This window comes from Nocardia sp. MH4 (genome assembly GCF_019266065.1).
Lineage (GTDB): Bacteria > Actinomycetota > Actinomycetes > Mycobacteriales > Mycobacteriaceae > Nocardia > Nocardia canadensis.
On the sequence record NZ_LPNR01000097.1, the window covers coordinates 1 to 56,622 of the forward strand.

53 protein-coding genes are annotated in these 56,622 nt (G+C 71.0%); 21 read left to right on the forward strand and 32 right to left on the reverse strand.

Translation table 11 applies throughout. The annotated features are described in order from the left end of the window. The 4 genes from ATM97_RS13865 to rimP form a co-directional block, all read right to left on the reverse strand. Positions 1 to 281, reverse strand: a 281-nt coding sequence (locus tag ATM97_RS13865; RefSeq protein ID WP_218718421.1) for a translation initiation factor IF-2 N-terminal domain-containing protein, incomplete at its 3' end; no start/stop codon positions are given. A 109-nt stretch (positions 282 to 390) separates the two neighbouring features. Next, positions 391 to 720: a YlxR family protein gene (locus ATM97_RS13870; protein WP_218718422.1), complete on the reverse strand. Its 330-nt coding sequence runs from the start codon at positions 718 to 720 to the stop codon at positions 391 to 393. A gap of 68 nt (positions 721 to 788) precedes the next feature. Continuing rightward, complete coding sequence (gene nusA, locus ATM97_RS13875) at positions 789 to 1,817, reverse strand: transcription termination factor NusA (RefSeq protein ID WP_218718423.1); 1,029 nt, start codon at positions 1,815 to 1,817, stop codon at positions 789 to 791. Continuing rightward, positions 1,814 to 2,443 carry a ribosome maturation factor RimP gene (gene rimP, locus ATM97_RS13880; protein WP_218718424.1) on the reverse strand — a complete coding sequence of 210 codons (630 nt, stop codon included), beginning with the start codon at positions 2,441 to 2,443 and terminating at the stop codon, positions 1,814 to 1,816. Before rimP ends, nusA begins: the two co-directional genes overlap by 4 nt. Positions 2,444 to 2,623: 180 nt before the next feature. On the opposite strand from rimP, the gene ATM97_RS34375 reads away from it, so the two are divergent. After that, positions 2,624 to 3,460: a hypothetical protein gene (locus ATM97_RS34375; RefSeq protein ID WP_255587721.1), complete on the forward strand. Its 837-nt coding sequence runs from the start codon at positions 2,624 to 2,626 to the stop codon at positions 3,458 to 3,460. After that, a complete protein-coding gene (locus ATM97_RS13890) occupies positions 3,457 to 3,894 on the forward strand; it encodes a DUF4439 domain-containing protein (protein WP_218718425.1) in 438 nt (145 codons plus the stop codon). Before ATM97_RS34375 ends, ATM97_RS13890 begins: the two co-directional genes overlap by 4 nt. 122 nt (positions 3,895 to 4,016) lie before the next feature. Here the strand turns inward: ATM97_RS13890 and ATM97_RS13895 are convergent, their stop codons facing one another. After that, on the reverse strand, positions 4,017 to 5,768 hold the full coding sequence (locus tag ATM97_RS13895) for an acyl-CoA dehydrogenase family protein (RefSeq protein ID WP_218718426.1): 1,752 nt from the start codon (positions 5,766 to 5,768) through the stop codon (positions 4,017 to 4,019). A 120-nt stretch (positions 5,769 to 5,888) separates the two neighbouring features. On the opposite strand from ATM97_RS13895, the gene ATM97_RS13900 reads away from it, so the two are divergent. Continuing rightward, a complete protein-coding gene (locus ATM97_RS13900; protein ID WP_218718427.1) occupies positions 5,889 to 6,374 on the forward strand; it encodes a MarR family winged helix-turn-helix transcriptional regulator in 486 nt (161 codons plus the stop codon). 19 nt (positions 6,375 to 6,393) lie between these two features. After that, positions 6,394 to 7,689 carry an NAD(P)/FAD-dependent oxidoreductase gene (locus ATM97_RS13905; protein ID WP_218718428.1) on the forward strand — a complete coding sequence of 432 codons (1,296 nt, stop codon included), beginning with the start codon at positions 6,394 to 6,396 and terminating at the stop codon, positions 7,687 to 7,689. 26 nt (positions 7,690 to 7,715) lie between these two features. Here ATM97_RS13905 and ATM97_RS13910 read toward each other — a convergent pair whose 3' ends face one another. Beyond that, the gene (locus ATM97_RS13910) at positions 7,716 to 9,158 is read right to left on the reverse strand and encodes a DUF6882 domain-containing protein (RefSeq protein ID WP_218718429.1); all 1,443 of its coding nucleotides are present in this window, start codon (positions 9,156 to 9,158) and stop codon (positions 7,716 to 7,718) included. Between the two features lie 124 nt (positions 9,159 to 9,282). Further along, entirely contained in the window at positions 9,283 to 11,031 is a 1,749-nt protein-coding gene (locus tag ATM97_RS13915) for a proline--tRNA ligase (RefSeq protein ID WP_218718430.1), read from the reverse strand. 104 nt (positions 11,032 to 11,135) lie between these two features. Here ATM97_RS13915 and yaaA point away from each other — a divergent pair, with 104 nt between their 5' ends. After that, complete coding sequence (yaaA, locus tag ATM97_RS13920) at positions 11,136 to 11,882, forward strand: peroxide stress protein YaaA (RefSeq protein ID WP_218718431.1); 747 nt, start codon at positions 11,136 to 11,138, stop codon at positions 11,880 to 11,882. Here the strand turns inward: yaaA and ATM97_RS13925 are convergent. The 4 genes from ATM97_RS13925 to ATM97_RS34785 all read right to left on the reverse strand — a co-directional run bounded on the left by ATM97_RS13925 (position 11,872) and on the right by ATM97_RS34785 (position 14,341). Further along, positions 11,872 to 12,264, reverse strand: coding sequence for a VOC family protein (locus ATM97_RS13925; RefSeq protein ID WP_218718499.1), 393 nt, complete (start codon positions 12,262 to 12,264; stop codon positions 11,872 to 11,874). The genes yaaA and ATM97_RS13925 overlap by 11 nt on opposite strands. Further along, the gene (locus ATM97_RS13930; RefSeq protein WP_308248476.1) at positions 12,264 to 12,545 is read right to left on the reverse strand and encodes a metalloregulator ArsR/SmtB family transcription factor; all 282 of its coding nucleotides are present in this window, start codon (positions 12,543 to 12,545) and stop codon (positions 12,264 to 12,266) included. The genes ATM97_RS13925 and ATM97_RS13930 overlap by 1 nt, the downstream gene beginning before the upstream one ends. An 89-nt stretch (positions 12,546 to 12,634) precedes the next feature. Further along, the gene (locus tag ATM97_RS13935; protein WP_218718433.1) at positions 12,635 to 13,315 is read right to left on the reverse strand and encodes an NADPH-dependent F420 reductase; all 681 of its coding nucleotides are present in this window, start codon (positions 13,313 to 13,315) and stop codon (positions 12,635 to 12,637) included. A 90-nt stretch (positions 13,316 to 13,405) separates the two neighbouring features. Beyond that, the gene (locus tag ATM97_RS34785) at positions 13,406 to 14,341 is read right to left on the reverse strand and encodes a LysR family transcriptional regulator (RefSeq protein ID WP_305082656.1); all 936 of its coding nucleotides are present in this window, start codon (positions 14,339 to 14,341) and stop codon (positions 13,406 to 13,408) included. A gap of 110 nt (positions 14,342 to 14,451) precedes the next feature. Between ATM97_RS34785 and ATM97_RS13945 the strand changes: the two genes are divergently transcribed. Further along, positions 14,452 to 15,144 (forward strand): type 1 glutamine amidotransferase domain-containing protein, encoded by a 693-nt coding sequence (locus ATM97_RS13945; protein WP_218718434.1) that lies wholly within the window; start codon positions 14,452 to 14,454, stop codon positions 15,142 to 15,144. Between the two features lie 90 nt (positions 15,145 to 15,234). Then, positions 15,235 to 16,107: an SGNH/GDSL hydrolase family protein gene (locus ATM97_RS13950; protein WP_218718435.1), complete on the forward strand. Its 873-nt coding sequence runs from the start codon at positions 15,235 to 15,237 to the stop codon at positions 16,105 to 16,107. A 7-nt stretch (positions 16,108 to 16,114) separates the two neighbouring features. On the opposite strand, the gene ATM97_RS13955 is transcribed toward ATM97_RS13950, so the two are convergent. Both ATM97_RS13955 and ATM97_RS13960 read right to left on the reverse strand, forming a co-directional pair. Further along, positions 16,115 to 16,738, reverse strand: coding sequence for a metal-dependent phosphohydrolase (locus ATM97_RS13955; protein WP_218718436.1), 624 nt, complete (start codon positions 16,736 to 16,738; stop codon positions 16,115 to 16,117). Between the two features lie 67 nt (positions 16,739 to 16,805). Continuing rightward, a complete protein-coding gene (locus ATM97_RS13960; RefSeq protein ID WP_218718437.1) occupies positions 16,806 to 18,449 on the reverse strand; it encodes a PucR family transcriptional regulator in 1,644 nt (547 codons plus the stop codon). A gap of 109 nt (positions 18,450 to 18,558) precedes the next feature. Between ATM97_RS13960 and ATM97_RS13965 the strand changes: the two genes are divergently transcribed. Genes ATM97_RS13965 through ATM97_RS13975 form a run of 3 tightly spaced genes read left to right on the forward strand, consistent with a single transcriptional unit; the run spans position 18,559 to position 21,887 of the window. Further along, positions 18,559 to 20,049 (forward strand): CoA-acylating methylmalonate-semialdehyde dehydrogenase, encoded by a 1,491-nt coding sequence (locus tag ATM97_RS13965; RefSeq protein WP_218718438.1) that lies wholly within the window; start codon positions 18,559 to 18,561, stop codon positions 20,047 to 20,049. A 19-nt stretch (positions 20,050 to 20,068) separates the two neighbouring features. Further along, on the forward strand, positions 20,069 to 21,415 hold the full coding sequence (locus ATM97_RS13970; protein ID WP_218718439.1) for an aspartate aminotransferase family protein: 1,347 nt from the start codon (positions 20,069 to 20,071) through the stop codon (positions 21,413 to 21,415). 58 nt (positions 21,416 to 21,473) lie between these two features. Further along, a complete protein-coding gene (locus ATM97_RS13975; RefSeq protein WP_308248477.1) occupies positions 21,474 to 21,887 on the forward strand; it encodes a PPOX class F420-dependent oxidoreductase in 414 nt (137 codons plus the stop codon). Between the two features lie 21 nt (positions 21,888 to 21,908). Here ATM97_RS13975 and ATM97_RS13980 read toward each other — a convergent pair whose 3' ends face one another. Then, the gene (locus tag ATM97_RS13980; RefSeq protein ID WP_218718501.1) at positions 21,909 to 23,369 is read right to left on the reverse strand and encodes an MFS transporter; all 1,461 of its coding nucleotides are present in this window, start codon (positions 23,367 to 23,369) and stop codon (positions 21,909 to 21,911) included. Positions 23,370 to 23,447: 78 nt separating this feature from the next. After that, positions 23,448 to 24,689, reverse strand: coding sequence for a uroporphyrinogen-III C-methyltransferase (gene cobA / locus ATM97_RS13985; protein ID WP_218718441.1), 1,242 nt, complete (start codon positions 24,687 to 24,689; stop codon positions 23,448 to 23,450). Positions 24,690 to 24,813: 124 nt separating this feature from the next. Between cobA and ATM97_RS13990 the strand changes: the two genes are divergently transcribed. The 3 genes from ATM97_RS13990 to ATM97_RS14000 are packed head-to-tail and all read left to right on the forward strand — an operon-like array spanning position 24,814 to position 26,405. Continuing rightward, positions 24,814 to 25,287, forward strand: coding sequence for a nucleoside deaminase (locus tag ATM97_RS13990; RefSeq protein ID WP_218718442.1), 474 nt, complete (start codon positions 24,814 to 24,816; stop codon positions 25,285 to 25,287). After that, entirely contained in the window at positions 25,284 to 25,427 is a 144-nt protein-coding gene (locus tag ATM97_RS13995; protein WP_218718443.1) for a hypothetical protein, read from the forward strand. The genes ATM97_RS13990 and ATM97_RS13995 overlap by 4 nt, the downstream gene beginning before the upstream one ends. A 27-nt stretch (positions 25,428 to 25,454) precedes the next feature. After that, on the forward strand, positions 25,455 to 26,405 hold the full coding sequence (locus ATM97_RS14000; protein ID WP_218718444.1) for a hypothetical protein: 951 nt from the start codon (positions 25,455 to 25,457) through the stop codon (positions 26,403 to 26,405). A 2-nt stretch (positions 26,406 to 26,407) separates the two neighbouring features. Here ATM97_RS14000 and ATM97_RS14005 read toward each other — a convergent pair whose 3' ends face one another. After that, the gene (locus ATM97_RS14005; RefSeq protein ID WP_218718445.1) at positions 26,408 to 27,766 is read right to left on the reverse strand and encodes a DoxX family protein; all 1,359 of its coding nucleotides are present in this window, start codon (positions 27,764 to 27,766) and stop codon (positions 26,408 to 26,410) included. A gap of 190 nt (positions 27,767 to 27,956) precedes the next feature. Between ATM97_RS14005 and ATM97_RS14010 the strand changes: the two genes are divergently transcribed. Both ATM97_RS14010 and ATM97_RS14015 read left to right on the forward strand, forming a co-directional pair. Further along, the gene (locus tag ATM97_RS14010; RefSeq protein ID WP_218718446.1) at positions 27,957 to 29,087 is read left to right on the forward strand and encodes a phosphotransferase family protein; all 1,131 of its coding nucleotides are present in this window, start codon (positions 27,957 to 27,959) and stop codon (positions 29,085 to 29,087) included. A 15-nt stretch (positions 29,088 to 29,102) separates the two neighbouring features. Further along, a complete protein-coding gene (locus ATM97_RS14015; protein ID WP_255587725.1) occupies positions 29,103 to 30,212 on the forward strand; it encodes a hypothetical protein in 1,110 nt (369 codons plus the stop codon). 64 nt (positions 30,213 to 30,276) lie between these two features. On the opposite strand, the gene ATM97_RS14020 is transcribed toward ATM97_RS14015, so the two are convergent. The 7 genes from ATM97_RS14020 to mqo form a co-directional block, all read right to left on the reverse strand. Further along, complete coding sequence (locus ATM97_RS14020) at positions 30,277 to 31,875, reverse strand: TROVE domain-containing protein (RefSeq protein ID WP_218718447.1); 1,599 nt, start codon at positions 31,873 to 31,875, stop codon at positions 30,277 to 30,279. 390 nt (positions 31,876 to 32,265) lie between these two features. Beyond that, positions 32,266 to 32,679 (reverse strand): cobalamin biosynthesis protein, encoded by a 414-nt coding sequence (locus tag ATM97_RS14025; protein WP_255587726.1) that lies wholly within the window; start codon positions 32,677 to 32,679, stop codon positions 32,266 to 32,268. Positions 32,680 to 32,689: 10 nt separating this feature from the next. Beyond that, positions 32,690 to 34,096, reverse strand: a complete 1,407-nt coding sequence (locus ATM97_RS14030; protein ID WP_218718448.1) for a cobyrinate a,c-diamide synthase — start codon at positions 34,094 to 34,096, stop codon at positions 32,690 to 32,692. Between the two features lie 151 nt (positions 34,097 to 34,247). Beyond that, positions 34,248 to 34,862, reverse strand: a complete 615-nt coding sequence (gene cobO, locus ATM97_RS14035; protein ID WP_218718449.1) for a cob(I)yrinic acid a,c-diamide adenosyltransferase — start codon at positions 34,860 to 34,862, stop codon at positions 34,248 to 34,250. Between the two features lie 261 nt (positions 34,863 to 35,123). Then, a complete protein-coding gene (locus ATM97_RS14040) occupies positions 35,124 to 37,235 on the reverse strand; it encodes a magnesium chelatase subunit D family protein (protein WP_218718450.1) in 2,112 nt (703 codons plus the stop codon). Positions 37,236 to 37,338: 103 nt separating this feature from the next. After that, positions 37,339 to 37,788, reverse strand: a complete 450-nt coding sequence (locus ATM97_RS14045) for a GNAT family N-acetyltransferase (RefSeq protein WP_218718451.1) — start codon at positions 37,786 to 37,788, stop codon at positions 37,339 to 37,341. A gap of 12 nt (positions 37,789 to 37,800) precedes the next feature. Beyond that, positions 37,801 to 39,273 carry a malate dehydrogenase (quinone) gene (gene mqo / locus ATM97_RS14050; protein ID WP_255587727.1) on the reverse strand — a complete coding sequence of 491 codons (1,473 nt, stop codon included), beginning with the start codon at positions 39,271 to 39,273 and terminating at the stop codon, positions 37,801 to 37,803. A 288-nt stretch (positions 39,274 to 39,561) separates the two neighbouring features. Between mqo and ATM97_RS14055 the strand changes: the two genes are divergently transcribed. Then, entirely contained in the window at positions 39,562 to 40,605 is a 1,044-nt protein-coding gene (locus tag ATM97_RS14055; protein ID WP_218718453.1) for an alpha/beta hydrolase, read from the forward strand. Positions 40,606 to 40,645: 40 nt separating this feature from the next. Here the strand turns inward: ATM97_RS14055 and ATM97_RS14060 are convergent, their stop codons facing one another. Next, positions 40,646 to 41,209 (reverse strand): alpha/beta hydrolase, encoded by a 564-nt coding sequence (locus ATM97_RS14060; protein ID WP_218718454.1) that lies wholly within the window; start codon positions 41,207 to 41,209, stop codon positions 40,646 to 40,648. A 287-nt stretch (positions 41,210 to 41,496) separates the two neighbouring features. Between ATM97_RS14060 and ATM97_RS14065 the strand changes: the two genes are divergently transcribed. Then, on the forward strand, positions 41,497 to 41,988 hold the full coding sequence (locus ATM97_RS14065) for a hypothetical protein (protein ID WP_218718455.1): 492 nt from the start codon (positions 41,497 to 41,499) through the stop codon (positions 41,986 to 41,988). 4 nt (positions 41,989 to 41,992) lie between these two features. On the opposite strand, the gene ATM97_RS14070 is transcribed toward ATM97_RS14065, so the two are convergent. From ATM97_RS14070 to ATM97_RS14080, 3 genes are read right to left on the reverse strand one after another with little or no spacing between them, the layout of a single operon-like run. Next, complete coding sequence (locus ATM97_RS14070) at positions 41,993 to 43,597, reverse strand: cobyric acid synthase (RefSeq protein ID WP_218718456.1); 1,605 nt, start codon at positions 43,595 to 43,597, stop codon at positions 41,993 to 41,995. A 13-nt stretch (positions 43,598 to 43,610) separates the two neighbouring features. Beyond that, complete coding sequence (gene map, locus ATM97_RS14075) at positions 43,611 to 44,474, reverse strand: type I methionyl aminopeptidase (protein WP_218718457.1); 864 nt, start codon at positions 44,472 to 44,474, stop codon at positions 43,611 to 43,613. 23 nt (positions 44,475 to 44,497) lie between these two features. After that, a complete protein-coding gene (locus ATM97_RS14080) occupies positions 44,498 to 46,783 on the reverse strand; it encodes an FdhF/YdeP family oxidoreductase (RefSeq protein ID WP_218718458.1) in 2,286 nt (761 codons plus the stop codon). Between the two features lie 149 nt (positions 46,784 to 46,932). Between ATM97_RS14080 and ATM97_RS14085 the strand changes: the two genes are divergently transcribed. Beyond that, the gene (locus ATM97_RS14085; RefSeq protein WP_218718459.1) at positions 46,933 to 47,919 is read left to right on the forward strand and encodes a class I fructose-bisphosphate aldolase; all 987 of its coding nucleotides are present in this window, start codon (positions 46,933 to 46,935) and stop codon (positions 47,917 to 47,919) included. Here the strand turns inward: ATM97_RS14085 and ATM97_RS14090 are convergent, their stop codons facing one another. Both ATM97_RS14090 and ATM97_RS14095 read right to left on the reverse strand, forming a co-directional pair. Next, positions 47,920 to 49,077, reverse strand: coding sequence for a GAF domain-containing sensor histidine kinase (locus ATM97_RS14090; RefSeq protein ID WP_218718460.1), 1,158 nt, complete (start codon positions 49,075 to 49,077; stop codon positions 47,920 to 47,922). Then, a complete protein-coding gene (locus tag ATM97_RS14095) occupies positions 49,074 to 49,739 on the reverse strand; it encodes a response regulator transcription factor (protein ID WP_218718461.1) in 666 nt (221 codons plus the stop codon). Before ATM97_RS14095 ends, ATM97_RS14090 begins: the two co-directional genes overlap by 4 nt. 137 nt (positions 49,740 to 49,876) lie before the next feature. Here ATM97_RS14095 and ATM97_RS14100 point away from each other — a divergent pair, with 137 nt between their 5' ends. Both ATM97_RS14100 and ATM97_RS14105 read left to right on the forward strand, forming a co-directional pair. Next, entirely contained in the window at positions 49,877 to 51,979 is a 2,103-nt protein-coding gene (locus tag ATM97_RS14100) for a transketolase (protein ID WP_218718462.1), read from the forward strand. Further along, positions 51,976 to 52,686 carry an HAD-IA family hydrolase gene (locus ATM97_RS14105; RefSeq protein ID WP_218718463.1) on the forward strand — a complete coding sequence of 237 codons (711 nt, stop codon included), beginning with the start codon at positions 51,976 to 51,978 and terminating at the stop codon, positions 52,684 to 52,686. The genes ATM97_RS14100 and ATM97_RS14105 overlap by 4 nt, the downstream gene beginning before the upstream one ends. Before the next feature lie 85 nt (positions 52,687 to 52,771). Here ATM97_RS14105 and ATM97_RS14110 read toward each other — a convergent pair whose 3' ends face one another. After that, a complete protein-coding gene (locus ATM97_RS14110) occupies positions 52,772 to 54,205 on the reverse strand; it encodes a DHA2 family efflux MFS transporter permease subunit (protein ID WP_218718464.1) in 1,434 nt (477 codons plus the stop codon). A 46-nt stretch (positions 54,206 to 54,251) separates the two neighbouring features. Next, positions 54,252 to 54,728, reverse strand: coding sequence for a MarR family winged helix-turn-helix transcriptional regulator (locus ATM97_RS14115; protein WP_218718465.1), 477 nt, complete (start codon positions 54,726 to 54,728; stop codon positions 54,252 to 54,254). Between the two features lie 120 nt (positions 54,729 to 54,848). Here ATM97_RS14115 and ATM97_RS14120 point away from each other — a divergent pair, with 120 nt between their 5' ends. After that, positions 54,849 to 55,859 carry an LLM class flavin-dependent oxidoreductase gene (locus ATM97_RS14120; RefSeq protein WP_218718466.1) on the forward strand — a complete coding sequence of 337 codons (1,011 nt, stop codon included), beginning with the start codon at positions 54,849 to 54,851 and terminating at the stop codon, positions 55,857 to 55,859. 13 nt (positions 55,860 to 55,872) lie between these two features. Here ATM97_RS14120 and ATM97_RS14125 read toward each other — a convergent pair whose 3' ends face one another. Then, the gene (locus ATM97_RS14125) at positions 55,873 to 56,481 is read right to left on the reverse strand and encodes a DUF4126 domain-containing protein (RefSeq protein WP_218718467.1); all 609 of its coding nucleotides are present in this window, start codon (positions 56,479 to 56,481) and stop codon (positions 55,873 to 55,875) included. Between the last annotated feature and the right edge of the window lie 141 nt (positions 56,482 to 56,622).

The following is a 56,622-nucleotide window of genomic DNA, read 5'->3' on the forward strand; positions in this document are numbered from 1 at the left end:
GCCGGAGCCGGACGCGGACCGGGACGGGGGCCGCCACCGGGGGTGGGCTTGGCGGCCGGACGGGCCGCCTGCGACGGCCCCGGACGGGCCGCGGGCTTCGCGTCGCCCGCCGGGGCGGACTTCGACGCGAGCGATTCGCGCAGACGACGGGCGACGGGTGCTTCCACCGTCGAGGACGCCGACTTCACGAACTCGCCTTGCTCCTTGAGCTTCGCGAGTAGTTCTTTGGACGTGACACCGAGTTCTTTGGCCAACTCGTGCACGCGGGCCTTGCCTGCCACTGCTCTCCTCACTGAGAGGCCGAGCAGCGCCACCGTGTAAGGGGACGGCGGCCCGCACGACCTCGGGTTATCTCCGATGGACGTTCATCGTTGGTGCTTCACGGTGTGCTCATGAGTGCTCGTGCCTGTTCTCGAGGTACTGCTCCAGGGCTGAGATATCCAGATTTCCGGACACTCGTAGGGCTCTGCCGAATGCTCGGCGCCGCTCTGCGGAACGCAGACAAGCTGAAACGGGGTGCAGCCAGGCACCCCGTCCGGGAAGTCTGCGCCGCGGATCGGGAACGATCGCAACAGTCGAGGCCCCGGCAGAGCCGGTGTCCCGATGCTGCGCCACGATCCGCAACAGGTCGGCAGACGGCTCGCGCTGACGGCATCCGATACAGGTTCGCACGGATTGCGCGGGCCGGTCTTCCACCCACTCTACCGGTGACCCGGTCATAACGACGAACCCCTCCCCTTCCGAAGTTACGAACATGTCATCCGAGGGTCGGGATTCCCGCGTTTTCGTCAACTACGGTGCGCCTCCGGCCGGACCGAATCGCCCTGCTCCGGAGCCGCGTCGCTGCGGATATCGATGCGCCAGCCGGTCAGACGCGCGGCCAGGCGGGCATTTTGGCCCTCCTTGCCGATCGCCAGCGACAGCTGGAAGTCCGGCACGATCACCCGGGCGGCCCTGGCCTCCGGATCGACGACAGTGACCGAGACCACCTTCGACGGCGAGAGCGCGTTGCCGACGAAGGTCGCCGGATCCTCGGCGTAGTCGATGATATCGATCTTCTCGCCCGCCAGCTCGCTCATCACGTTGCGCACGCGCTGGCCCATCGGGCCGATGCACGCGCCCTTGGCGTTCACGCCGGGCACGGTGGACCGCACGGCGATCTTGGAGCGGTGCCCCGACTCGCGGGCCACCGCGACGATCTCCACCGAGCCGTCGGCGATCTCGGGCACCTCCAGCGAGAACAGCCTGCGCACCAGATTCGGGTGCGTGCGCGAGAGCTGGATCTGCGGGCCACGGGGGCCACGCGAGACGCCGTAGACGTAGCACTTGATCCGGTCGCCGTGCTCGTAGGTCTCCCCCGGCACCTGCTCGGCGGGCGGGATCAGGCCCTCGGCGCCGTTGGCCTCGCTGCCGATCCGCACCACCACGATGCCGCGGGCGTTGGCCCTGGCGTCGCGCTGGACCACACCGCCGACGATGTCGCCCTCGTGGGTGGCGAACTCGCCGAAGGACTTCTCGTTCTCGGCGTCGCGCAACCGCTGCAGCACGACCTGGCGGGCGGTGGTGGCCGCGATCCGGCCGAAACCCTCGGGGGTGTCGTCCCATTCGGAGACGAGGTTGCCGTCGGCGTCGAGCTCGCGCGCCATCACCCGGACCACGCCGGTCTTCTGGTTGATGTCGATACGCGCGTTGGGCTGATGGCCCTCGGTGTGCCGGTAGGCGGTGAGCAGCGCCGACTCGATCGCCGAGATCACGGTCTCGATCGAGATGCCCTTGTCGGCGACGATCGCCCGCAGAGCTTCGATTTCAATATTCATTCCGCAACCCCTTCGGTGGGAGAGTCACTGTGTTGTCCTGCGGCGGCGAGATCGGCGGGTTCCTCGCCCGGGACCGGGCGGCCCGCGGCGATCCCGCCGGCGAGTTCGAGTTCGGCGGCGCCGGGTGCGTTGAACTCGACCTGGACCACCGCGGAGGCGATGTCGGCGAGCGGCACGTGCACCCGGTGCGGCTTGTTCTTGCCGCCGAGGACCAGCGCCACGGTGCCGTCCTCGGCGAGCTGACCGGCGCGCGCGTCGAAGCGGGCCTTGCCCTCGACCGGCTCGGCGCCGTCGCGCAGCGCGACCTTCACCTTGCGGCCCTGGGCGCGGCGCCAGTGCCGCTCGGCGGTCAGCGGGCGGTCCACGCCGGGCGTGGTCACTTCGAGCAGGTAGGCGGAGTCGCCGAAATCGCCCGCTTCGTCGAGCAGCTCGGACATCTCCCGGCTGAGCTCGGCGATCGCGTCCAGATCGGCCGGACCGTCGCTGTCGACGGTGACCTTCAACCGAACCGGCGCCAATTCGTCCTTGCCCGCAGACGCGATCGCTACGCCCTCGAGGTCGAATCCCCGGCGTGCGACGAGCTCAGCGACGAGCTGGCTCACCCTTTCCTCGGTGGGCATCGGCATATGGGCGGCTCCTGGTTCAGTTGTGACGCGATCGGAAATTTCTACGCCGAAGGTCTAGCGTAACGCGCTCCGAGAGTGTAAAGGACCAGCCACCGGGCGTCGCGCACCGGTCCGCCCCGGCGTGCCTCCCGGTGGCGTGCGTGGGCGGGTTCGGGTGCGCGGATCTGGCACGATGGGTGGGTGCCCTTCCGCCTTACCGCCCCGCCGAGCGCCGGGCGACCTTCCGGCATGCGCCTCGACCGGCACGAATCCCGTCCGTTGACGAGCGAGTCGTCGCGCCCGGTCGCCCCGCAGCACACCGGATCAGTTCTCCCCTCCGCTCCCGCGCCGACCGCCGCGACCGGGCCCGCGCACCGGCAGGCGGTCACCGCGTCGGCGACCGACCCGACCGCACCCCAGCTCGCGGTGCCGCGTCAGCACCCGACGCTCGGCGCCCACCGGACCGTAGTGACACAACAGGATTCGGCGACCCTCCCCACTGCTTCGCCAGGCGGCTGGCGACGCCGCTCGATGCTGCGACTGTTCGGCACGACCGCCGTGGGAGTTCCGGCGCTGAGCCTGCTGACGGCGTGCGCCGAGGACGACACCGTGCATGCCCCGGATCCGCTTGCCGCGCAAGAAGTCCTGGCTCGCGCGGACGCCGCGGCCGCGCAGGCGGCGATCGCCCTCGCTCCGCAGTCGCAGGCCGCGCTGGGCACCATCGCGAACGAACGCGCCGCGCACGCCGACGCGCTGCGCACTGAGATCGACCGGGTGATCGGCGTCTACGGCGACGGCACCACCCCGGTGCGCCGCACCGGCGAGATCACCGTGCCCGGCCCCGACGGCGCCCTCGTGCCCGCCTCGACCGTGGACAACCCCACCCAGCCGCCGACGATCGCCCAGCTGCGCGATCAACTGGTCCGATCCCAGCAAGCCGCGGCCGCCCTGGCCCGTACCGAATCCGGTTACCGCGCAGGCCTGTTGGCCTCGATCAGCGCGGCCTGCGCCACCCAGGTGGGAGTCCTGCTGACATGACCGAACAACGTCGAGCGCTGCAGCGAGCGCTGAACAGTGAGTACGCCGCCGTCTACTCCTACGGCGTGATCGCCGCCTACGCCAACGCCGACCGGGCGCGCATGGTCGCCGAGTTCGGCGCCGCGCACCGGGCCCGCCGCGATGCCACCATCGAACTGCTGGAAGCGGGCGGCACCGCGCCCGAGGCGGCCGGCGCCGCCTACGCCCCGCCGTTCCCGGTCGACGATCCGATCCCGGCGGCGCACCTGGCGGTCGCGGTCGAATCCGATTGCGCCGCAGCGTGGTACGCCGTCGTCGAACAGGCCACCGACGCTGCGGTGCGGGCGACCGCGACCGAGGCGCTCACCGAGTCCGCGCTGCGCCGGGCCCGCTGGCAGGCGATCCTGGGCACGAATCCCGTCACCACCGCCTTCCCCGGCCGCGCCACGGTATAGGCACACAGCCGCGACCTCCGCGCCGACGCGGGGACCCGAACGCGCAGCCTCGGGCACGATGACGAGCCGTGCCGACCGTCCTCGGCCGCCCGCGATGACGTGGCGGCCGAGGACGCGTCCGGCTACGGGCGCATCGCGTAGGCGCCGTCGTAGGACGCCACCTGCTGCCACACCCGGTCGAAGCGCTCGGCGTCGGCGACCGGGCTGCGCAGGGCGCCGACGGCCCAGGCGCGCTGCGCCTCGGTGACCGTCGGCTTCCCGAGCAGGGCCGTCGCGTGGGTGTTGAAGTCGCGGATCTGGAAGTCGAAGATCTGGTCGACTACATCGCGGTCGAGCCCGGTGAGCTCGGCCTGCTCGAGGATCAGCTGGCCGTAGACCACCGTGGAGAACAGGTGGCCGATGGTCAGCATGAAGTCCAGGTCCTTCTGCTGGGCCGCGTCGGGCGCGGCGGTGAGCAGCAGTGTGCGCAGCGCCTGGGCCTGCTCGTAGAACCGGCCGACATTGGGCACGTCGGCGGCCTGCTCGTAGGCCGGGGTCCAGTCGGCGAACTGCACCTTGCCCGCGCCGCGCGCGGGACCCTGCTTCCAGAAGAACTCCTGGTCGCCGGGCGCCAGATCGGTGCCGATGGCCGGGTACTCGGCCGGGTTGAGCAGGTAGTTCGGCATGAACTTCAGGATCTGGCCGACATTGACGTGCACCGTTCCCTCGAGCCGGGGCAGGTGGTTGATGTAGCGCGAGGCCTGGGCGAAGTAGGTGGCCTTCTCGAAGCCCTTGGCCGCCAGCACATCCAGCAGCAGGGTCATCGCGACCTCGCCCTCGGAGGTGACCTTGGACTTGGTCATCGGGTTGAACAGCAGGTAGCGGCGGTCCTCGAGCGAGGCGCTGCGGAAGTAGTCCACCGCGCGGTCGCTGAACAGCTTCATCGCGATCAGGCGCGCGTAGGCGTCGACGAAATTGCCGCGCACATGGCCGAAGTCGGTGACCGGGTTGCCGTAGAGGATGCGGTTGTTGGCGTGGGTGATGGCCTCGAAGAACGAGTGCTCGACCATGCCGATGCTGCCGTGGCAGAGGTTGAACTTGCCGACGTTGACGGTGTTGAGCGCGGCCGAGAAGCCCTCTGGCCCTTCGTGCAGCACGTCGGCGGCGGTCACCGGGTAGTTCTCCAGCCGGAAGTGGCTGACGTACATCTGGCCGTGGATGACGCTCTCGACCAGGTGGTAGTCGTCGTGGCGGCTGTCGGCGGCGAACCAGATGTAGCCCTCGGCGCCCTCGATATCGCTGCGCCGGGAGAACACCGACACCATCGAGGCGACGTTGCCGTTGCCGATGTAGTACTTCTCGCCGTTGGCGCGGAACAGGATGCCTGCCTCGGCGTCGGCGCTGCCCGGCTCGCTCGGGGTGAGGATCAGGTCGGTGTTGTAGATGTCGGCGCCGTGCTCGCGCTCGGACAGCGCGAACGCCATGACCTGGCCCGCGTCGAGCTCGGCGGCGGCCTTGCGCTTGGCGATCTCGTTGTCGCTCTGCCAGATCGGGCCCAGACCCAGGATGGTGACCTGCTCGGCGTACCAGTACGCGAGGCCGTAGAAGCCGAAGATCTCGGCCAGGGCCGCGTTGCGGGCGGCGTCCCAGCGCTTGTTCGGGTCGCCGTCGGCGTAGGCGGCCGGGGTCAGGAACGTCGCGAACAGCTTCTCCTTCGCGACGAAGTCGAGGAACTCCTGGGTCCACACGGCGTCGCGGTCCTCGGCCAGCAGCTGCGCCTTGCCTTTGGATTCGAACCACTCGATGGTGGCCCGCAGCAGCCGCCGCGTCTCGGCATCGAAATGCTGCGGGTCGTAGGTGGCGGGGTTGAACAGCAGGCTCGGCGAACTCGTCATGGAAGCAAATTTAGCAGCGCCACCCTCGACCATGAGCCCGTGACCTGCGGGTTTCCCCTACGTAAGCGTAAGTTGGCGCACCTATTGTTGTTTCACGCAATCAAATGTATTGTTTGATTCATGCAAGCAAACAAGGATCAGGTCTCCGAACTCGCCCGCACGACGAGCCGGTTCGCCGAGGCGATGCGTCAGGGGACCTCCCGGGCGTACGACCCGGTCCGGGTCGGAGTGCTGCAGGCGGTGGCGGAGACGGGTCCGCTACGCGCGGGCGAGATCGCCGAGCGCCTGGACGCGCTGCCCTCCTCGATCACCCGGCACGTGCAGACCCTGGCCGAGGCCGGGCTGGTCCGCACCGCCCCGGATCCGGCCGACCGACGGGCCGTCCTGGTCGAGATCACCGACGCGGGACGCGCGGAGCTGCAGCGGTTCCTCGAGGTCGGCGACCAGGTGTTCGGCGCGGTCATCGCCGACTGGCCCGCCGCCGATGTCGTCACCCTCACCCGACTGCTGGACCGGTTGATCACCGACTGGGCGCAGACGGGATCCGTACAGCAGCAGCGAGCGTCGAAGCGGCGCTCCGGCGGGTTCGGCTGGAGCCGGATCTGACCAGGGAAAGGACACCGTCATGGCAACCAACTCACCCCTGCGGGTCATCGTCGTCGGCGGCGGCATCGGCGGGCTGGCACTGGCCAACGGCTTGCGCCGGGCCGGCGTCGCGGTCAGCGTGCACGAGCGCGAGGTGCGGCGCACCGACCGGCTGCAAGGCTTCCGCATCCACATCAATCCGCACGGCAGCGCAGCACTGGCCGAGTTGCTCTCCCCCGAGCTCTTCGCGACCTTCGTCGCCTGCTCCGGCAAAGGCGGCAACGGATTCGGCTTCGTCACCGAGCAGCTGTCGAGCCTGATCGCTTTCGACAGCACCGACACCGTGAGCGCCGACGGCGACCACTACGGGATCAGCCGGATCACCCTGCGCCGCATCCTGCTGGCCGAGCTGGGCGACGCGGTGCGCTACGGCAGCGCGTTCGACCGCTACGAGCGTCGCCCGGACGGACGCGTGGTCGCCCACTTCGCCGACGGCGGCAGCGACGTCGGCGACGTGCTGGTCGGCGCCGACGGCGGCACCTCCCGGGTGCGGGCCCAATACCTGCCGCAGGCGCAGCGGGTCGACACCGGCATCGTCACCATCGCGGGCAAGTACGCGCTCACCCCGAGCGCCCGCGACCGTCTCGATCCGCGGCTGCTCGCGCACCCGCACAGCGTGATCCCGCCCAGCGGGTGCGGCATGTTCGTCGCACCGCACGAATTCACCCCGCCCGCACCGGGTGTCGCGCTCGGCAGCGACGGCACCGAGCTCACGCCCGGCTTCCTCTTCGACGACACCCAGCCCTACGTGTTCTGGGCGTTCGCCGCCGAACGGGACCGTTTCGGCGTCGACCTGTCGGCCCTGGACCCGGCCGAACTGCACGCCACCGCCGTTCGGATGACCGCGGGCTGGGCGCCCGCACTGCGCAGGCTGGTCGCCGAATCCGACAGCACCACCGCGACTCTGCTCCCGATCAAGACTTCAGTCCCGATCCCCCGCTGGAGTCCCACCACGGTGACCCTGCTCGGCGACGCCATCCACAGCATGACCCCGTTCGCCGGCATCGGCGCCAATACCGCCCTGCGCGACGCCCAGCTGCTGTGCCGGATGCTGGTCGCCGCCGACCGCCGCGAGCGCGGTCTGCTCGACGCCATCGGCGCCTACGAAGCCGCGATGACCGACTACGGCTTCGCCGCGGTCCGCACCTCGCTCAGCACCGCCGAACGCGCCGTCGCCGACGGCAGATTCGGCCGCATGATCGGCAAGCTCGTGCTGCGCACGGCGGGCGCGGTGCCGTCGATGAAACGCAAGATGTTCGCCGATCTCGGCGCCTGAGGCGGGCGGCGCGTCGATAGGCGGGTTCAGCTCATCAGTTCGCCGATCATGCCGGTGCGGGTGCCGATGATGCCGCCGGTGAGGTCGAACTCCACCCGCAACTCGTAGAGACCGAAGTGGGCGAGCAGCAGCTGCGGTTCGCCGAAGGTCAGCGTCGCGAGGTCGTGGCGCCGGAAGTAGCCGGCGACCATGGCTCGCATGGCGGGGTAGCGGCTGTCCGGATCGGTGAGGGGGTGCAACAGGTTCGCCGCCGTCTCGATGAGCTGGGACGCCACCTCGGGATCAGAACCCGTCCCCGTCACCGCGGAGTCGGTGACCGCGAAGTAGCGCCACCCGGCACCGTCGGGCGCCGCCGCCCAGCCCAGGCACCCGCCCAGGTCGGCGGCCCCGGCCACGAGCACGGTGACGACATTGTCGGGATGGACGACGGTGCCGAGGTCGACCCGGTCCACCGCCAGATGTTCGGCGCCGTGCTCACGCGCCAGCCCGCGCAGCGCGGTGGCACCTGCCCATTCCCGCCCCGCCCACGCCCAGATCCGCTGCTCGCTGTCGTAGCGACCGATCTCGGCGACGGCCACCGGGCCGCCGGGAACATCGACGAGATCGCCGTACATCGGCTGCCAGCGCAGGGTCGGGCGCGGCGCGTCGAGCGCCGCGCCCCGCAGCGAACCATGGCCGCCGACGGTGATCGCCGCGGCCGGTGCCAGCGCGACCAGCAGGCTGTCCGGGAAGAAGGGCGGAATCCGTTCGGGCCGTGGCCCGGCACCGGCCGGGGCGCTCGCACTCGCGCCGAGGACCTCGGCGCCGAGGAGCCGGTCACCGTCGCCGATACGGGCGATCAGCCGTGGCCCGTCGGGCAGCTGCACCTCCACGCCGTCGGCGGTGTCGCGCACGGGCAGGCGATGGCGATGGGCGTAACCGGCCACGACCGCTCGCGCGCCGGTGCCCGGCAGCATCCGGGCGGCGGCGCCCACCAGCTCGGCCACCCGCCCCGGGTCCGGTGTCGCGGACGGCACCTGCTCGTCGTCGACGATCAGGTAGGCGTACGCGCGCCCGCCTTGGTTGAACTTGGTCATCCCGCGAGCGCCGAGCGCTCCCAGCGCGATGATCGACAGATGGTCGGCGGCCAGCATCGGATCAGGGAAACCGGAGAGATCGACGACTCCCTCGGCGAATTCGGGAATCCCGTGCCGTAGTCCGAGCTCGCGCACCCGCGTCGACGCCGCGACGCCCGGCAAGCCCTCGAGGGTGGGCTTGGCCCACGCCCACATGAAGGTCAAGTCCTCGGCGTAGGTCCCGATCTCGCCGGACCCGGCGAACTCCCGCTCGCCGATCCAGACCCGACCGGACCGATGGTCCACCCGGGTCGGCCCCGGCCTGATCTGCTCCTGAAATACCGAATACTGCTCGATCGCCCCGCCGAGATAATCCCGCGCCAGCCGCAACAGCGAATCGCTGAACGTGTCCACGCGCTCGAAACTATCAGTCCCGGGCCTGTCCCCTCATGTCGAGCGGTGACCGGTCAATTCTTGTGGCGCAGCGGCTTTCGCCGACCCGGTCGCGTGCCGCGCACACGACCGGGGTCCGGCGAACTCAGCCGCGGATCTTCGCGGTGACCGCGGCGACGGCGTCCTCGGCCGCGATCTCCTCGGCCTCGCCGGTGAACCGGTTGCGCAGTTCGACCTTGCCGTCGGCCCAGCCACGGCCGATCACCAGGATCCAGGGCATGCCGAGCAGTTCGGCGTCCTTGAACTTGACGCCGGGCGAGGCGGTGCGGTCGTCGAAGAGGACCTCGAGGCCCTGCTTGTCCAGCCCGGCCACGACCTGCTCGGCGCCCTCGCGGGCGGCGGCGTCCTTGTTGGCGATCACTACGTGCACGTCGAACGGGGCGACCTCGGCGGGCCAGCGCAGGCCTTTGTCGTCGTGCTGCTGCTCGGCGATCACCGCGACCAGGCGGGACACACCGATGCCGTAGGAGCCCATGGTCAGTCGGACCGGCTTGCCGTTCTCGCCCAGCACGTCGACGTCGAAGGCATCGGTGTACTTGCGGCCGAGCTGGAAGATGTGGCCGATCTCGATGCCGCGGGCCGACACCAGCGGACCGGCGCCGTCGGGCGAGGGATCGCCGTCGCGGACCTCGGCGGCCTCGATGGTGCCGTCAGGGGTGAAGTCACGACCGGCGACCAGCCCGACGACGTGCTTGCCCTGCGTGTCGGCGCCGGTGATCCAGGCGGTGCCCTCGACGACGCGCGGGTCGACGAGGTAGCGAACACCGTTGGCCTGCAGCGCCTTCGGGCCGATGTAGCCCTTCACCAGGAAGGGGTTCGCGGCGAAGTCGGCTTCGGTGAGCAACTCCACCTCGGCCGGCTCGACGGAGGCTTCGAGGCGCTTGTCGTCGACCTCGCGGTCACCGGGGACACCGATGCCGAGGATCTCGGTCTTGCCGTCCGGGTGGCGCAGCTTGACCATGACGTTCTTGAGCGTGTCGGCGGCGGTGACGGTGCGGTCGAGCACCTTCGCCTCGTTGGCCCAGTCGACCAGCGTCGCGATGGTGGGGGTGTTCGGGGTGTCGTATTCGACGGCGGCGGGCTGTCCCTCGAGCGGCAGCGGCGCGGGCGCGGGCGTGACTACGGCTTCCACGTTGGCCGCGTAGCCGGACTCGACGCAGCGCACGTAGGTGTCCTCACCGACGGGGCTCGCGGCGAGGAACTCCTCGGAGGCGCTGCCGCCCATCGCGCCGGAGGTGGCGGCCACGATGACGTACTCGACGCCGAGCCGCTCGAAGATGCGCTGGTAGGCCGCGCGGTGGGTGGCGTAGCTGGTGGCCAGGCCCGCGTCGTCGAGATCGAAGGAGTAGGAGTCCTTCATGGTGAACTCGCGACCGCGCAGGATGCCGGCGCGGGGACGTTCCTCGTCGCGGTACTTGTCCTGGATCTGGTACAGCGTGACCGGCAGATCCTTGTAGGAGTTGTACTCACCCTTGACGGTGAGCGCGAACAGTTCCTCGTGGGTGGGGCCGAGCAGGTAGTCGCCGCCCTTGCGGTCCTGCAGGCGGAACAGCGCGTCACCGTATTCGGTCCACCGGTTGGTGGTCTCGTAGGGCTCGCGCGGCAACAGCGCGGGCAGGGAGATCTCCTGGGCGCCGGTGGCGTCCATCTCCTGGCGCACCACGTCCTCGATGCGGCGCAGCGTGCGCAGACCCAGCGGCAGCCACGAGTACACGCCGGGGGCGATCCGGCGGACATAGCCGGCGCGGACGAGCAGTTTGTGGCTGGGCACCTCGGCGTCGGCGGGATCGTCTCGCAGGGTGCGCAGGAACAGGCGGGAGAGGCGGGTGATCACGGATGCACAGGGTAGTCCCTGGTCCGGGACGCCGTGCAAGCCGATCGCGGTTGCGGGGCCACCACCGGCCGGGCCGGGCGCGGGCGCCGGTACCGTAGGCGATCGTGCTGGTGCTGCTGCCTCCCTCCGAAACCAAGTCCGACGGTGGGTCGGGCGCGCCCCTCGACCTGGCCGATCTGGCGATGCCGCAGCTCACGGCGGTGCGCGACAAGCTGATCACCGAGGTGGTGCAGCTCGCGGCCGACCCGGCCGCCGCCACCGCGGTGCTCGGCCTCGGCAAGTCCGCCGACGCCGAGATCGCCCGCAACGCGAGCCTGCGCACCTCGGCGACCCGGCCCGCGCTCGAGCGCTACACCGGCGTGCTCTACGACGCGCTGGACGCGGCGTCGTTCACCAAGGCGCAGCGCGCGAAGGCCTATGCGCGCCTCGGCATCGGCTCCGCGCTGTTCGGCGCGGTCCGCGCGGCCGACCCGATTCCGGCCTACCGTCTCTCCGGCGGCACCAAACTGCCCGGCCTGCCGACCTTGTCGGCGGTGTGGCGCGATGTCCTGCCGGACGCCCTGTTCGCCGAGGCGGGCGGCGAACTCCTCATCGATCTGCGCTCGGGCACCTACCAGCAGCTGGGCCGGGTCCCCGACGCGATCACCGCCAACGTGCTCACCGAGCACCCCGACGGCTCCCGCACCGTGGTCAGCCACTTCAACAAGCATCACAAGGGCCTGCTGGCCCGCGCCCTGGTCCTGACCCGCGCGGAGCCGACCGACATCCGCGCGGTGGCGAAGGTGGCGACCAAGGCCGGCCTGCGCGCCGAGATCGCCTCCCCTACCGAACTTCTCATCATCACGCGGTAGCGGGTTCCATCAGCTGGATGAGGTTGCCGCAGGTGTCGTCGAAGACGGCGGTGGTGACCGCGCCCATCGGCTGGGGTGGCTGGGTGAACAGCACGCCGCGGTCGAGCAGGCGGCGGTATTCGGCGTCGAGGTCGTCGACGGTGAAGATCATGCAGGGGATGCCGTCGGCGGTGAGCGCGCTCTTGTAGTTCTGGGCGATCGGGTTCTGGTCGGGCTCGAGCAGCAACTGGATGCCGTCGACGTCGGCGGGCGAGACCAGGGTCAGCCAGTCGTACTCACCGATCGGCACCCGGTCCTTGACCTGGAAGCCGAGCACGTCGGTGTAGAACTTCTCGGCCTTGTCCTGGTCGTCGACGAAGATGCTGGTCACACCGATGCGGATCATGTGTCCTCCTGGGGAATCGGCCATCGCTCCGAGACCGCGCGCAGCGGCGTGAAATCGGCGTGATGGAACTTGTAGCGGCCTTGCCGACGGGTGGTCACCAGCCCCGCGGCCTCGAGCATGCCCAGGTGCTGGGTGATCGCCTGCCGCGACGAACTGATCCCGTGGCGGGTGGCGAGCTTGGCGCACAATTCGAACAGCGTCTGCCCGTCCCGCTCGGCCAGTTCGTCGAGCAGCGCGCGCCGTGTCGAATCCGCCAGGGCGGTGAAGATATCGGTCACGGCGTGCGCTCCTCCCGTCGTCTCCCCTCGAACCATAGGCAAGCGATGGCTTGCATGTCAAGCATCGGCGCAGGTGGGAGGCTCTCGTCTCACACCGTGGCGGCTGCCAAGGCGGCCCGGATCGCCGCGATGTCGCCGGTGGTGGCGGCCGCGGGCGGCCAGGAATCGCCCGGGACGGCGTAGGGATGGACATAGACCGGGGTGTCGCGCTGGGAACGGCGGCTCTCGGCGAGCGTGCCGCCGTCGACCACGTCGTAGCCGAGCGCGTCGATCAGGTGGGCCGCGGCGATCTTCGCGGCCGGATCGTCGCCGAAGACCGGCAGCGCGGAGCGGTCGGCCGCGCCCGCGGGACGAGCGAGCGTGGCCAGGTGCTCGAAGTAGATGTTGTTGAACGCCTTGACCACCTGGGACTCGGGCAGGTGCCGCTGCAGCAGTTCGCTGGTGGTGACGGTGTCGGCGTCGAGTTCGGCGATCGCGCCGTCGCGCTCGGGGTAGTAGTTGTTGGTGTCGAGCACGACCTTGCCCGCCAGCGGCGCGACCGGTACCTGCTGATAGGCCTTCAGCGGCACGGTCACCACGACGAGGTCACCGGCGGCCGCCGCCTCCGCGGGCGTCGCCGCCCTGGCCCGCGGGCCGAGTTCGGCGACGAGGTCGGCCAGCGTCTCGGGTCCGCGAGAGTTGCTGAGCACCACGTCGATTCCGGCCGCCACCGCCAGCCGTGCCACCGTCGATCCGATATTGCCGCTGCCGATCAATCCGAGTGTCGTCATGTGCTCGGTCAACCACCGATCCGGTGCGACTGTTCCCCCGGCGCGGCAGCGAGAGATCCCCCACGGCTCGATCCGGGCGGGAATACCGGCTCACTCCGCGCGCCACGCGACCGCGGCGGCGAGCAGCCGGGCCCGGACCCGCTCGACGTGCGGGCGGGGCGCCCCACCGACCCGGCGGGCCAGGAACGCGGTGTTGATCGGCGGATCCGCCGGATCGAGCAGGGGCACCAGGGTGCCGTCGGCGAGCTCGTCCGTACACAGATAGCGCGGCAGCACGCTGATTCCCGCCCCGGCGAGCACCGCGGCCAGCACCGCCCGCAGATCGGGGACGATCAGGGCCGGGGTCGCCTCCAGCCGGGTCTCGAACACGTGCCGCCAGTAGCGGCGCAGGATCGGCAGGTCGGCCGCGTAACTGAGCAGCGGGAGGCCGTCGAGCGCGCCCGGTCCGGTGCGCCGCAGGCGCGCGGTGTCGACCCGGGCCGCCACCACCGGCGCCGCGACGAGCAGGAATTCCTCGTCGACGAGCGGCTCGGCGAGCACGGTCCGACCGCGCGGGCGCGCCGTCGAGATCACCAGATCGAGTGTCCCCGATCGCAGTTCGGCCAGCAGATCGTCGGTGAGGCCGGCCCGGACCGTCAGCCGCACCCCCTCGGCGAGCAGCGGCGCGAGGGCGGGCAGCACCTGCGCGGCCAACATCTCGGCGGGCCCGCCCAGCAGCACCGGCGGCTCGGGCGGCGCCGGTGTGTCGGCGACGGGGCCACCCACGACCGACGCGAGCGCGTCCAGCGGGGCGCTCACCCGTGCCGCCAGCTCGTGACCGGCGGCCGTCGGCGCCACCCCGCGCGGCAGCCGCTCGAACAGCGGCGTGCCCAGGTACCGTTCCAGCGCCTGGACCTGCGTGGTCACCGTGGGCTGGGACAGCCCCACCTGGGCGGCGCCCGCGGTGAGCGATCCGGTCCGATAGACCGCCAGGAAGGTCCGCAACTGCACCAGATCCATCGAGCCATCGGCTGGCCTATGTCTCATATAGGCCATCCTATTGGTCAGGAAATGCCCGAGTACCTAGCGTCGAGAGTGCGACCCGACGACGCTGCCGGCCGATCGCCCCGAAACCCGTTGAATGGAGAAGGAATCCGATGGCACACATCCTGTTCGTCCTCACCGGCGCCGATCACTGGACCCTGGCGGACGGCACGAAGCACCCCACCGGGTACTGGGCCGAGGAATTCGCCGCGCCGTACGCGGCGTTCACCGGCGCGGGCCATACCGTCACCGTCGCGACGCCGGGCGGGGTGACCCCGCCGGTCGACCAGGGCAGTCTGGCACCCGAGGCCAACGGCGGGGCCGAGCGCGCGCGGGAGATCGCCGAGATCCTGGCCGGGGCGCAGGCCCTGCGGCAGCCGATCCCGCTCGCCGAGGTCGATCTCGCCGACTACGACGCCGTGTTCTATCCCGGCGGGCACGGCCCGATGGAGGATCTCGCGGTCGATCCCGTCTCGGGTGCGCTCCTGGTCGACGCGCTGGCCTCGGGCAAGCCGCTCGGTGTGGTCTGCCACGCGCCCGCCGCCCTGCTCGCGACCGCCGACGCCGACGGCAAGTCACCCTTCGCCGGGTATCGAGTCGCCGCGTTCAGCAATGCCGAGGAGACCCAGGCAGGCCTGGCCGACAAGGCGAAGTGGCTGCTCGAGGACCGTCTCGTCGCGCTCGGCGTCGACTATCGCGAGGGTGCGCCGTGGGCCCCGCACATCGAGGTCGACCGCACGCTCTACACCGGCCAGAACCCGGCGTCGTCGGCGCCGCTCGCGGCACGGATGCTCGACGCCCTCTGACCCACCGCCCGGCGGACCGCCACCGGCCCGCCGGGCGTTCGTGTCGGGCCGCACTTGTGGCGTGGCCCACATGCTCCTACTCTTCGCGCTGTGGATCCCCGTCGTTCGCTGAAGAACTGTCTGCGCGTGCTCGCCGCGGTCGTCTGTCTCGCCGCACTGCCGTCGGCCCCCGCCCAGGCCGAGCCCTCGACCCCGGACGGCGCGACCTATGTCGCGCTCGGTGATTCCGGGGCCGCGACCACCGGCGCCGCGAACCTCGACCTCGGCGCGCCCCTGCGCTGCGTACGGTCCACGACCAACGCGCCCAAGCTGGTCGCCGAGCGCCTGCGGCTCACACTCGACGACCGCACGTGCAGCTCGGCGAAGATCCCCGACCTCTACACCGCCCAGACCGGCGGCGTCGCACCACAACTCGACGCGCTCGGGCCCGCGACGAAGATCGTCACCGTGCACATCGGCGCCAACGACGCCGAGATGACGAAATACATCCTCGGCGACTGCCACGCGGGCGCGGCGTCGGGCGGGTGCGCCGCGGCCGCCGATCCCGCGTGGGACGCCGGCATCGACGCCATCGCCCCGGCCTACGCCGCCGCTCTCACCGAGATCACCCGCCGCGCGCCCGGCGCCACGATCTTCGTCGACGGCTGGCCCACCTACCTGGCCGACACCAGCTGCCCGGCGATGCTCGGCCTGCTGCCCGCCGACGCCGCCTACATCCAGTCGAAGTTCGCCCGTCTCAACACTGTCGTGGCCCGCGAGGCCGCCGCGCACGGCGCGATCTACGTCGACACCATCGCCGCCTCGCCCGCCCTCGGCATGTGCGCCGATCCGGCCGTACGCTGGTTCGACCCGCTGGTGGCCGATCAGACCCTGCTCCCCTATCACCCCACCCTGGCCGGGCAGCGCGGCGTGGCCGAACTGCTCACCGCCGCCATCGAATCCAGCGGCGCCCTGCACCGCTGAGCCGAGTTCACTCGGTGAGCTGGGCCAGCTCCGCCGCCAGATTCGCGCGCGCCCGCTCCTCGTAGCGCGCGCGGGCCGCCGGAGTCCGGTACAGCACAGGCTGATTCGCGATCGAGCGCAGCACCGCGGCGCGACCGGCGCGGAACAGGTCGTCGGGGACGTGCGCGTACTCGGTGCGCACGGCGGTCGCGTAGGCGGCGTAACTCGCCGGATCGCCCCCGAGGACGACCAGGTCGGCATCGCAGAGCACCGCGCCGTTGGTGTCGCCCGCCTCGGCGTCGTGACCGCGGGTGAGCAGGACCAGCCGGACCACCTCGTCCACCAACGGCCGTGCGGCGCCCAGGGATTCGAGGACATCGCGGGCCAGGTCGGCGCTGCGTTCCTCGTTGTCGGCGCGGTCGACGGCGTAGATCGCGTCGTGGAAGAACGCGGCGTAGCGCACCGCGTCGATATCGGCTGCGCTGTCGGCCCATTCGTCGATCGCGCGCAGCATCGCGCGCAGATGCTCGGCGGTGTGATAGTGGCGATGGGGTTCGCTGTAGCGGGCGATGATCCCGGCTCCGAGAGGAACGGAGTCCGGTCCGGCCAGAGCGGTCCAGCGGTCGAGAAGATCCAGCGACGACAACGTCATGGGCTCCAGTGTCGGCGGACTCCCGCTCGCCGACAACCCCGATTTCCTGTGAGATCGGCACGATGGCCTACCGCGGGTCGCCGCCGCCGGTGAGTTCGCGGACCAGTAGCGCGGTGTGCAGCGAGGTCCGGGACTCGCCGTCGTCGAGATCGACGGCGAGGATGCGCTCGATCCGGGCGAGCCGGTCGTAGAGCGTCGGCCTGCTGATGGCGAGCGCCTTGGCGAGCTCGGTCTTGTTGCCCGCCAGGTCGAGAAAGCGGCGCAGGGTGGCGGTCAGATCGCTGCCGTGCCGGATGTCGTGGCGCAGCAGGGCGCTCAGTTCGGTCTCGGCGAAACTCTGCACCCGGGGGTCGTCGCGGATCAGCGAGAGCAGGCCGCGCAGCCGAATATCCGCGCTGCGGAAGAACATCCGGGTGGGCGCGGCGCGCATCGAGGCCGCGACGGTGGCGACCTCCGTGGCGTCGGCGAGTCCGCTCGCGGTGTCGAGCAGGGAGTCGGAGTCGGCGCCGACGCCGATCACCGCGCGCCGGACACCGTCGACCCGGCGCACCTCGGTGAGCACAGCCGCGCACACCGTGGCGAGCCGCTCGTCGACGACAGCGCCCCGGGCGAGGGCCAGGATCATCGCGACCCGTTCCCCGTCGATCGCGAGTGATCGCGCGCCCGCACCACGCGGCCCGGGCCGGTGCTCGGTGGCACTGAGCGCCGAGGCGCCGACGAGGCCGAGCCCATGGGTCACCGCCTCGACCACCGCCGCGCTGCGCCGTTGCGCCGCCACCGGATCCGGGTCGGCGACGGCGTCGATCTCGATGGACAGGGGCACGTAGCGGGCATGCCGGTGCAGCCCGAGCGCGGCCGCCCGCGCCTGCGCGTCGCGCTCGTCGCCGACCCTGCCCTCGACGAGGTCGGCGATCAGGCCGGTCTGGGCCCGGCGGTGCAGACCGAACCGGTCCTTGTCGATCATCCGGTGCAGGGTCAGGGTCTGTGCCGCGCGCTCGAGCACCATCCGCGCGCGCGGTGTCGGTCCGTGGTCCGCGCGCAGGATCAGCCTGCCCCAGCGCTGCATCTGCGGGCCGACGTCGACCACGCCCTCGCCGCCGGGCAGCAGTCGCGAGGTCGCCTCCCAGTTCTCCAGCAGCGCCGAGGAGGTGGTGTGCCGGGCGGTCGCGGCCAGTACCCGGTGGGCCAGGTCCTCCAGCACGACCGACGCGTCGAGCATGGTCGCCGCGGTGCGCACGATCTCGGCGAGCGCGGCCCGGCGCACACTGAGTTCGGTGAAGGTCTCGTGCACGGTCCGGGCGAACTCGAGCTCGGCGTACTGGTCGGCGACGATCGCGCGATGGACGGCCTCGGTGATCTCGACGAAGCGGGTCACCCGGTGCAGCACGATCACCGGCAGCCCGAGGTCGGCGGCCGTGGCCGCGACGACCGGGCCCAGCTCGCTCACATAGCTGCCCAGTTCCACCACCAGGCCCGCGACCCCGGCCGCGGCCAACGAGCGCAGGTAGGCCACGCGCGCCGGCTCCGGCGCGGCCAGCGCCTGCCCGGTGGTCAGGATCAATTCCGCGCCGACCAGCACGTCGGCGACCTCGGCCAGGTCGCTGACGTGCACCCAGCGCACCGGCCGGTCCAGGTGGGCCCCGCAGATCACCTCGGGCTGACCTGCCTGGACCACCGGCGTGGCGAGCACATCGGCCACGGTCAACAACACCGACGAATCGTAATACGAATGCCGCGACTCCGTACAGATCGTCGGCCCTCGCGCGGGTGGGGATGGACCAGGGTGGAAGCACCACCGTTCCCGGCGAAACGAGGTCTCCATGCAGTCCATCGGCCACTGGATCGACGGCAAGTCCGTCACCGGCACCAGCGAGGCGATCGCCCCGGTCACCGATCCGGCGACGGGCGCGGTCACCGGCGAGGTGGCCCTGGCGAACGTGGCCGACACCCGCGCGGCGATCGACGCCGCGACCGTGGCCTTCGCGACCTGGCGCGACACCTCGCTGACCCGCCGCACCCAGGTGCTGTTCCGGTTCCGCGAGCTGCTCGCCGAGCGCAAGGAGGAGCTGGCGGCGATCATCACCGCCGAGCACGGCAAGGTGGCCGCCGACGCGCTCGGCGAGGTCACCCGCGGCCTGGAAGTCGTCGAATTCGCCTGTGGCATCCCGCATCTGCTCAAGGGCTCGTTCACCGAGAACGCCTCGACCGAGGTCGACATCCATTCCGTGCGCCAGCCACTGGGCCCGGTCGCGATCATCTCGCCGTTCAATTTCCCGGCCATGGTGCCGATGTGGTTCTTCCCGCTGGCCATCGGCGCGGGCAACACCGTGGTGCTCAAGCCCAGCGAGAAGGACCCGTCGGCGGCACTGTGGCTGGCGCGGCTGTGGCAGGAGGCCGGGCTGCCCGACGGTGTGTTCAATGTCGTACAGGGCGACAAGGTGGCCGTGGACGAACTGCTCGACAACCCCGGCATCAAGGCGGTCTCGTTCGTCGGCTCCACCCCGATCGCCAAGTACGTCTTCCAGCGCGGCACCGCGGCGGGCAAGCGGGTGCAGGCCCTCGGCGGGGCGAAGAACCACATGGTGGTGCTGCCCGACGCCGATCTGGACCTGGCCGCCGATGCCGCGGTCAACGCGGGCTTCGGCTCGGCGGGTGAGCGGTGCATGGCGATCAGCGTGGTGGTCGCGGTCGGCGGGGTCGCCGACGAGCTGGTCACCAAGATCGCCGAGCGCGCGTCGACCATCGTCACCGGGGCCGGGACCTCCGGCGCCGACATGGGTCCGCTGATCACCCGGGCCCACCGCGATCGCGTCGCGGAGTACATCGACGCCGGCGAGAACGCGGGCGCCCGGGTGGTGCTCGACGGCCGTCCGCTGATCGTCGAAGGCGCGCCGGACGGATTCTGGCTCGGGCCTACCGTTCTCGACGGGGTGACGCCGTCGATGAGCGTGTACACCGACGAGATCTTCGGACCGGTGCTCTCGGTCGTGCGGGTCGGCACCTACGAGGAGGCGGTGGCGTTGATCAACGCCAACCGCTACGGCAACGGCACCGCCGTGTTCACCAACGACGGCGGCGCGGCGCGGCGGTTCCACCACGAGGTGGAGGTGGGCATGGTCGGGGTCAACGTCCCGATCCCGGTTCCCCTCGCCTACTACAGTTTCGGCGGCTGGAAGAACTCGCTGTTCGGCGACTCGCACGCGCACGGCACCGACGGCGTGCACTTCTTCACCCGCACCAAGGCGATCACCACCCGCTGGCTCGACCCCAGCCACGGCGGGCTGGAACTCGGCTTCCCGCAGAACAAGTGACCGGACAGGAGCATTGTCGATGACGCTTTCCGACGAGGCCGCCCGCGCCTACGAACTCGATCGCCGCCACGTCTTCCATTCCTGGTCGGCGCAGGCCCAGGTGTCGCCGATCGTCCTCACCGCCGCCGAGGGCTGCTACGTGTGGGACGGCGAGGGCAACCGGCTGCTCGACTTCTCCTCGATGATGGTGAACACCAATATCGGGCACCAGCATCCGAAGGTGGTCGCCGCGATCGCCGCGCAGGCGGCCGAACTGTGCACGGTCGGCCCGGCCTTCGCCAATGCCGCCCGGTCCGAGGCGGCCCGGCTGATCAGCGAGCTCACGCCGGGGGACCTGGACAAGATCTTCTTCACCAACGGCGGCGCCGACGCGGTCGAGCACGCCATCCGGATGGCGCGCCTGCACACCGGACGGCCGAAAGTGCTCGCGCGGTACCGCTCCTATCACGGCGGTACCGAGACGGCGGTCAATGTCACCGGTGACCCGCGGCGCTGGCCCAACGACCACGGCACCAGCGGGGTGGTGCACTTCTTCGGCCCGTTCCTGTACCGCTCGGAGTTCCACGCGAGCGACGAAGCACAGGAGACCCAGCGCGCCCTCGAGCATCTCGAGCGCACCATCGCGATGGAGGGTCCGGCCACGATCGCGGCGATCGTGCTGGAATCGGTGCCGGGCACCGCGGGCATCATGGTGCCGACCACCGAGTACATGCGCGGCGTGCGGGAGCTGTGCGACCGGCACGGCATCGTGTTCATCGCCGACGAGGTGATGGCGGGCTTCGGCCGCACCGGAAAATGGTTCGCCATCGACAATTTCGAGGTTGTGCCGGATCTGATCACCTTCGCCAAAGGCGTGAACTCCGGCTACGTGCCGCTGGGCGGCGTCGCGATCAGCGCCGCCATCGCGGCGACCTTCGCCGACCGGCCGTACCCGGGCGGGCTCACCTATTCGGGTCATCCGCTGGCGACCGCGGCGGCGGTGGCCACGATCACCGCGATGCGCGAGGAGCGGATCGTGGAGAACGCGGCCGAGATCGGCGCGCGGGTCATCGGGCCGGGGCTGCGGGAACTCGCGCAGCGGCATCCGAGCATCGGTGAGGTACGCGGGCTCGGGGTGTTCTGGGCGCTCGAGCTGGTACGCGACCGTGCCACCAGGGAACCGCTGGCCCCCTACGGCGGCACCAGTCCCGCGATGACCGAACTCGTCGCCGCCTGTCGGCGCGGCGGACTGCTGACATTCGTGAACTTCAACCGGCTGCACGTGGTGCCGCCGTGCGTGATCACCGAGTCCGAGGTCAAAGAGGGGCTGGCGATTCTCGACCAGGCGCTCACCATCGCCGACGCGCACACCGTCGACGCGCCGTAGGACCGGCCGTTTCGCGGCGGGCGGAATGCGCCCGCCGCGGGACGCGTTGTCCCGGAGCGTGACTGATACCGCAGTGCTTTCCGACGAACTGAAGTCGTATCTGGACGAGGAGAAGGTCTACGCGACCGTCGCCACGGTCGGCGCGAACGGGCACCCGCATCTGACCGTCGTCTGGATCAAGCGCGAGGGCGACGAGCTGCTGTTCTCCACCACCGTCGCGCGGCAGCAGGCCAAGAACCTCGTGCGCGACCCGCGGATCACGGTGATGGTGAACCCGCCGGAGCGGCCGTTCCTCTACGCCGAGATCCGGGGCACGGCCACCACCATCCCGGATCCGGAGCGCGCGCTGCCCGACGAGATGTCGCTCAAGTACACCGGCAAGCCCTACCGCGAGTTCAACCCGGCCTCCGTCGACGACGCGGAGCGGGTGATCGTGCGGATCACCCCGCACCGGGTCGCCGGTCGCCTCTGAGCGGACCGGGGCCCGGCGGTCTCAGGCGCGCTGGGCCTCGTCCTGGGCGTGCTGGGCCTGGACCAGCTGCTGCGGGGTGAACCGCAACGTCAGCGCGACCAGTGCGGCGAGCACCGCCAGACCGGCGCAGCACAGCAGCACCAGGGTGTAACCGCTGTTGAGCGCGTCGATCTCGGCCGTGGTCATGTCCGCGGCCCGGCCGTCGCGCCCGCCCAGGGACAGGGTGCGCGAGGCGGCGATCGGGCTGAGCAGGCCGATCGCGATCGGGGTCGCCAGGTTCATGAACATCTGCCCGACCGCCGAGAGCGGGCCGATGTTCGACGACGGCACCCCGACCAGCACGCACAGCGGCGCCAGCACCATGGCGACGCCGACGCCGAAGCCGATCACCAGCAGCAGCGCCAGCAGGGTCGGCAGGTACTGCACGTGCCGGTCCAGCGTCGACCCGAACAGCAGCCCGCAGGCCAGCACGACCGCCGCCGCCGACAGCAGCCAGCGCGGCGCGATCACCAGCGCCGCCTTCGACGCCACCGCGCCGCCGACACCGATGCCGATGGTGAACGGGATCGAGGCGACACCGGCCTGCAACGGGCTGTAGCCGAGCACGTTCTGCAACAGCTGGGCCACGAAGAACGTCATCGCGCCGAGCACCGCGCCCGCCAGGAAGATCAGCGCGAAGGTGGCGACCCGGTCGCGGCTGTCGAACAGCGACCACGGCAGCAGCGGATCGGCCTCGCGGCGCTCGGTGAGCACGAAGACCACCAGCAGCGCGAAACCGCCGATCAGCGAGCCGAGGATGAGCGGACTGGTCCAGCCCATCGCCGGGCCCTCGGTCGCGCCGAACACGATCGTCGCGCAGGCGAGTGTGCCGAGGATGGCGCCCTTGATGTCGAGCGGGGTGCGGTGGTGGGCGGTGTCGGTGAGCTTGTAGACCGCGCCGAGCACGATCAGCGCGCCGATCGGCACATTGATCAGGAAGATCCAGCGCCAGGAGAACTCGGTGAGCGCACCGCCGACGACCAGGCCGCCGACCGAGCCGATACCCGCCATGGAGCCGACGATCGCGATCGCCTGGTTGCGGGCGGGCCCCGGCGCGAAGGTGGTGGCCACCAGCGCGAACGCGGTCGGTGCCGCGATCGCGGCACCGGCGCCCTGGAAGGCGCGCGAGATCAGCAGCATCGCCTCGCCGGTGGCCAGGCCGCAGGCGAGCGAGGCCGCGGTGAACAGGCCGACGCCGTAGATCAGCATGCGCTTGCGGCCGAACGCGTCACCGAGCCTGCCGCCGAGCAGCATCAGCCCGGCGAAGGTCAGGCCGTAGGAGGTCACCGTCCACGCGCTGCCCGAGCTGGACAGCCCCATCTCCTCCTGCAGGCGCGGCAGGGCGAAGATCACGACGGTGCCGTCGAGCACGACCATGAGCTGCAGGCCGCTCAGTACGAGGATGGCGAGGCCGAAGGCCCGCTTCGTCACCGGATACTGCATCGTCGCAGCGGGTTTATCGAGCACAACGAGGCAGTGTAATTGGCGCGGCGGCAACGCACGGGTGCGCGGCCCGCGAAGCTAGTCCAGCCCGAAACCCGCGGTCGGGCCGATGACGATGATCGCCGGCGGCCGGATGCCCTCGGACTTGACCTTCTCGGCGACCGTGCCCAGATCAGCCCGTACCACCCGCTGGGTGCGCAGCGTGCCCTCCTGGATGACCGCGGCGGGCGTCTCGGCCGGGCGGCCACCGGCCAGCAGCGCGTCGGCGAACTTGTCGATCCGCTCCACGGCCATCATCAGCACGAGGGTGCCGCGCAGCTTGGCCAGCGCCGCCCAGTCGACCAGCGAATCGGGGTGATCGGGGGCGACGTGCCCGCTGACCACGACGAACTCGTGGGTCACGCCCCGATGGGTCACCGGGATGCCCGCGGCGCCGGGCACCGAGATCGGGCTGGTGATGCCGGGCACCACGGTCACCGGGATCCCCGCCTCGGCGCAGGCTTCGAGCTCCTCGTACCCGCGGCCGAACACGTACGGGTCGCCGCCCTTGAGCCGGACGACGAACTTGCCCGCCTTGGCCCCTTCGACCAGGGCCAGATTGATCGCCTCCTGCGCCATCGAGCGGCCGTAGGGGATCTTCGCCGCGTCGATCACCTCGACGTGCGGTCCCAGCTCGGCCAGCAGTTCCGGCGGCGCGAGCCGATCGGCGACGACCAGATCGGCGCGGGCGAGCAGCCTGCGGCCGCGCACGGTGATCAGGTCCGGGTCGCCCGGTCCGCCGCCGACCAGGGCGACGCCGGGGGTCACCGGCTCCGAATCGTCGGTCACCACACCGGATTGCAGCGCCTCGAGCAGGCCGTTGCGCACGGCGGCCGAGCGCCGGTGCGCGCCACCGGCCAGCACGCCGAGGGTCAGCCCGTCGTAGCGGGCGGTGGCGGGGGTGACGGCGGTGCCGTCACGGGCGACATCGGCGCGCACGCAGAAGATCCGCTTCGCGGTCGCCTCGGCGACCACCGCGGCATTGGTCTCGGGTTCGTCGGTGCAGGCCATCGCGTACCAGGCCGCGTCGAGGTCGCCGTCGGCGTAGGCACGCAGTTCGACGGTGATCTGACCGGCGGTCGCCATGCCTTCGACGGCCGGCGTGACCGCCTTGCTGATCACGTGGACGTCGGCGCCCGCGGCCACCAGCAGGCCGAGGCGGCGCTGGGCGACGGTGCCGCCGCCGACCACAACTACTCTGCGTCCGCGCAGATCGAGCCCGACCAGGTAGTTCGGGTCGCCTGCGGGCGGGGTCGATGCGGTGTCAGACGTGTTCGGCACAGTGTCCCAGCCTAGTTCCTGGCTCGCCGCCCGCCGAACGGGCCCGCCGACACCGCCGCCGCGATCGCCCGCCGTCGGCGCGCCCGCGTTGCCGTGGGGTCCCGGTGGCGCGACAGTGGAGACCATGACCGAGCCGGACGCACTTCTCGCCGTGGCCTACGACGAAGCCCTGCGCGGGCGGGCCGAGGGCGGTGTCCCCATCGGCGCCGCGCTGTTCGACGCCGACGGCACGCTGCTCGGACGCGGCCACAATTGCCGGGTCCAGAACGACGACCCGAGCGCGCACGCCGAGACCGACGCCTTCCGCGCCGCGGGGCGTCGCCGCGACTACCGCTCCACGATCATGGTGACCACCCTGTCGCCGTGCTGGTATTGCAGCGGCCTGGTCCGCCAGTTCGGCATCGGCACCGTGATCATCGGCGAGGCGCGCACCTTCCACGGCGGCCACGACTGGCTCGCCGACCACGGCGTACGGGTGCTCGTCCTCGACGATCCGCGGTGTGTGGCGCTGATGACCGAGTTCATCGCCGACCGCCCCGACCTGTGGTTCGAGGACATCGGCGGCGCCGACGCACCGACCAGGGAGACGCCGGCATGAGCGGCGCCATCGCCTCGGTCGATCTGGCCCGCTGGCGCACCGGCGGTGCCGCGGCCGCCGCGGTGCGGCGCGAGGTGGGCGAGAGTCTGCGCCGGGCCGACTTCCTGCGCGTGCGCCTGGACGCCATCACACTGACCTGACCGGTGCGCCCCGTACACTCGCGACCCATGCCCGCCTGGTCCCGCCTCGTCCCGATCATCGCCGCCCTTCTGCTGGCAGGGCCGGGGCCCGCCGTCGCCGCCCCGACCTACGAGCCCGCGGCCGGTGTCGAAGCGCACTACGCCGCGCCGGGCCCGTTCGCCGTGACCGAGCGGATCGGCGAACTGTGTTGCGACACCACCGGTGCCGCGTTCGACCTGTGGTATCCGAGCGAGCTCGGCACCGGCCATCCGATCGTGCTGTTCGGTGACGGCACGCAGGCGGTGCCCACCCAGTACCGGCATCTGCTGCGGCACTTCGCGTCGTGGGGATTCGTGGTGATCGCCACGCAGAACCAGTACACCGGTTCCGGTATCGACATCCTCGCCTCACTCGACCGCCTGATCGCCGAATCCGCCGATCCGACCAGCGTTTTCGCCGGGCGGCTCGACCACACGGCGGTGGGCGTGGTGGGTCATTCCCAGGGCGCGTCCGGTGCCCTCAACGCGATGCGGCGCGCCGGTGGGGCGATCCGCACCGCGATCACCGTCGAACTGCCCCGCACCGGCCTGTGCTCGGATGCCCTCAGCTGCACCGATCCGGCCGCGATCGATACCGGCTCGGTGTTCCTGATCAACGGCTCGGCCGACACCCTGATCTCCCCGTCGGAGCAGTCGCTGCCGGTCGAGGTCGTCGGCGTCCAGTCCCACCGCGCCTACTACGACGCGCTCACCGTGCCGAAGGTGTGGGCGACGCTCGAGGGCGCCGACCACAACGATATCCAGGGCGATCCCGGCTGCGCGGACAACCAGCTCGCCTGTGGCACCGGCGTGTACGGCTTCCTCGGCTATCCGACGGCGTGGCTGGCCGCGCGGCTGCGCGGCGATGCCCGCGCCGCGGCGGCCTTCGTCTCCGGCTCCGGCGCGCTGTTCGCGCCGTCACCGCACTGGCGCAATCAGACCGGCACTTTCACCGGCTGATCTCAGCCGCCGGCATACGGGTTGTTCTGCACCCAGCGGAAGTCGGTGCCGCGCAACGGGAAGCTGTCGAGATCCAGCCGGGTGAGGGTGACCGTCACCGGCTTGCCGTCGAGCTCGCCGCGCAGCGTCAGCCGGTCGTCGGCGGGCCGGTCGACCGTGAAGGTGGTGACCGCCGTGGGCGTTTCGCCCGGTGCCGACGGCGCGGCGGTGAGGGTCATCGTGTGCGCCTCGGGGTCGAAAGCGGCGACCACCGGCACGATCGAGTCGTCCATCCGCTGATAGCCCGCCGAGCCCGCGTCGACGATCAAACGCTGCCAGCGCACCGGATCGGTGGTCAGCGGCGGCACCGGGGTCGCCTCGGCGGTGAACTCGGTGACGTCCCAGATCCCGTAGAGCTCGGGTTTCGGTGCGCCACCGCCGTATTCGTCCCAGGACTTCTCCCCGAGGTAGAGGCAGCCGGCGACGATCCACAGGCCCGTCGCGATCTGCACGACGCTCGCCCACCGGTTCGCCCGCGCCGAGCCGAACAGCGGCGGCTGGCCGAGAGGTCCCGAATCACGTTCCAGCACGAGCACATTCGCCAGTCGCCGGGCCTGCGGCGCCAGCAGCACCAGGCTCATCAGCAGCAGATGCCCGGACAGCATCTTCACCGGCACGTCGAAGGTGAGGTTCAGCAGGAACACCTGCGCCATGCTGATCACGCTGAGCATCGCGCCGAGGGTGGCCGTGCGCGGCCAGAACAGCAGCAACCCGGCGAGCACCTCGGCCGCACCCAGCGATATCTCGTAGGCCGGGGACGAGCCGACCTGGGTCCACAGCATCGACATCGGGCTCAGGTCACCGACGCGGGTGAGCAAGGTGGTGAGCGCGGGCTCGGGCATCTGGGTCGGGATGAGCTTGGCGAACCCGTAGAACAGCATCTGCCCGCCGACGCACAGCCGCAGCAGGGTGAGGAACCAGCTCGCCATCCGCGGATAGGCGCGCCTGCGCCGGTCGAGCACCGACCAGACCACCGTGACCAGGATCGCGGCCACCAGCACCAGCCCGCACTGGATCCAGATCGCGGCCTGGTCGCCGCTGCCGTTCATGACCAGCTCCGCCTCGACCCCGAACACGTGCTCGCCGATCCAGCGGCTCACCGGGGCCAGTGAGAGCATCTGCCAGGCGACGGCGTCCTCGGGCAGGTGCAGCGCGAACACCCCGAGGAAGACGAAGGTGATCTGCGCCATCCACAGGCAGAACAGACCCAGATAGGCGACGCTGAACCGGAAGGCGAGCCGCGTCACCGGATGCCAGATCGGCGGCGGTGGCGGCGGGCTCGCGATCGCGTCGTGGGCGCGCTGCGTGGTCACGGCGGTCACCGTTGCCTCCTCGTCGAGTTCGATTGCTACCGAAGCTAACTGGTGTCGTGGACGAGCGCGTCCGGGAAAACCCCCATCTTTACCGTGTCAACCCTGAATCTCACTCACCGACTGACGGCTTACATTCCCGTCGGCCGTCCGGTACGCCGGTATCGAACGTGTTCCATCTCGCCGACAGGGGTACTCATAGATGTCCGACGATCCGGATCCCACCGCGCAACAGTCGCTCACGGTCACCGAGCGCGACCTCGACGAGCTCGCCGAGCAGTTGTCGCAGTGGCTGGCCGGCAAGGTCGGCGCCGACGTACCGCCGAAGGTCGGCAATCCGAGCAAGCCCGCCACCGGCGGCATGTCGAGCACGACCATCCTGTTCGACGCCGAATGGTCGGTCGGCGGGGTCGTCGAGAGCGGCTCGTTCGTGCTGCGGATGGCACCCGAGGACGGCTCCTTCCCGGTCTTCGATTCCTATGACCTGCCGATGCAGTACGAGGTGATGGCGGGCGTCGGCGCGGCCTCGGACGTCGCCGTGCCGGTGCTGCGCTGGCTCGAACTCGACGAATCGGTGTTCGGTTCGCCGTTCCTGGTGATGGAGAAGGTCGACGGACGCGCGCCCGCGGACAACCCGCCGTACGTCTTCTTCGGCTGGGTGTTCGACGCGACTGTGGAGGAACGCGCGCGGATCGCCGACGCGACCGTCGACGTGATCGCCCGCATCCACGCCATCGACGACATCGCCCGTCGCTTCCCGCGCCTCGACGGCGAGGGTCCGGCGCTGCGCAGGCACTTCGAGGCCCAGCGCGCCTGGTACCGGTGGGCGCTGACCGACGACGGCGTCGAGATCCCGCTGATCGAGCGGACCTTCGAGTGGCTCGAGGCCAACTGGCCCGCCGAGACCGGCCCCGAGGTGCTGAACTGGGGCGACGCCCGCCCCGGCAACATCCTGTTCGACGGGTTCACCCCCGCCGCGGTGCTGGACTGGGAGATGGCCACGTTCGGCCCGCGCGAACTCGACCTGGGCTGGGTGATCTTCATCCACCGCTTCTTCCAGGACATCGCCACCCGCTTCGATCAGCCCGGCCTGCCCGATTTCCTGCGCAAGGACGCGGTGGTCGCGAAATACGAAGAGCTGACCGGACATACGGTCCGCGATCTGGACTTCTACATCATCTACGCCGCGCTGCGGCACGCGATCGTGATGGCCCGGATCAAGCGGCGGATGATCCACTTCGGTGAGGACACCGTGCCCGCCGAGCTCGACGACTACGTGATGCACCGGCTCAGCCTCGAGGCTCTGCTCGACGGCACCTACGAGTGGGACTGAGAAGGAGACACGACCATGAACGCGATCATGCCCGTCCCCCTGGACGAATACCCGGTCCACCAGACCCCGCTGTCGCTGGCCAGGGTGGCCACCAGCGACCGCAACTTCTACGACCGCTACTACTTCAACGCCTTCGACCCCGCCGGCGACGCGATGCTGATCACCGGGTTCGGCGTCTACCCGAACCTCGGTGTGGTCGACGCGTTCGCGACGGTGCGCCACGGTGACACCCAGCGCAGCGTGCGCTTCTCCGACGCGCTCACCTCGCGCGATCTGACCACGGCGGTGGGCGGCTACCGGATCGAGGTGATCGAGCCGCTGCGGCAGTTGCGGGTGGTGTGCGAGCACGAGGACCTCGGCTTCGACCTCACCTGGACCGGCGCGCACCCGGCGGTGCAGGAGCAGCCGCACCTGATCCTGTCCGGCACCCGGCCGATCATCGAGGCCTCCCGGTTCGCCCAGCTGGGTTCCTGGGCGGGCACGCTCGCCGTCGACGGGCGCGACATCACCGTCGACCCGGCGGCGTGGACCGGCAGTCGCGACCGCTCCTGGGGCATCCGGCCCTCGGGCGAGCCGGAGCCGCCAGGGCGCGCCGCGGCCGAGGGCGCGGGCGGGTTCTGGTGGTTGTACGCGCCGCTGCGCTTCGACGAGTTCGCCATCGTGGTGATCGTGCAGGAAGAGCCCGACGGCACCCGCACGCTCAACAACGCGGTCCGGATCTGGCACGACGGCCGCAAGGAACAGCTGGGCTGGCCACGGATGCACTGGACCTACGAGCCGGGCACCCGGCACCCGAAGTCGGTGCGCCTGGACATGACCACCCCCGACGGCAAGCCGCTCGAGGTCGAGATCGAGTCCCGGCCCGGTATCGCCCTGCACGTCGGCTGCGGTTACGGCCCCGACCCCGACTGGACCCACGGCCGCTGGATGGGCCGGGACTGGTCGCTGTCGAGTTCCTACGACCTCACCGACCCGGCGATCATCGCCCGCACCCCCTACGGCGTGATCGACCACATCGGCTACGCCCGCTGCGGCGACGCCGAGGGCTGGGGCCTGTTCGAGCACGCCTCGATGGGCCGCCACGACCCCACCGGTTTCGCGGATTGGTCCTCGGTCGCCCCCTGACGACCCGACCTCGCGAGAGGAAAGCCGCCGCCGCGACAACGAGGTCGCGGCGGCCGGCGATTTCCTAGGCGGCCGTGGCGAAGTCGGCCAGCAGCGACGGCACGGCGGCGTCGAAGCCCGCGACGTCGAGCATGCCCGCGTCGTCGGGATCGGCGATGCTGAACCTCGTCGCGGTCATGCCGACCACGACGAGCTTGGCCCGCGGGTTCACCTCGCGGCGGTAGCGGGCCAGCGCCTGGTGCGGGTGCACCGAGCCCGCCCACGTCTCGTTGTCGGTGTACACCGAGAACACGTCCACCTCGATGCCCTGCTCCAGCGCGTGCAGGATCGGCATCGAGCAGTCGGTCCCGCCGAAGGGCAGACCCGACACCGCGCGCACGGCGTCGTCGAGGCGCTGCCGCGGCGAGATGGCCAGCGGGGACAGGTTGCGTGCCCCCTGCCAGCGGGTGCCCGTCGCGGTGAACCCGACGATCTGGTGCCGCTCCTCGGTCCGGGCCGTGACCAGGGCGAGCGCGGCCGAGGCCTCGCGCGCCGAGAGCGGTAGCCCGGCGATCGGCGACGTCATCGACCCGGACACGTCCAGCGCCAGCAGGTGCCGCAGACCGGTCGGGCGCACCGTCTCGAACGCCGCGTAGAAGGCCGCGTCGAGCGCGTCCACCACCGGTGCCGACGGCGTCCAGGTACCGGCGCCACGTGCCGAACGCCCGGACGCGTAGGTGCGCAGCGCGATCAGCACCGCGACCGGGTGCACGCGTGCCTTGCGCAGCCGCTCCGGGTCGCCGAGCTGCGCGCAGATCGCCGCGGTGCGCGGACCGAGCGGAGCCAGCAGGCCGAGCCGGGTCAGGCGCGGCAGCTGACGCAGCAGCGCCGTCTGCGGAATGCCGTTGTCCAGCAACGCCTCCCACACCTCGGGCGTGTTCAGCGCGGCGTCGGGCAGCATCTCCCAGCTCAGCCGGTACTCACGGACCAGCTCGGGTACCTGCTCGACCGGTGCGGACTGCGCGCGCTGGAAACCGTCGACCAGGTCGAGGCCGTCGAGGTCCGGGGTGCGGCCACAGATCCAGTCGAACAGCCTGCGCCGCTCGTCCTCGGTGGTCGCCGGGTGCGACAGGCGCAGCAGGTCGCGGTGCGACCAGCCTTCACGCTGCCGGTACTTCACGACCTGAAACGCCAGGTCACCGACCGGCTTGTCCAGGTACCAGTTCGCGACCGCGCGGGACAGGCCGCGACCCCAGCCGCGGAACTGCTCGGCGTAGCCGGCGAACAGGAACAGATGGGTGCCGGTGCGCGCGACCAGCGGCAGCGCCGCGAGCGCGGCCCGGCGACCGTCGACATCACCGAGCGCGGCGGCGGCCGCCAACGCGAACAGGGCCGGGTTCGGTCGCGGGGCACGCCCGCCGGTGGAGATCTCGACGATCTCACGCACCAGGTCGGCGGTGTGCTCGGCGGCGTACGCGGCGATGAACTCGGCATTGTCGGCGGTCAGCGCGGCGGCGCTGACGTAGTAGGTTCCGGATTCCGTTCCGAGGGTGAGGAATCGGCGCACCCGGGCCTGCGGGGTGATCTCGAAGACGTAGCCGCCCGCGGCGTTGACGACCTGCCGGGCATCGGCAGGACTGGTCTGCGGCGTGCTGCGACGCGAAAATCGCGACAGAATGTTCATTGTTCCCCCTCCGATACAGCGACCGGCGTTGCGGTTTCGGCCCCGGGACCCACCGGGGCGTGTGACGATGCGCGAAGCGGACGGACATGGGTGTCTCGGCCGGGAAACGGAAATCGCTTTCCGCCGCAGGGCTCGAACCTGCTGGACTGTGAGTCCTCGCCAGATAACCGACCGAATCCGGTCCGTCCTGCTCCTGTGCACCGCAGCCGCACAGCGGACGTGTGTGTCCCGACCGGAAGGCGCTCTACCGAACTGAGCTACCACCACCGCGCGGTGGTGGACGGGATTCGAACCCGCGACATCCCCATCTGAAGGTAACCGACCGGATCCGGTCCGCCGTGCTGCTGCTGGAGATGACGGTACGGGGCGGAGGTGATCTTGCCCAGCGAATTAATCCGAGTCGCTCGCCCCCACCGTCGCGACGGCGACTACGACGCCGTCCACAACGGTTCGCCCGCACAACAGTTCGCCCCTGCCCGCGAGCAATGCCGCCGCCTCCGCGACCGAGGCCGTGCCGACGGCCCGCGCCGTCCGAGTGGAGCGAGTCGGCGTCTCGACCTCGGCCAGCTGCTCGGCGCCGAACGCGACCACCGGCACACCGAGCGCCGCCGCGGCCGCGCGGACCCCGGGATCGGCCGCGCGACGGTCGATCGTCGCCAGGCAGGTCACGGCGGCGGACCCCGCGACGACCGATTCGACCGCACGAGTGATCTTTTCCGCGTCGGTACCAGGTCGGACGCCGAGCCCGACGATCACCGCGCCCCTGCCCGCCGTCTGCTCGATCATCGCGTCGGCGCTGTCCATCGCTTCGCCGTCATCGATCGAATCGACGTGCGGCAGCGACGAATCGGGTGATGGCGGCCGGGTTTCCGGCGGGGTGGGTGTGCAGGTACGAGGCGTGGACCTGCCGGATCACCGCGCCCTCGGTGACCGAAGCCGTGGTGCGCCAGCCCCAGGCGGCGTTCTCCGGGCCGACCCGGGTGAGACGAGTGCGGTGGAATTCGTGGCCACGGACGCGGGTGCCTGCCTGCCAGAGAGTGGAGTCGTGCAGGGCGACGGCGTCGCGGTAGCCGAGGGTCAGGCGGGGGCCGAATTCGGCGTCGGCGTCGATGACGCCGGCCATCGGATGGCCGTCGAGGGAGCGGGTGAGGTAGAGCAGGCCCGCGCATTCGGCGTGGATCGGCAGGTCGCGGGCGGCGCCTTCGGCGATCGCCGCGCGCAACTTCTCGTTGGCCGACAGGGCGCCCGCATGCTCCTCGGGAAAACCCCCGGGCAGCACCAATCCCGCTGTACCGGAGGGGAGTTCGTCGGTCAGCGGATCGAAGACGACCACCTGGGCGCCTGCCGCGAGCAGCAGCTCGCGATGTTCGGCGTAGCCGAAGGTGAACGCCGGTCCCCCGGCCATCGCGATCAGCGGACCGCTGCCGGTGGTGCCGACGATCGCGTCGGTCGGTCCTGTCCGCGCTTCGCTGCCCGCGGTCAGTTCCCTCGCGGGGTCCCAAGCCGGACCTCGGACCGACCCGCCCGCGAGGTCGACGATCGCCGCGAGATCGATGTGGGCCGCGACGAGTTCGGTCATCGCGTCGACCGCTGCGGTGGCGGCGGTGCCGTGCTCGACCGCCGGAATCAGCCCCAGATGCCGTGAGGGAACTTCCAATTCAGCCATGCGCGGCAGCGCACCGAGGACCGGGATGCCGACGCGATCGCACGCCGCGCGCAGCACCTGCTCATGGCGTTCGCTGCCGACCCGGTTGAGGATCACCCCGCCCAGCCGGACCGAAGAGTCGTAGGTGGCGAAGCCGTGCAGCAGCGCGGCCAGGCTCTGGGAGTGTCCGCGCGCGTCGACGACCAGCACCACCGGCGCCCCGAGCAGGCTCGCGACCTGCGCGGTGGAGCCTTCGGCGACCGCCTCGGTCCGGTTCTCGTCGATGCGACCGTCGAACAGGCCCATCACGCCTTCGACGACGGCGATATCGCAGCCGTGCGCGCCGTGCCGATACAGCGGCAGCACCCGATCCTCGCCCACCAGAACAGGATCCAGATTGCGGCCGGGCCGCCCGGCCGCGAGACCGTGATAGCCGGGGTCGATGTAATCGGGGCCGACCTTGAACGGCGCCACCCGATGACCCGCCCGGCGCAGCGCGCCGATCAGGCCGGTGGCCAGAGTCGTCTTGCCGCTGCCGGATGCCGGGGCGGCGATCACCACGGCCGGCGCGCTCATCGCCGCACCTCGCCCGTGCCGTCACCGCACCGAGGACCGCAACCGAACCAGCTCACCGCGACGCCGCGCGGGCCGGAACCCGTGCTCGACATCGTCGCGTCGCCGGTCCGGGCGGGGGCGACGGACAGGGGCGCGTCCGTCACGGTGACGGTCACCATTCGATCCCGCGCTGGCCTTTGCGGCCCGCGTCCATCGGGTGCTTCACCTTGGTCATCTCGGTGACCAGATCGGCGGCGTCGATCAAGGCCTGCGGCGCGTCGCGGCCGGTGATGACGACGTGCTGGTTACCGGGGCGGCTGGTCAGCGTCTCGACGACCTCGTCGACATCGACCCACCCCCACTTGAGCGGGTAGGTGAACTCGTCGAGTACGTAGAAGCGGTGCTGTTCGGCGGCGAGCCGTCGCGAGATCTCCTGCCAGCCCGACAGCGCGGCGGCGGCGTGATCTTCCTCGGTGCCGTGCTTGCGGGTCCACGACCAGCCCTCGCCCATCTTGTGCCACTCGACCGCGCCACCGGCACCGGTCCGCTCGTGCACCTCACCGAGCGTGCGGAACGCGGCTTCCTCGCCGACCTTCCACTTGGCGCTCTTGACGAACTGGAACACGGCCACGTCGAAGCCCTGGTTCCAGGCCCGCAACGCCATCCCGAAGGCGGCGGTGGACTTGCCCTTGCCCGGGCCCGTGTGGACGGCCAGCACCGGCTGGTTGCGCCGCTGCCGTGTCGTGAGGCCGTCCTCCGGCACGACTTCCGGAACACCCTTGGGCACGAAGACTCCTCCTTCTCGGCACCGACGCGCCGGTCCGCGGCCCGGGTGGACCGCACTGTCGATGGACGACCGCGCCAGTGCCTCGAGCACCCGACGGCGCACCGGTCGACCGGTCGCGCGACTGTCGCTCACCATTTCTATCAGGGCGTCCTCCGGCCGCCTGACCCTCCCACTACCGTCGGGGAACATCCTCGGCGGCGACGCGCGACCGGCCGATGCCGCCCCGTCGATCGCCCAGGTCGCCGGGTGCGGGCGCTCAGGTCAGGCCGCGCGAGCGCCGGTCGCCCGGACGACATCGGCGACACTGTCGCCGGTGAGTTCGTCCAGGCGCAGGTAGCGGGCCCGCAGGTCACGGGCCAGCTCGGCGGCGAGGCCGAGCCGGATCATGCCGCGTTCACAGTCGATGACCATCGCGGTGTGTCCCTCCCCGGCCAGCAGACGCGCGGTGGCGCGGGCGCGGGGCAGCGGATCGACACCACCGGTGGCGCGGCCGTCGGTCAGCAGTACCAGCATCGGGCGGCGGCGCGGGTCGCGGACGTGTTCGCGGGCGATCACCTCGCGCGCCTTCAGCAGGCCCGCCGCGAGCGGGGTCTTGCCACCGGTGCGCAGACCGGCCAGGCGGCGCACGGCGATGTCGACCGAGGAGGTCGGCGGGAGGACCAGTTCGGCCGCGCTGCCGCGCACGCTGATCACGGCCACCTTGTCGCGGCGCTGGTAGGCGTCGCGCAGCAGGGTGACGATGGCACCGGTGACGGCGGTGAGCCGGTCGCGCGCGGCCATCGACCCGGATGCGTCGACGACGAACACCACCAGATTCCCTTCGCGCCCTTCGCGATACGCGCCACGCAGGTCCTCGGCGGCCAGCGCCAGCGGACCGCTGAACCGGCCGCGCTCGAATTGCCGAGGCGCGGCCGCGAAGACGGTGCCCAGCAGGTGCAGCCCGGTCGAGGTGTCGGTGCTGGGGCGCACCATGCGGCCGGTGCGGGTCCGGGCGCGGGACCGGCGGCCCGGCGCGCCTTCGCCGATGCCGGGAACCTCCCAGCGCGGTGCGGGCTTCGAGACGGAACCCGGTGTGCCGGAGACGCTGTCGGCCGCGGGCCGGGATCCGCCGCCGTGGGGGCCGCCGCCCGGGTTGTCGTCGGGGCCGTCGGGACCACCGTCGTCGGGACCCTGATCGTCGGGTCCGCCGTCGTCGGGACCCGGGTCGGCCGGTCCCCCGTCCTCGGGGCCCTGGGGCCCCTCGTCGGCAGGGCCTCGGTCGGCACCGTCGTCGACCGCGCGCGGTCCCGAGCTGCCGGACGCGTCGCCGTCGCGATCGTCGCCGGGCGTCTCGCCTCGCGGATCGTCGTCGAATTCCTCGGTGGCCGAGGCCTTGTCGACCTCGTCGGCGGCCGACCGCATCGCCTCGTCCAGCTGCTCCTCGCTGATCCCCGGCTCGTCGAACGGATCGCGCCTGCGCCGGTGCGGCAGGGCCAGCTCGGCGGCGATCCGCACATCGTCTGCGGTGACCCGGTCGCGGCCGCACCATGCGGCGTGCGCGGTGGCGGTCCGGGCGACGACCAGATCGGCGCGCATCCCGTCGACGTCGAACGCCGCGCACAGCGCCGCGATCCGCCGCAGTTCGGCGTTGTCGAGGGTCACGCCGGGCAGCCGGTCGCGCGCGGTCAGAATCCGTTCGGCGACAACGGCATCGGCGTCGGCGTAGCGGGCGGCGAAGCCGGCGGGGTCGGCCTCGTAGTCCAGGCGCCTGCGCACCACCGCCATCCGGGTGTCCACCACGCGGGAGGCGGCCACGTCGACGGTGAGGCCGAACCGGTCCAGCAGCTGGGGCCGGAGTTCGCCCTCCTCGGGGTTCATGGTGCCCACCAGCACGAATCGCGCCGGATGCGAATGCGAGACACCGTCGCGCTCGACGTGGACCCGGCCCATGGCCGCCGCGTCGAGCAGCACGTCGACCAGGTGATCGTGCAGCAGGTTCACCTCGTCGACGTAGAGCACGCCGTGGTGGGCCGCGGCCAGCAGACCGGGCCGGAACGCCTGCTCACCGTCGCGCAGGACCCGTTCGAGGTCGATCGACCCGACGACACGGTCCTCGGTGGCGCCCACCGGCAGTTCCACGAGCCGGGCGGGCCGCGCGCCGCTCTCGTCGACGACCGGCGGCAGCAACTCGGCCAGCGCGCGCACCACCGTCGACTTCGCGGTGCCCTTCTCGCCCCGCACCAGCACGCCACCGATCCCGGGGTGCACCGCCGACAAGATCAATGCCAGCTGCAGGCGCTCCTGGCCGACGACCGCCGAGAACGGGAAGCCCGCCTCACCCGCCGAGCGAGCGGCGGTGTGCGGACCAGCGGCGACATCAGCAAAACCAGGCACGCCCCCACTGTATTCGCGCCATGATCACGACCGGACCCCGGGCGTCGGCGCCGGAAAGACGCGAGGTCCCCGGCACCGTGCCGGGGACCTCGCGAGTGGACTGTCAGCCCCGACGCATCGGGACGTGCGGGATGCCGTCGTCGAGGAATTCCTCGCCGTCGGGAACGAAGCCGTACTTGGCGTACATGTCGACCAGGTAGGACTGCGCGTTCAGACGGACGGTGGCCGAACCGGTCTCGGCCAGCGCCGCCTGCAGCAACCGGGTGGTGTAGCCGTGCCCACGGGCGGGCACGGCCGTGCACAGCCGACCGAGCCGGAAGCTGGTCACCCCGTCCTCGTGCTCTTCGAGCAGCCGCAGCGTGGCGATGACCTCGCCCTCGTCGTCGAGCCACAGGTGCCGGGTCTCCGGCAGCAGGTCACGCCCGTCCAGCTCGGGATAGGCGCAGGCCTGCTCGACGACGAATACCTCGACGCGCAGTTTCAACAACCGGTACAGGGTGGCGGGGTCCAGATCCGCCGCCCACGCCCGTCTCAATGCGACCGTTGACATCATCGCGTCTTGCTATCACACCTGCGCGTAGGTGGCCGCCTCCGGCTGCGCGGGCGTGTTGTTGGCGTCCAGCTTCAGCGACTTGTTGGTCCAGTCCCAGACTTCCTGGAACAGGGCCTGGTTCTCCGACAGCTTCTGGCCCAGCGAGGGGATCATCTGCTTCAGCTGCGGGGTCCAGTCGGCGTACTCGCGCGGGAAGCAGCGCTGCATGACGTCGAGCATCGCGGTGACACAGGTCGAGGCGCCCGGCGAGGCACCGAGCAGGCCGGCGATGGTGCCGTCCTCGGCGGAGATGACCGCGGTGCCGAACTCGAGCACACCGCCCGCACCCTTCTTCCGGATGACCTGCACGCGCTGACCGGCGGTGATCAGCTCCCAGTCGCGGCCCTCGGCACGCGGCAGGAACTCCTCGAGCACACCGATCTTGCCGTTCTGCGACTTGAGCAGCTCGCTGATCAGGTACTTGGTCAGGCCCATCTCGGTGAGACCGACGCCGACGAGCGAACCGATGTTGTTCGGCTTGATCGACTTGAACAGGTCGGTGTTGGAGCCGTCCTTGAGGAACTTCGGGGTCCAGCCTGCATAGGGGCCGAACAGCAGGCCCTTGCGGCCGTTGATGACGCGGGTGTCCAGGTGCGGCACCGACATCGGCGGCGCGCCGACGGCGGCCTTGCCGTAGACCTTGGCCTCGTGCGCGGCGATCAGCTCCGGGTTGGTCGAGCGCAGGAACTGACCGCTGATCGGGAAGCCGCCGAAGCCCTTGGCCTCCTTGATGCCGGACTTCTGCAGCAGCGGCAGCGCGCCACCACCGGCGCCGACGAAGACGAACTTCGCGTTGACGGTGCGGCTGCGGAAGGTGCGCAGGTTGCGGACGGTGACGTTCCAGCTGCCGTCGGACTGCTTGGCGAGGTCGCGGACCTCGGTGCCGAAGGCGATCTCGCCGCCGGACTTGCCGATGTAGGCCAGCAGCTGCTTGGTGAGCGCGCCGAAGTCGATGTCGGTGCCGCCGTCGGTCCAGTTCAGCGCGATCGGGTCGGCGAAGTCACGGCCCTTGGCCATCAGCGGCAGGCGCGCGGCGAACTCGTCGGGGCTGTCGATGTACTCCATGCCGCGGAACAGCGGGTGCGGTGCCAGCGCCTCGTAGCGCTTGCGCAGGTAGTCGACGTTGTCGGCGCCGTGCACGAAGCTGACGTGCGGAATAGGGTTGATGAACCCGGACGGGTCGTCGAGGACGCCGGTGTCGACGGCCGAGGCCCAGAACTGCCGGGAGACCTGGAAGCGCTCGTTGATGTCGACGGCCTTGCCGATGTCGACCGAGCCGTCGGCGTTCTGCGGGCTGTAGTTGAGTTCGCACAGCGCCGAGTGCCCGGTGCCCGCGTTGTTCCACGGATCGCTGCTCTCCGCGGCGGCGGCGTCGAGCCGCTCGAACACCGAGATGGTCCACTCCGGCTGCAGCTGCCGCAGCAGCGCGCCCAGCGTGGCACTCATGATGCCTGCGCCGATGAGAACTACATCGGTCTTTTCAGTCTTCGCAGCGTTCGACACGGGTACTTCGACTTCCTTGTCCTTCTCAGCTACCCACCGGGGTGAGTTCGCTTGGGCGCGGGCGCTTCGTGGTTTGGTGCGACTCGCGGTGAATCGCCGGGGAGTAGGTTACCCGTCGTTCACCTGAAGCCAATTGTGCACCTCAGCCGTTCGTAGTACCGCAACCGACCTACCGAATGTGATCTAAACCAACACTGCACGTCGCGCTGACCGCGCGATAGATTGAGCGGTGTGACGAACGAAACCTCACTCGATCCCGCCGGCACCGCCGATCGGACCGATGAGCAGTGGCAATCCGATGTCCTCGGCACCGACTACCAGCAGCGCACCCTGCCGCTGGGCCCCGATCCCGACGGTGAGGGCGAGGTGGTGGCCACGCTCGTGCGCTATCTGCCCGACGCCGCCGCACCGGCCACCGAGCCGACCGTGCTCTATCTGCACGGGTTCACCGACTACTTCTTCCAGGAGCACGTGGCCGAGCACTTCGCGGCCCGCGGCCACCGCTTCTACGCTCTCGACCTGCGTAAATGTGGTCGTTCGCGGCGGGCCGGGCAGAGCGCGCACTTCGTCAGCGACCTGGCGCTCTACGACGCCGAGCTGAACGAGGCGCTGCGGATCGCGCGCGCGGAGACCGGCAACGACGTCCTGATCGTCGCGCACTCCACCGGCGGACTGGTGGCGCCGCTGTGGCTGGACCGGCTCGAGGCCGCCGGCGGCAGCGCCGCGGCAGGCGTGGTCGGCGTCGTGCTCAACAGCCCGTGGTTCGACCTGCAGGGGCCCGCGTACTACCGCACCGTCGGCACGCCGATCATCAACGCCGTCGGCAAGGTCAGGGCGTTCGCGCAGCTGCCCGCCGTGGGCGTCAGCACCGCCTACGGCGACAGCCTGCATCACAGCCGCAAGGGCGAGTGGGATTACAACCTGGACTGGAAGCCGCTCAGTGGCGAGCCGGTGCGGCTGGGCTGGCTGCGCGCCATCCGGCGCGGACAGGCCCGCCTGCACCAGGGACTGGCGATCGGGGTGCCCGCGCTCATCCTGCGCTCGCGGCTGACCAGATTCGCGCGGGCCCACAGCCCCGCCGTCGATGTCGCCGACGCCGTGCTCGACGTCAAGCAGATCCAGCGCTGGGCGGGCTGCCTGGGCGAGCGCACCACGATCGTGCCGATCGACGGCGCCCGCCACGATGTGTTCCTGTCCTCGGAAGCGGTGCGCGCCAACGCTTTCGCCGAGACGGACAGCTGGCTGGACTGGCTGGCGGCCTACCGCAAGAACTGAGCCGGGTGGCGTGCCGGGACCGCGAGGTCCCGGCCGCCGCTCACCAGAGGCTGGTCCGCAGGACGATCTCGGTGGCCAGTTCGTGGGCGCCCTCGGTGGCGATGTTGTCGACCTCGACCGGGACCACCCGGAACTCGCCGTAGACGTAGCGGCCGGAGGCATCGGCCACGGCACGCGGCAGGCTCTTGGTGACCAGCATGGTCACCGGCAGCTCCAGCGGCGGACAGGACGCGTCGGGAGCCGTGCCGTCGGCGTCGGGCACCGCCGGATGGCCGTGATCGGCGACCACCAGGCTCATGAACCGCCCGAACCGGCCCGCGCACAGCCGCCAGGCCAGCGCCGCGCCCGCACCGCGTCCCGCGACGTTCACATACGGCAGCTCGAGTTCGTCGAGAATCGCGTGGACGGCCGGGGGCTCGAGCCCCTCGACGGACTCCAGCACGACGGTCTGCAGATCGGATTCGTGCAGCCGCGCGCACACGGTGTCGAACACGTCGGCCGGATCGTCCGCATCGGGAAGCAACAGCACATTGTGCCGCGATTGTGGGCCGTCGACCCGCACTGTCCAGGCCCGGTCACCGACCGTGATCCGCCGAGATTTCATGCCGGTGTACGGTACACGGCCCGGTTGAACACGGCAGCGTGTTGCGCTCCGCCCGGCCGGTCTGTTTTTGCCCGTGTCCTGGGCTTTCCCAATCCGGAGGGCCCGAATTGCCAGACCTGTCACAGCGGGCCGGTCGCGGCTGTGAGGAGAGCGGCCGCACAGCGGGCGACGGGTGCGGTACGAGCCACGTACCGGAGCGAGGAGGTGTGCGGAGTTCCCCTCCCGGCGGCGCCGGGCACGCCGTACGATGACGGCCGAACCGATCGATCGGCGTTCACGGGGGGCTTGTGAAGCGAATCATCCAGCGTGTGCTGTGCGCTGTCGGCGCCCTCTTCTTCGGCGCGGGCGCACTGTTCGGGATCACCCAGCCGATCAACGCCACCGCCTACCTGTTGGGGTTCGGTCGCGAGGTCACCGTCCACGTCGACGAGAGCTCGCGCGGGCTGATGGGCGGCCGCAGTCGGGCCGGCATCGGCACGAACGTCGAGGACGGCAGCGCCGTGCGCCTGTTCGATGTGCGATCAGGTGACACCGTCAGCGCCCGGATGGTCCTCATCGATATCGGCGTGGACAGCTTCGCCTATCGCTCGGCCAGGGCCGCGGCCACCGATTTCATCTGGCTGCTCGGCGTCCTCGTCCTCGGCGGGCCCGCCCTGGTGTTCGGCCTCGCGGCCTCCGCGCCGGCGCGGGCGAGACCTGCTGTCACCGCGGCGGCCGACGGAGCCGATTCCCCTGCCGGTGCCGATGTTTCGAAGCCGAACACCCCCGGCGAGAGCTGAGCGTTCAGCCGACGGTGGGGCGGTCGAGTTCGCTGTGGACGACCGGTAGCTCCCGTGGTGCGCCGCGGCTGATCAGGGCGTCGAGGGCGGCCAGGTCGACGTGCCGCTCGACCAGGTCGGCCAGCAGGTCGAGCTGCGCGGTACGGGTGGCCGCCACCGAGGTGTCCGGGGCGACGCGGAATCCGGTGCGCCCCGCGTGCCGGGCGACCTCGGTCAGCCAGGCGCGGCGGAACTCGTCGGATTCGAGGAGGCCGTGCACGTGGGTGCCCCAGATCGATGCCCGCACACTGCCTTCGGGAGCTCCGTCGATGGTGAGCCAGGGCGCGTCGGCGCTGTGCCGGACGCGGCCGTGGTGGATCTCGTAGCCGTGCACCGGCAGCGCGCCCGCCTCGCCGACGACCTGGCGGGCGATCTTGGGCTCCGCGAATTCGATGGCGAGGTCGAACAATCCGAGCCCGTCCACCACGCAGGGCCGCGCCGCGTCCCCGTCCTCGGCCGACGCGGCGACGGCACCCTGATCCCCCGCGGACCCGACGTGTTCGACGCCGTCGACGATGCGACGCCCCAGCATCTGGTAGCCGCCGCAGATCCCGAGGATCGGGCGCCCCGCGGCGGCCCGGGCGTGCAGCGCCGCGTCGATCCCCTTGGCGCGCAACCACGCCAGGTCGGAAACCGTCGACTTGGACCCGGGCACGACGACGAGATCGGCGGTGGCGATCTGATCGGGTCCGTCGGCCCAGCGGACGGCGACGCCGGGCTCGCAGGCGAGGGCTTCGATGTCGGTGGAGTTGGAGATGCGGGGCAGCCGGACGGCGGCGACGGTGAGCCAGTCGGTGCCGTGGGGTGGGCCGGGGCGACCGACCGGGGTACCCGCGACGGTGCCGAGGGAGTCCTCGGCGTCGAGCCAGAGGTCGTCGGCGAACGGCAGCACGCCCAGGGTGGGGCGGCCGGTCAGGACGGTCAGCTGGTCGAGGCCCGGTTGGAGCAGGGCGACGTCACCACGGAACTTGTTGACGAGGAAGCCCGAGATGAGCTGCTGGTCTTCGGGTTCCAGCACCGCGACGGTGCCGAACAGGTGCGCCAGCACTCCCCCTCGGTCGATATCACCGACCACGAGCACGGGCAGCTCGGCGGCGCGCGCCAGACCCATATTGGCCAGATCCGTGGCCCGCAGATTGATCTCGGCGGGTGATCCGGCGCCCTCGCAGATCACCACGTCGAATTCCGCACGCAGGGAAGCGAGTTCGTCCGCCACCACCTCACGCAGCTGCTGCCTGCGCCTGAAATAGTCACGCGCGCCGACGGTCCCGACGGCCTTGCCGCGCACGACGAGCTGCGAGCGCCGATCGCTGCCGGGCTTGAGCAGCACCGGATTGAACCGCACGCTCGGCTCCAACCCACACGCCCGCGCCTGCAACGCCTGCGCCCGCCCGATCTCCCCGCCGTCGAGGGTGACGACGGAGTTGTTGGACATGTTCTGCGCCTTGAACGGCGCCACCCGCACGCCACGCCGCGCGAGCATTCGGCAGATCCCCGCGACCACCACGCTTTTCCCGGCGTCGGAGGTCGTGCCCGCGATCAGCAGCGCCCCGCGCAGATCGCCGCTCATGCCACGGACCGACTCACGGCAGCGTGAGGATTTCCGCGCCCGTCTCCGTGACCACCAGGGTGTGCTCGAACTGGGCGGTCCACTTGCGATCCTTGGTGACCACGGTCCAGCCGTCGTCCCAGATGTCGTAGTCGATCCCGCCGAGGTTGATCATCGGCTCGATGGTGAAGGTCATGCCGGGCTCGATGACCGACTCGATGCTGGGCTGGTCGTAGTGCAGGATGACCAGGCCGCTGTGGAAGGTGGGACCGACGCCGTGGCCGGTGAAGTCGCGGACGACGCCGTAGCCGAAACGATTGGCGTAGGCCTCGATGACGCGCCCGATCACATTGAGCGCACGGCCCGGCTTGACCGCCTTGATGGCCCGGTTGGTGGCCTCTTCGGTGCGCTCGACCAGCAGGCGCACCTCCTCGTCCACGTCGCCGGCGAGGAAGGTCTTGTTGGTGTCACCGTGCACGCCGTGGATGAAGGCGGTGACATCGATATTGACGATGTCACCGTCCTCGATGACGGTCGAGTCGGGGATGCCGTGGCAGATGACCTCGTTGAGCGAGGTGCAGCAGGACTTGGGGAAGCCCTTGTAGCCCAGGGTCGAGGGGTAGGCGCCGTGATCGCACATGTACTCGTGGGCGATCCGGTCCAGCTCGTCGGTGGTGACGCCGGGCGCGACCGCCTTGCCCGCCTCCTCGAGGGCCTGCGCGGCGATCTTGCCCGCGATCCGCATCTTCTCGATGGTCTCGGCGGTCTGCACCCAGGGCTCGCGCCCTTCGTTGGCGGTCTTCTTCCACACGTACTCGGGACGCTCGATGGAACGCGGGACGTCCCGGATCGGCGACTGGGTGCCGGGAACGAGTGGCTGACGGGTGCGCACGGACATAGCTGCGAGTGTAGCCAGCACCCCTACCCGGCGCTGTGGCGCGGTTCGAGCCGGACCACGATGCCCTTCGAGGTAGGGGTGTTGCTGATGTCGGCCACGCTGTCGAGCGGGACCAGCACGTTCGTCTCCGGATAGTAGGCCGCCGCCGAGCCACGGCTGGCCGGGTAGGCGACCACGACGAAGTTCTCCGCGCGCCGCTCGACCCCGTCCGTCCAGACGCTGACCAGATCGACCACGTCGCGGTCGGCCAGGCCGAGCTCGGCCAGATCGTCCGGGTTGACCATCACCACCCGGCGCGCGTTGTGGATGCCCCGGTAGCGGTCGTTGTTCGCGTACGGGATGGTGTTCCACTGGTCGTGCGAGCGCAGCGACTGCAACAGCAGGTGACCGGGCGGCACGTCGAGGAAGGTGAACTCGTTGCGGGTGAATTCCGCTTTGCCGCTGGCCGTGCGGTAGATGCCCCGGTTGACCGGGTTGATCAGCCGCAGTCCACCCGGCCGCTCGACGCGCTCGGTGAAGTTCTCGAAGCCGGGCACCACCCGCGAGATCCGGTCGCGCACGGTGTTGTAGTCGGCTTCGAACTCCGCCCACGGGATCGCCGGGGTGGCGCCGAGGGTGCGCTGGGCGAGCCGGGAGATGATGGCGACCTCGCTGAGCAGGTGCGGCGAGGCCGGGTCGAGGCGACCTCGCGAGGCGTGCACCTCGCTCATCGAGTCCTCCACCGTGACGAACTGCTCGCCGGTGGCCTGGATGTCGCGATCGCTGCGGCCCAGGGTCGGCAGGATCAGCGCGGTCTCACCGCACACCGTGTGCGAGCGATTGAGTTTGGTGGAGATCTGCACGGTGAGCGCGCACTGCCGCAGGGCGGCCTCGGTCACCGCGCTGTCCGGTGTCGCCCGTGCGAAATTGCCCGCGACGCCGACGAAGACCTTCGCCTGACCGTCGCGCATCGCGCGGATCGCGGCGACGGAGTCCAGGCCGTGCGCGGTCGGCGGGGTGAAGCCGAACTCGGCGCCGAGGGCGTCGAGGAAGGTCTGCGGTACCCGTTCCCAGATGCCCATCGTGCGGTCGCCCTGCACATTGCTGTGTCCGCGGACCGGGCACACGCCCGCTCCGGTGCGGCCGAGATTGCCCCGCAGCAGCAGGAAGTCGACGATCTCGCGGATCGTGGGCACCCCGTGCTTGTGCTGGGTCAGGCCCATCGCCCAGCACACGATGATCCGTCGCGAGCCGAGCACCGCCGCGTGCACGTCCTCGATGGCCGCGCGGGTCAGGCCGGTCGCTTCGAGGGCGGCGTCCCAGCCGATCCCCCTGGCGTGCGCGGCGAACTCGGCGAAGCCGTGGGTGTGTTCGCGGATGAACTCGTGGTCCAGGACGGTGCCGGGGGCGGCGTCCTCGGCCTCGAGCAGCAGCCGGTTCAGGGTCTGGAACAGCGCGAGGTCACCGCCCGGTCGGATCTGCAAGAAGTAATCGGCGATCGCGGTGCCGCGCCCGATCACCCCGCGCGGGACCTGCGGGTTCTTGAACCGGATCAGCCCGGCCTCGGGCAGCGGGTTGACCGCGACGACCTTCGCGCCGTTGCGCTTGGCCCGCTCCAGCGCCGAGAGCATCCGGGGATGGTTGGTGCCGGGGTTCTGCCCGACGACGAAGATCAGGTCGGCGGCGTAGATGTCCTCCAGCGACACGCTGCCCTTGCCGACGCCCAGGGTCTGGTTCAGCGCAGAACCGCTGGACTCGTGGCACATGTTGGAGCAGTCGGGCAGATTGTTGGTGCCGTAGGCGCGGGCGAACAGTTGCAGCAGGAACGCGGCCTCGTTGTTGAGCCTGCCCGAGGTGTAGAACAGCGCCTCGTTCGGCGAGGCGAGGCCGCGCAGCGTCTCGGCGATCAGGTCGAGGGCGGCGTCCCAGCCGATCGGCTCGTAGTGGGCGGCGCCGGGGCGCTTGACCATCGGTTCGGTCAGTCTGCCCTGCTGGTTGAGCCAGTAGTCGGAGGTGGCGTCGAGTTCGTCGACGGTGTGGGTGGCGAAGAACTCGCGGGTGACCCGGCGGGTGGTCGCCTCGTCGCTGACGTGCTTGGCGCCGTTCTCGCAGTACTCGTTCTTGTGCCGGTGCTCGGGCTCCGGCCAGGCGCAGCCCGGACAGTCGAAGCCCGCGGTCTGGTTGACGTTGAGCAGGGTGAGCGCGGTGCGCGTGGCCGAGGTCTGCGCCAGCGAGTACTCGAGTGCGTGGACCACCCCGGGAACGCCGGCCGCCCAGGTCTTGGGCGGGGTGACCGATAGGTCGTCGGTGGGGTCGTCGATCGAGGTCATCACCGGCTTCTTCCCGTGCCGCGGCACTGCGATCGGACTGGATGACCTCAGGCTTCCCAGTTTCGGGGCGGTTGTCAACGCGACGGTTCACACCCGGTTTCGCCCGCAGGGGTGAGGACGGACGAGCGCCGCGCTCGCACGCTGTCTGCATGACGACACTTCCCGCCCCGACCCTCGCCGCCGTCGCCCAGCAGCTGACCGGCGGCGGCCGCGGCATTCTCGCCGCCGACGAGTCGATCAAGACCATGTCCGCGCGTCTCGAGCAGGAGGGCATCCCGGCGAGCGCGACCGCCCGGCGCGACTATCGCGCCCTGCTGCTGACCACCGACGGACTGGCGGATCGGGTCAGCGGAATCATCCTGTGCGACGAGACCTTCGGCCAGGAACTCGCCGACGGCCGTGCCTTCCCCGCCGCCGCGCGCGATCTGGACATCCTGCCCGGCATCAAGGTCGACACCGGCACCACCGCCCTGCCAGGGCAGGCGGGCGCGCTGGTCACCGAGGGACTCGACGGTCTCGGCGCCCGGCTGGCGTCCTATGCCGAGCGCGGGGCCGCCTTCGCCAAGTGGCGGGCGGTGTTCGACGTGCGGACGATCACGCCCTACGCCGCGCACGCCAACGGGCACGCGCTGGCGCGCTATGCCGCGCTGTGCCAGGAGCACGGCATCGTGCCGATCGTCGAGCCGGAGGTGCTGTGCACCGGCGAGCACGACCTGGCCGCGTCCGCCCAGGCGACCCGGCTCGCCCTGCGGTCGGTGTTCGCCGCGCTCGACGCCGCCGGCGTCGACCTGACCGGCATCGTGCTCAAGCCGAACTTCGTGACCCCGGGCCTGGCCGCCGCGCCCGCGTCCACCGCGGCGGTGGTGGACGCGACCTTCGAGGTCCTGCGCGACACCGTGCCCGCCGCGGTCCCCGGCATCGCGTTCCTGTCCGGCGGCCAGCCGACCGAGCGGGTCTGCGAGTACCTGCGCGCGCTGCACGCCCACGGCGACCGGCCGTGGGCGGTCACGTTCTCGTTCGGGCGCGCGCTGGTCAGCGCCGCGTTACGGACCTGGGCCGGCGCGCCCGCCGCGGTGCTCGACGCGCAGCGGGTGCTGTTGGCGAACTGCCGCAGTGCCGCCGACGCGACCCGCTGACTACCGCAGCGGCAGCTCGACCAGCACGATCGTGCCGCGCCCCAGCAGCGACTCGACGCGCAGCGAAGCCTCGATGACGGCGCAGCGTTCGGCCAGGGAGCTCAGGCCGAAGTGCTGGCCGTCGGCGGCGGCCCGCTCGGCCCGGCGCGCGGCGGGGTCGAAACCCGCGCCGTCGTCGGAACAGCCGAGCACCACCGAGTCGCCGACCCGGCGCAGCGACAGCACGATCCGGCTCGCGCCCGCGTGCTTGACCGCGTTCACCAGCGCTTCCTGCGCGATCCGGTACAGCGCGGCGGCCGCGTGGTCGGCGATGTCGCCGACCGCGGCGGCCGGGTCGACGAGCAATTCGATCGCCGGGCCGCCGCCGGTGCCCGCGGTGCGGACCAGCGATTCGAGCGCGGCGACCAGGCCGAGGTCGTCGAGAACCAGGCTGTGCAGGCCCGAGATCGCCGCCCTGGTCTCGTTGTAGGCGAAATCGGCCAGCGTCCGGGCACTGACCAGTTCGGCGCGGGCCCGCTCCAGCGCGCGCACGCCGGACTCGTCGCCCGTGGCGACGTGGGCGGCGAGTTCGGAGACGGTCAGGTCGGCCGCGGACAGGTGGAACGACATCGACGCGAGCGCGGTGGTCACCCCGTCGTGCAGGTCGAACGCGATGCGCCGACGCTCGGCCTCCTGCGCGGAGATCGCCTGTTCGACCAGGCGATCCCGCTCGGTGCGGTGCCGGTTGACGGTGCGCCACAACCGGTGCGCGTGCACCGACAGGCCGAGGACACCCGCGTAGCCCGCCGCGCGGTCGAGGTCGGCCGGGCCGAACGGTTCGGCCGGATCCCGGTGCGCGGCAAGGACTCCCACCACGGAATCGTCGACACCGCGCAGCGGCAGGCACATCCGCGCGATCGTCTGCCCCGGCTCGAGGCGTAACAGGCTGCGGTGCAGGGCGTTCCGCGGCGAATCCCGATCCAGCAGGACCGGGGTTCCGGTCCGGGCGACCAGCCCCGTCACCCCGAACCCGACCGGCAGGGTCAGCGAGCCGGCCGACGGGTGCGCCGGCCACAGGTCGACCACCCCGAGATCGGATCCGTCGACGGCGTAGAGCTGCACACCGTCGGCCGCGAGCAGCGGGGCCAGCTGCGCCGCCGTCGGCGCGGCACCGGTCACCGGAACAGCCCTTCCCGCAACGCGACCGCGATCGCCCCGCTCCGATCGGACACGCCCAGTTTGCGATACAGCCCGCGGATGTGGGTCTTCACCGTGTCCTCGCTGACCACGAGCTTGCCCGCCACCGCCCGGTTGGAGTGCCCGGAGACCAGCAGTCCCAGCACTTCCGACTCGCGCTGGGTCAGGCCCAGGTGCGCGCCCGACCAGAACTGCCCCGCGTCGAGCCGGGCCGCGGCCAGTGCCACCCGACCGGCCAGGGCGGGATCGATGACGGTCTCGCCCTCGGCGGCGCGGCGCAGGTGGGCGACGAGTTCACGCCCGTCCACGCGCTTGAGCACATACCCGGCCGCGCCCGCGCGCAGCGCCTGATAGAGGTAGTGCTCGTCGTCGTACACGGTGAGCACCACGACCTTGGTGCCCGGATACCGCTCGGTGATCTGGCGGCACAGATCCAGACCGCTGGCCTTGCCGATGCGGATGTCGCACAGGACGATGTCGGGCCGGTGCTCGTCGATCAGGCGCAGCGCCGCGGTGTCGGTGCTCGACTGGCCCACGATCACGACCTCGTCGGGGAAGTGGCCGAGCATCGCGTCGAGCCCGTGCAGGACCATCTCGTGGTCGTCGACGAGCACCAACCGTAACGGGGTCGGCGGCTCCGGCATACCGCCACAGTACGGCGGAAAAGCACTGGGGTTCGGGGCAATCGGCGAGAAATCACCCGTGCGGCCACCCGCGCGGGGGAAGGCCGCGCTGCCCCGGGTGCGGTCGGATGGACGGACCCGATCGAAAGGCGCCACCCATGCCGGAATCCACTGTTCATCGGCCGCTCGTCGTGTCCGCCGTCGACACCGACCGGCTCGCCGTCGACACCCTGCGCTTCCTCGCCGCCGACATGGTCGAGGCCGCGAACTCCGGGCATCCCGGGATGCCGATGGGGGCGGCGCCGATGGCGTGGACGCTGTGGAGCAGGCATCTGCGCCACGATCCGGCCGACCCCGGCTGGGCCGACCGCGATCGGTTCGTGCTGTCCGCCGGGCACGGTTCGGCACTGCTGTACGGGCTGCTGCACCTGTTCGGCTACGACCTGCCCATCGCGGAGCTGCGCCGGTTCCGCCAGCTCGGGTCGCGCACGCCGGGCCATCCCGAGTACGGCGAGACACCGGGGGTGGAGTGCACGACCGGCCCGCTCGGCCAGGGGCTGGCGATGGCGGTCGGTATGGCGTTGGCGGAGCGCATGACCCACGCCCGCTACCCCGAGCTCACCGACCACCGCACCTACGCGATCGTCGGCGACGGCTGCCTGATGGAGGGCGTCAGCCACGAGGCGGCCTCGCTCGCCGGGCAGCTGCGGCTGGGCCGGTTGATCGTGCTGTGGGACGACAACGCCATCACCATCGACGGCGCGGTGGACCGGGCCTGCGGCGACGACCAGCTCGCCCGCTTCGCCGCCTACGGCTGGCACACCGAGGCGGTGCCCGACGGCACCGATATCGCCGCGATCGACGCGGCGCTGACCCGGGCGAAGGACGATCCCCGGCCGAGCTTCCTCGCTGTCCGGACGGTGATCGGGCACGGTGCGCCCGACGTGGCCGGCACGGCGAAGGCGCACGGATCACCGTTGGGCGCCGATCAGCTGGCGCGGGCCAAAGAGCTCGCGGGATGGACGTTTCCGCCGTTCACGGTGCCCGAGCAGGTCGCCGCGACGTGCGCGGTGCTCGCCGGGCTCGGCGCCGAGGACCGGGCCGACTGGCTCGGCCGGTTTACCGAATTCGCCGCTGCCGCACCGCGACGCGCCGACGAGTTCGCCAGGGCCGGTGCGCGGACACTGCCCGACGGTCTGGCCGACGCGCTGTCCGGGATCGTCGGCGACGCGCCACGGGCGACCCGGCAGTCCTCGCAGGCGTGCCTGGACGCCCTGCGCCCGATCCTGCCGGAGCTGGTGGGCGGCTCGGCCGACCTGGCGGGCTCGACCGGAACCGCGTTCGGCCCGGTCGTGCGCGGGGACGACTACGCACCCACCGCGATCGCGTTCGGCATCCGCGAGTTCGGCATGGCCGCCGTCCTCAACGGAATCAGCCTGCACGGCGGGTTCCGCGTGTTCGGCAGTACGTTCCTGGTGTTCGCCGACTACCTGCGGCCCGCGCTGCGATTGTCGGCGCTGATGGGTCAGCCCGTGATCTACGTGCTCACCCACGATTCCATCGCCGTCGGCGAGGACGGGCCGACCCACCAGCCCGTCGAACACCTCGAATCGCTGCGCGTCATCCCCGGTCTCCAGGTGCTGCGCCCGGCCGACGATGCCGAGACCGCGCTCGCCTGGGAACTCGCGCTGACCCACACCGACGGGCCGACCGCGCTGATCCTGTCCCGACAGTCGCTGCCGCAGCACGACACCCACCGCCGAGCACCCCAACCCACTGTCACGCCCCGGCCCGCCGCGGCCGACGGTCCCGGCGCCGAGGACCTCGTGCCCGCCCCGCGAGTGACAGCCACCGGCAAGCCTTCGGACGCCGCCGTCGTCGGCTCCCCGCCCACCGCCGACGATGGCGCGGTCGCTGTCGCCGAGCCGCTGATCGGCGAGGAACATCGCACCGTCGAGCTCGTCGCCACCGGTTCGGAAGTCGCACTGGCGGCGGCGGTCGCCCAGGAACTCCGCGCCGACGGCCATCCTGTGCGGGTGGTGTCGGTGCTGGATCGCACGCGCTACTCCCCCGATCCCTCGGCGTGCACCGTCAGCATCGAGGCGGGCACGACCACGGCCTGGGCGGGCGTGGTCGACCTGGCGATCGGTATCGACGAGTTCGGGCACAGCGGTCCCGGCGCCGAGGTCATGGCCCACCACGGCTTCACCGTGTCGTCGGCGCTCGCCCGCATCCGCGACCATCTGGGCAGCGCGCGATGACCCGCCTGGAGGCGGTGATCTTCGATGTCGACGGCACCCTGGTCGACAGCGAACGCGACGGCCACCGGGTGGCGTTCAACGCGGCCTTCGCCGAAGCCGGACTCCCCGACCGCTGGGATGTCGACCGCTACGGGGAGCTGCTGCGGATCGCCGGTGGCGCCCAGCGGATGACCCACTGGTTCGAGAGCACCGGGCGCTCAGCCGACCAGGCCAGAGAACTCGCGCAACGACTACACCCCGCCAAGACCCGGATCATGCGGAGCCTGGTCGAGGACGGGCAGATCCAGCCGAGGCCGGGCGCCCGGGAGCTCATCGAACGGCTCGCCGCCCGCGGTGTCGCGCTGCATGTGGCCACCACGGGCACCCGCGCGTGGGTGGAACCGTTGCTGCGCAACGCCTTCGGCGAGGTGTTCGACACCGTGGTCACCGGGACGGAGGTGCCCGACCTCAAACCGAGTCCGGCGGTGTATCTCGAGGTTCTGGCCCGCACCGGGTCCGCTCCCGAGCACGTTGTCGCCGTGGAGGATTCCGCCAATGGCGTGCTCGCCGCGACAGCGGCCCGGGTGCCGTGCGTCGCGGCGCAGAACGCCTATACCCGCTCGCACGATCTGTCCGCGGCGCTGCTGGTCGCGGACGGTCTGGACGACCCGGAACTGGTCAGCTGGTTCGACGGCCAGCCGGCCACGGCACCGCCGCGTTCCCGGTAACCACCGCGTGCGGGGTCGGCGCGAGCAGTCGCCGTGCGGCGAATCCCGGCGGGCGACGCTCCTCGATCGCCCGGCGGTCGGCCGGTCAGAACGCGGGGACCGCGTCCGCCGCCGGGGTGACTTCGGTGGCGGACCGCGTGCGGCGCAGCACCGTCACGCTGACGAGCAGCGCCGCTGCGAGCAGCCCGGCCGCGACGGTGAACGCGAGCCGGTAGCCGCTGGTCAACGCGACGGCTTCGGTAGCACCCGAGGCGAGTTGGGCGCCGGTCCTGGTAGCGGCGAGGGTGGACAGGACCGCGATTCCGATCGCCATCCCGACCTGCTGAGTGGTGTTGAACAGGCCAGAGGCGAGCCCGGCGTCATCGGCCGAGGCACCCGACATGCCCAGTGCGGTGAGCGCGGGCAGCACCAGGCCGCCACCGGCGATCAACACCATCATGGGCAGCAGATCGGTGACATAGTCGGCGTCGACGGGCAGCCGCATCAGCCACGACATGCCGACCAGCAGCAGCACCAGGCCGGCGATCAGCACGGCCCGTTCGCCGAAGCGTGTCATCAGCCGGGCCGAGGCGAACAGCGATACCCCGCCGATGGCGACCGCGGCGGGCAGCATGGCCAGACCGGTCTGCAAGGCGTTGTAGCCCAGTACCTTCTGCAGGTACAGCGCGACGATGATCTGGAAGGCGAACATCGCCGACAGCGTCAGCATCTGCGCCACATTGGCGCCGGAGACGGCGCGCGAGCGGAAGATCCGCAACGGCAGTAGCGGCTTGCGCGCGGTGGCCTGCCGGACGACGAACGCGACGAGCAGCGCGACGGCCGACGCCGCGAGCCCCAGGGTGCGTGGCGACACCCAGCCGTACCGCTCGACCTCGACGATGGTGTAGATCCCGAGCATCAGACCGGCGGTGACCAGGACGGCCCCGAACACGTCGGCGCCCGCCGCCCACCCCAGACCGGGATCGGCCGGCAGCGCCCTAACGGCGACGAGCATCGTCACCAGCCCGATCGGCACATTGATCAGGAAGATCCAGTGCCAGTTCAGCGCATCGGTGAGCACGCCGCCGAGCACCTGCCCGATCGAGGCCCCGGCCGCGCCGGTGAAGCTGAAAATGCCGATGGCCGTGGCCCGTTCACGCGGTCCGGGAAAGATCGTGACCAGGATGCCGAGCACCACCGACGCGGCGATGGCGCTGCCGACGCCCTGCAGGAAGCGGGCCGCCACCAGCATCGCCGGGGTGGTCGCCGCTCCCGCCAGCAGCGAGGCCGCGGTGAAAACGACGGTGCCGGTGAGGAACATCGTCTTGCGGCCGATCAGGTCGCCCAGCCGTCCGGCCAGCAGGAGCAGTCCACCGAAGGCGATCAGGTAGGCGTTGACGGTCCAGCTCAGGCCGGCGGGCGAGAAGCCGAGATCCGCCTGGATGGCGGGCAGCGCGACGGTGACGATGCTGCCGTCGAGGATGGTCATCAGCGTCGCCGCCGACAGCACCGCCAAGGCGATGCGCTGAGAAGAGGTCATGAAATGACCGTACTAGATAGTTTCGTTGCAGACAATCTATAACGGACTATTGCCGGGCGCGCCGCGCGGGAGCCGCCTCCACCGCGGTGGACAGATGCCCCTCCACCAGCAGATTCAGCGCGCGAACCAAGGTCTCCCGCTCGCCTTTCGGCAACGATTCGAGCGCCGCCCGATGCACGCCGTCCACGATGTCGGCACTGCGCGCGGCCAGCTTCGCCCCCGCGGGCGTCACCGCGATGATGCGCGCGCGACGGTCGGTACTCGACGGCTTGCGCTCGGCCAGACCCGCCTTCTCCAGCGCGTCGACGGTGACGACCATGGTCGTCTTGTCCATGTCGCCGAGCTCGGCGAGCTGCGCCTGGGTCCGCTCGGCCTCGAGCGCGTGCACCAGCACGCAGTGCATGCGGGCCGTGAGCCCGATCTCGGCCAGCGCGGCCGCCATCTGGGTGCGCAGGACATGACTCGTACGGTCGAGCAGGAAGGACAGGTCGGGTTCGGTGCGCGTCGTCGCGAGGGCGGTCATACCGTCACTATAGTTTTGTAATAGATAATCTGCATACCTCCACATCCGCGGGAATTTTTTCCGGACCACGGTCCGTTTAAGAGGTGGCCGGAGCAGACCGCATCCCGAGACGAGGTTCACATGGAACTGGGGCTGACCACCTTCGCCGAGCTGTACCCCACCGGCGATCGGCCCGCGCCGACCGCCGCCGAGCGGCTGCGCCAGGTCGTCGACGAGGCCGTCGCCACCGAGGCGGCGGGCCTGGACGTCTACGGCGTCGGCGAGCACCACCGCAAGGACTTCGCGGCGTCCTCGCCCGCCGTCGTCCTGGCGGCCGCGGCGGCGCGGACCGAGCGCATCCAGCTGACCAGCGCGGTCACCGTCCTCAGCTCCGACGACCCGGTCCGGGCGTATCAGGACTTCGCGACACTGGACGGGCTGTCGAACGGCCGGGCCGAGCTGATGGCCGGGCGCGGCTCGTTCACCGAGTCGTTCCCGCTGTTCGGCTACGACCTCGCCGACTACGACGACCTGTTCGAGGAGAAGCTGGCGCTGCTACTGCGGCTGCGCGAGGAAGAGCCGGTGACGTGGTCGGGCCGGTTCCGCGCGCCGCTGCGGGACGCGACCGTCTACCCGCGCACCGACGACCGGCCGCTGCCGGTCTGGATCGCGGTCGGCGGTAGTCCGGAGTCGGTGATCCGCGCCGGCCTGCTCGGCCTGCCGCTGGCGATCGCGATCATCGGCGGTCAGCCGGCCAGGTTCACACCGCTGGTCGAGCTGTATCACCGCGCGCTCGCCGAGGGTGGCCACGAGAAGCAGCCGGTGGCGGTGCACGCGCACGGCTATGTGGCCGATACCGACGAGCAGGCGGTGGCCGATTTCTACGCGCCGTACGCGCTGGCCATGTCCACCATCGGTCGCGAACGCGGCTGGGGCCCGATGACCCGCGAGCAGTTCGACGCCTTACGTTCGCAGAGCGGTTCACTGTTCGTCGGCACGCCGGACTACGTGGCGGGCAAGATCGCCGAGGTCCGCGACACCCTCGGCCTCGACCGGTTCATGCTGCACACCAGCGTCGGCACGCTCCCGCCGGAGCAGGTCCTGCACAGCATCGACCTGCTCGGGACGAAGGTCGCCCCGCAGGTGCGCTGACCTCCCCGAGCGCCTACTCGAGCGCCGCGTCCAGCTCGCCCCGGCGGGCGGCGCGGCGTTCGCGACGCCGGCGCAGGTAGCGGCGGATGCGGCTGGCACAGGCGTAGACCACCCACAATCCGATCGCCAGCGAGACGGCGGCGATCACCGCGGCCAGCACGGGGAAGAACACCGCGAGGGTGATGACGCCGCCGACGCCCAGGTCTTCGGCGGTACTCACCGCGATATTGGTGACCGGTTCCGGCGAGGTGTTGATCGCCATCCGGGTACCGGCTTTGACGATGTGGCTGGCCAGGGCCGTCGTGCCGCCGACCGCCGCGGCGAACAGCGTGGGCAGCGAGTCGTCCTGCCCGGCGATCAAGGCCGCCACCACCGCTCCGGACGCGGGCCGCACGACGGTGTGCACGGCGTCCCAGAACGAATCCAGATACGGGATCTTGTCGGCCACGGCCTCGATCACGAAGAGGATGGCAGCGGCGACGAGCACATCGGTGCGTTCGAGCCCGGGCGGCACGTCCTCGGCCCAGCCGATCCGCCCGAAGAATCCGAGCAGGAACACCACCGCGTACGCGTTGATCCCGCTGGCCCAGCCCGCGGTGAAGATCAGAGGTAGCACCGACACCTGCTCAGCGTAGGCCCGTCCACCGACTCCGCGCGGCCGCCGAGCGGCGCTGCGACAGCGCTCCGAAATCTAGCATCGCTAGACACGCTAGCGCTCGAATGTTACCGTTGCTCTCGCTTCTAGCGACGCTAGATTTCACGA

Excerpts from the sequence above, each read along its gene's own strand:
- ATM97_RS13945 (WP_218718434.1), top strand. The coding sequence starts at position 14,452 with ATGGCACACATCCTGTTCGTCCTCACCGGCGCCGATCACTGGACCCTG.
- ATM97_RS14045 (WP_218718451.1), bottom strand. The coding sequence starts at position 37,788 with ATGATGTCAACGGTCGCATTGAGACGGGCGTGGGCGGCGGATCTGGAC.
- ATM97_RS14115 (WP_218718465.1), bottom strand. The coding sequence starts at position 54,728 with ATGACCGCCCTCGCGACGACGCGCACCGAACCCGACCTGTCCTTCCTG.
- ATM97_RS14030 (WP_218718448.1), bottom strand. The coding sequence starts at position 34,096 with ATGAGCGCGCCGGCCGTGGTGATCGCCGCCCCGGCATCCGGCAGCGGC.
- ATM97_RS14025 (WP_255587726.1), bottom strand. The coding sequence starts at position 32,679 with ATGGACAGCGCCGACGCGATGATCGAGCAGACGGCGGGCAGGGGCGCG.
- ATM97_RS13995 (WP_218718443.1), top strand. The coding sequence starts at position 25,284 with ATGAGCGGCGCCATCGCCTCGGTCGATCTGGCCCGCTGGCGCACCGGC.
- rimP (WP_218718424.1), bottom strand. The coding sequence starts at position 2,443 with ATGCCGATGCCCACCGAGGAAAGGGTGAGCCAGCTCGTCGCTGAGCTC.
- ATM97_RS13900 (WP_218718427.1), top strand. The coding sequence starts at position 5,889 with ATGCAAGCAAACAAGGATCAGGTCTCCGAACTCGCCCGCACGACGAGC.
- ATM97_RS13980 (WP_218718501.1), bottom strand. The coding sequence starts at position 23,369 with ATGCAGTATCCGGTGACGAAGCGGGCCTTCGGCCTCGCCATCCTCGTA.
- ATM97_RS34785 (WP_305082656.1), bottom strand. The coding sequence starts at position 14,341 with ATGAGACATAGGCCAGCCGATGGCTCGATGGATCTGGTGCAGTTGCGG.
- ATM97_RS13965 (WP_218718438.1), top strand. The coding sequence starts at position 18,559 with ATGCAGTCCATCGGCCACTGGATCGACGGCAAGTCCGTCACCGGCACC.
- ATM97_RS14000 (WP_218718444.1), top strand. The coding sequence starts at position 25,455 with ATGCCCGCCTGGTCCCGCCTCGTCCCGATCATCGCCGCCCTTCTGCTG.
- ATM97_RS14110 (WP_218718464.1), bottom strand. The coding sequence starts at position 54,205 with ATGACCTCTTCTCAGCGCATCGCCTTGGCGGTGCTGTCGGCGGCGACG.
- ATM97_RS14095 (WP_218718461.1), bottom strand. The coding sequence starts at position 49,739 with ATGCCGGAGCCGCCGACCCCGTTACGGTTGGTGCTCGTCGACGACCAC.
- ATM97_RS14020 (WP_218718447.1), bottom strand. The coding sequence starts at position 31,875 with ATGAACATTCTGTCGCGATTTTCGCGTCGCAGCACGCCGCAGACCAGT.
- nusA (WP_218718423.1), bottom strand. The coding sequence starts at position 1,817 with ATGAATATTGAAATCGAAGCTCTGCGGGCGATCGTCGCCGACAAGGGC.
- ATM97_RS13890 (WP_218718425.1), top strand. The coding sequence starts at position 3,457 with ATGACCGAACAACGTCGAGCGCTGCAGCGAGCGCTGAACAGTGAGTAC.
- ATM97_RS14105 (WP_218718463.1), top strand. The coding sequence starts at position 51,976 with ATGACCCGCCTGGAGGCGGTGATCTTCGATGTCGACGGCACCCTGGTC.
- map (WP_218718457.1), bottom strand. The coding sequence starts at position 44,474 with ATGTCCGTGCGCACCCGTCAGCCACTCGTTCCCGGCACCCAGTCGCCG.
- ATM97_RS13935 (WP_218718433.1), bottom strand. The coding sequence starts at position 13,315 with ATGACGACACTCGGATTGATCGGCAGCGGCAATATCGGATCGACGGTG.
- ATM97_RS13905 (WP_218718428.1), top strand. The coding sequence starts at position 6,394 with ATGGCAACCAACTCACCCCTGCGGGTCATCGTCGTCGGCGGCGGCATC.
- ATM97_RS14100 (WP_218718462.1), top strand. The coding sequence starts at position 49,877 with ATGCCGGAATCCACTGTTCATCGGCCGCTCGTCGTGTCCGCCGTCGAC.
- ATM97_RS14080 (WP_218718458.1), bottom strand. The coding sequence starts at position 46,783 with ATGACCTCGATCGACGACCCCACCGACGACCTATCGGTCACCCCGCCC.
- ATM97_RS13970 (WP_218718439.1), top strand. The coding sequence starts at position 20,069 with ATGACGCTTTCCGACGAGGCCGCCCGCGCCTACGAACTCGATCGCCGC.
- ATM97_RS13895 (WP_218718426.1), bottom strand. The coding sequence starts at position 5,768 with ATGACGAGTTCGCCGAGCCTGCTGTTCAACCCCGCCACCTACGACCCG.
- ATM97_RS14120 (WP_218718466.1), top strand. The coding sequence starts at position 54,849 with ATGGAACTGGGGCTGACCACCTTCGCCGAGCTGTACCCCACCGGCGAT.
- ATM97_RS14085 (WP_218718459.1), top strand. The coding sequence starts at position 46,933 with ATGACGACACTTCCCGCCCCGACCCTCGCCGCCGTCGCCCAGCAGCTG.
- ATM97_RS14015 (WP_255587725.1), top strand. The coding sequence starts at position 29,103 with ATGAACGCGATCATGCCCGTCCCCCTGGACGAATACCCGGTCCACCAG.
- ATM97_RS13955 (WP_218718436.1), bottom strand. The coding sequence starts at position 16,738 with ATGACGTTGTCGTCGCTGGATCTTCTCGACCGCTGGACCGCTCTGGCC.
- ATM97_RS14060 (WP_218718454.1), bottom strand. The coding sequence starts at position 41,209 with ATGAAATCTCGGCGGATCACGGTCGGTGACCGGGCCTGGACAGTGCGG.
- ATM97_RS13990 (WP_218718442.1), top strand. The coding sequence starts at position 24,814 with ATGACCGAGCCGGACGCACTTCTCGCCGTGGCCTACGACGAAGCCCTG.
- ATM97_RS14010 (WP_218718446.1), top strand. The coding sequence starts at position 27,957 with ATGTCCGACGATCCGGATCCCACCGCGCAACAGTCGCTCACGGTCACC.
- mqo (WP_255587727.1), bottom strand. The coding sequence starts at position 39,273 with ATGAGTGCCACGCTGGGCGCGCTGCTGCGGCAGCTGCAGCCGGAGTGG.
- ATM97_RS13870 (WP_218718422.1), bottom strand. The coding sequence starts at position 720 with ATGACCGGGTCACCGGTAGAGTGGGTGGAAGACCGGCCCGCGCAATCC.
- ATM97_RS14070 (WP_218718456.1), bottom strand. The coding sequence starts at position 43,597 with ATGAGCGGCGATCTGCGCGGGGCGCTGCTGATCGCGGGCACGACCTCC.